Annotated in this window: 50 protein-coding genes and 1 other annotated feature (2 of these 51 only partly in view); of the genes, 10 read left to right on the top strand and 40 right to left on the bottom strand. The window is 43.8% G+C overall.

What is annotated here, in order from left to right; all coding sequences use genetic code 11:
- From ACN6MV_RS05365 to ACN6MV_RS05350, 4 genes are all read right to left on the bottom strand, one after another.
- Positions 1-577, bottom strand: partial view of a hydantoinase/oxoprolinase N-terminal domain-containing protein gene (locus tag ACN6MV_RS05365; protein WP_042124573.1) — the 5' portion only. The gene continues 974 nt to the left of window position 1, outside the view; the window shows 577 of its 1,551 coding nt (coding positions 1-577); the start codon lies at positions 575-577; the stop codon falls past the left edge of the window.
- Complete coding sequence (locus ACN6MV_RS05360; RefSeq protein WP_042124571.1) at positions 570-1,673, bottom strand: DUF917 domain-containing protein; 1,104 nt, start codon at positions 1,671-1,673, stop codon at positions 570-572. Before ACN6MV_RS05360 ends, ACN6MV_RS05365 begins: the two co-directional genes overlap by 8 nt.
- Positions 1,670-2,938, bottom strand: a complete 1,269-nt coding sequence (locus ACN6MV_RS05355) for a cytosine permease (RefSeq protein WP_042124569.1) — start codon at positions 2,936-2,938, stop codon at positions 1,670-1,672. The genes ACN6MV_RS05360 and ACN6MV_RS05355 overlap by 4 nt, the downstream gene beginning before the upstream one ends.
- Before the next feature lie 123 nt (positions 2,939-3,061).
- Entirely contained in the window at positions 3,062-4,648 is a 1,587-nt protein-coding gene (locus ACN6MV_RS05350) for a PucR family transcriptional regulator (protein ID WP_042124567.1), read from the bottom strand.
- A gap of 222 nt (positions 4,649-4,870) precedes the next feature.
- On the opposite strand from ACN6MV_RS05350, the gene ACN6MV_RS05345 reads away from it, so the two are divergent.
- A complete protein-coding gene (locus ACN6MV_RS05345; protein WP_042124565.1) occupies positions 4,871-5,848 on the top strand; it encodes a tRNA dihydrouridine synthase in 978 nt (325 codons plus the stop codon).
- Between the two features lie 151 nt (positions 5,849-5,999).
- On the opposite strand, the gene ACN6MV_RS05340 is transcribed toward ACN6MV_RS05345, so the two are convergent.
- The 5 genes from ACN6MV_RS05340 to ACN6MV_RS05320 all read right to left on the bottom strand — a co-directional run bounded on the left by ACN6MV_RS05340 (position 6,000) and on the right by ACN6MV_RS05320 (position 11,287).
- Positions 6,000-6,863, bottom strand: a complete 864-nt coding sequence (locus ACN6MV_RS05340) for a DMT family transporter (protein ID WP_419885863.1) — start codon at positions 6,861-6,863, stop codon at positions 6,000-6,002.
- Positions 6,864-6,894: 31 nt separating this feature from the next.
- Positions 6,895-7,707 (bottom strand): MBL fold metallo-hydrolase, encoded by an 813-nt coding sequence (locus ACN6MV_RS05335; RefSeq protein ID WP_375104962.1) that lies wholly within the window; start codon positions 7,705-7,707, stop codon positions 6,895-6,897.
- Between the two features lie 74 nt (positions 7,708-7,781).
- A complete protein-coding gene (locus tag ACN6MV_RS05330; protein ID WP_419885862.1) occupies positions 7,782-9,380 on the bottom strand; it encodes an extracellular solute-binding protein in 1,599 nt (532 codons plus the stop codon).
- A gap of 72 nt (positions 9,381-9,452) precedes the next feature.
- Positions 9,453-10,307, bottom strand: a complete 855-nt coding sequence (locus ACN6MV_RS05325) for a carbohydrate ABC transporter permease (RefSeq protein WP_341053336.1) — start codon at positions 10,305-10,307, stop codon at positions 9,453-9,455.
- Between the two features lie 56 nt (positions 10,308-10,363).
- Positions 10,364-11,287 (bottom strand): ABC transporter permease, encoded by a 924-nt coding sequence (locus ACN6MV_RS05320; RefSeq protein WP_341050007.1) that lies wholly within the window; start codon positions 11,285-11,287, stop codon positions 10,364-10,366.
- Positions 11,288-11,535: 248 nt separating this feature from the next.
- Here ACN6MV_RS05320 and ACN6MV_RS05315 point away from each other — a divergent pair, with 248 nt between their 5' ends.
- Complete coding sequence (locus ACN6MV_RS05315; protein ID WP_375104959.1) at positions 11,536-13,788, top strand: AraC family transcriptional regulator; 2,253 nt, start codon at positions 11,536-11,538, stop codon at positions 13,786-13,788.
- A gap of 70 nt (positions 13,789-13,858) precedes the next feature.
- Positions 13,859-14,842, top strand: a complete 984-nt coding sequence (locus tag ACN6MV_RS05310) for a tRNA dihydrouridine synthase (RefSeq protein WP_419885861.1) — start codon at positions 13,859-13,861, stop codon at positions 14,840-14,842.
- Between the two features lie 70 nt (positions 14,843-14,912).
- On the opposite strand, the gene ACN6MV_RS05305 is transcribed toward ACN6MV_RS05310, so the two are convergent.
- The 11 genes from ACN6MV_RS05305 to ACN6MV_RS05255 form a co-directional block, all read right to left on the bottom strand.
- Positions 14,913-16,298, bottom strand: a complete 1,386-nt coding sequence (locus tag ACN6MV_RS05305) for an alpha-galactosidase (protein WP_419885860.1) — start codon at positions 16,296-16,298, stop codon at positions 14,913-14,915.
- 5 nt (positions 16,299-16,303) lie between these two features.
- Positions 16,304-17,215, bottom strand: a complete 912-nt coding sequence (locus ACN6MV_RS05300; RefSeq protein ID WP_419885859.1) for an ROK family protein — start codon at positions 17,213-17,215, stop codon at positions 16,304-16,306.
- Positions 17,216-17,230: 15 nt separating this feature from the next.
- A complete protein-coding gene (locus ACN6MV_RS05295; protein WP_419885858.1) occupies positions 17,231-17,953 on the bottom strand; it encodes a 6-phosphogluconolactonase in 723 nt (240 codons plus the stop codon).
- A 20-nt stretch (positions 17,954-17,973) separates the two neighbouring features.
- Positions 17,974-19,104 carry an ROK family protein gene (locus tag ACN6MV_RS05290; RefSeq protein ID WP_419885857.1) on the bottom strand — a complete coding sequence of 377 codons (1,131 nt, stop codon included), beginning with the start codon at positions 19,102-19,104 and terminating at the stop codon, positions 17,974-17,976.
- A gap of 305 nt (positions 19,105-19,409) precedes the next feature.
- Positions 19,410-21,038, bottom strand: a complete 1,629-nt coding sequence (groL, locus tag ACN6MV_RS05285; RefSeq protein WP_042124534.1) for a chaperonin GroEL — start codon at positions 21,036-21,038, stop codon at positions 19,410-19,412.
- Positions 21,039-21,116: 78 nt separating this feature from the next.
- Positions 21,117-21,398 (bottom strand): co-chaperone GroES, encoded by a 282-nt coding sequence (gene groES / locus ACN6MV_RS05280; protein ID WP_036676506.1) that lies wholly within the window; start codon positions 21,396-21,398, stop codon positions 21,117-21,119.
- A 458-nt stretch (positions 21,399-21,856) separates the two neighbouring features.
- Entirely contained in the window at positions 21,857-22,627 is a 771-nt protein-coding gene (tatC, locus tag ACN6MV_RS05275; RefSeq protein WP_419885856.1) for a twin-arginine translocase subunit TatC, read from the bottom strand.
- A 150-nt stretch (positions 22,628-22,777) separates the two neighbouring features.
- Complete coding sequence (locus ACN6MV_RS05270) at positions 22,778-23,020, bottom strand: twin-arginine translocase TatA/TatE family subunit (RefSeq protein ID WP_042124532.1); 243 nt, start codon at positions 23,018-23,020, stop codon at positions 22,778-22,780.
- Between the two features lie 137 nt (positions 23,021-23,157).
- Positions 23,158-23,643: a MogA/MoaB family molybdenum cofactor biosynthesis protein gene (locus tag ACN6MV_RS05265; protein WP_020429419.1), complete on the bottom strand. Its 486-nt coding sequence runs from the start codon at positions 23,641-23,643 to the stop codon at positions 23,158-23,160.
- Positions 23,644-23,722: 79 nt separating this feature from the next.
- Entirely contained in the window at positions 23,723-24,196 is a 474-nt protein-coding gene (moaC, locus tag ACN6MV_RS05260; protein WP_419885855.1) for a cyclic pyranopterin monophosphate synthase MoaC, read from the bottom strand.
- Between the two features lie 3 nt (positions 24,197-24,199).
- Positions 24,200-24,835 carry a 5-formyltetrahydrofolate cyclo-ligase gene (locus tag ACN6MV_RS05255; RefSeq protein ID WP_375104909.1) on the bottom strand — a complete coding sequence of 212 codons (636 nt, stop codon included), beginning with the start codon at positions 24,833-24,835 and terminating at the stop codon, positions 24,200-24,202.
- A 244-nt stretch (positions 24,836-25,079) separates the two neighbouring features.
- On the opposite strand from ACN6MV_RS05255, the gene ACN6MV_RS05250 reads away from it, so the two are divergent.
- Entirely contained in the window at positions 25,080-27,020 is a 1,941-nt protein-coding gene (locus tag ACN6MV_RS05250) for an ABC-F family ATP-binding cassette domain-containing protein (protein WP_042124525.1), read from the top strand.
- Between the two features lie 406 nt (positions 27,021-27,426).
- On the opposite strand, the gene ACN6MV_RS05245 is transcribed toward ACN6MV_RS05250, so the two are convergent.
- The 7 genes from ACN6MV_RS05245 to ACN6MV_RS05215 all read right to left on the bottom strand — a co-directional run bounded on the left by ACN6MV_RS05245 (position 27,427) and on the right by ACN6MV_RS05215 (position 33,362).
- Positions 27,427-28,962: a 2-isopropylmalate synthase gene (locus tag ACN6MV_RS05245; RefSeq protein WP_042124522.1), complete on the bottom strand. Its 1,536-nt coding sequence runs from the start codon at positions 28,960-28,962 to the stop codon at positions 27,427-27,429.
- Positions 28,963-29,200: 238 nt separating this feature from the next.
- Positions 29,201-29,484 (bottom strand) — a binding site (T-box leader).
- Between the two features lie 389 nt (positions 29,485-29,873).
- Positions 29,874-30,923 (bottom strand): tRNA (adenosine(37)-N6)-threonylcarbamoyltransferase complex transferase subunit TsaD, encoded by a 1,050-nt coding sequence (gene tsaD, locus ACN6MV_RS05240; RefSeq protein WP_042124518.1) that lies wholly within the window; start codon positions 30,921-30,923, stop codon positions 29,874-29,876.
- The gene (gene rimI / locus ACN6MV_RS05235; protein ID WP_076118049.1) at positions 30,920-31,444 is read right to left on the bottom strand and encodes a ribosomal protein S18-alanine N-acetyltransferase; all 525 of its coding nucleotides are present in this window, start codon (positions 31,442-31,444) and stop codon (positions 30,920-30,922) included. Before rimI ends, tsaD begins: the two co-directional genes overlap by 4 nt.
- Positions 31,441-32,274: a tRNA (adenosine(37)-N6)-threonylcarbamoyltransferase complex dimerization subunit type 1 TsaB gene (gene tsaB / locus ACN6MV_RS05230; RefSeq protein ID WP_042124514.1), complete on the bottom strand. Its 834-nt coding sequence runs from the start codon at positions 32,272-32,274 to the stop codon at positions 31,441-31,443. Before tsaB ends, rimI begins: the two co-directional genes overlap by 4 nt.
- A gap of 5 nt (positions 32,275-32,279) precedes the next feature.
- The gene (tsaE, locus tag ACN6MV_RS05225) at positions 32,280-32,762 is read right to left on the bottom strand and encodes a tRNA (adenosine(37)-N6)-threonylcarbamoyltransferase complex ATPase subunit type 1 TsaE (protein ID WP_042124513.1); all 483 of its coding nucleotides are present in this window, start codon (positions 32,760-32,762) and stop codon (positions 32,280-32,282) included.
- Between the two features lie 212 nt (positions 32,763-32,974).
- On the bottom strand, positions 32,975-33,160 hold the full coding sequence (locus ACN6MV_RS05220; RefSeq protein WP_042131867.1) for an H-type small acid-soluble spore protein: 186 nt from the start codon (positions 33,158-33,160) through the stop codon (positions 32,975-32,977).
- Between the two features lie 31 nt (positions 33,161-33,191).
- Positions 33,192-33,362, bottom strand: a complete 171-nt coding sequence (locus ACN6MV_RS05215; RefSeq protein WP_156114724.1) for a hypothetical protein — start codon at positions 33,360-33,362, stop codon at positions 33,192-33,194.
- A 140-nt stretch (positions 33,363-33,502) separates the two neighbouring features.
- Here ACN6MV_RS05215 and ACN6MV_RS05210 point away from each other — a divergent pair, with 140 nt between their 5' ends.
- Both ACN6MV_RS05210 and ACN6MV_RS05205 read left to right on the top strand, forming a co-directional pair.
- Entirely contained in the window at positions 33,503-34,471 is a 969-nt protein-coding gene (locus ACN6MV_RS05210; protein WP_419885854.1) for a Ku protein, read from the top strand.
- A 12-nt stretch (positions 34,472-34,483) separates the two neighbouring features.
- Positions 34,484-35,431, top strand: coding sequence for an ATP-dependent DNA ligase (locus ACN6MV_RS05205; RefSeq protein WP_419885853.1), 948 nt, complete (start codon positions 34,484-34,486; stop codon positions 35,429-35,431).
- Between the two features lie 47 nt (positions 35,432-35,478).
- Here the strand turns inward: ACN6MV_RS05205 and ACN6MV_RS05200 are convergent, their stop codons facing one another.
- From ACN6MV_RS05200 to ACN6MV_RS05185, 4 genes are all read right to left on the bottom strand, one after another.
- Positions 35,479-36,285, bottom strand: coding sequence for a hypothetical protein (locus ACN6MV_RS05200; protein ID WP_419885852.1), 807 nt, complete (start codon positions 36,283-36,285; stop codon positions 35,479-35,481).
- Between the two features lie 29 nt (positions 36,286-36,314).
- Positions 36,315-37,127, bottom strand: a complete 813-nt coding sequence (locus ACN6MV_RS05195) for a hypothetical protein (RefSeq protein WP_419885851.1) — start codon at positions 37,125-37,127, stop codon at positions 36,315-36,317.
- Positions 37,128-37,780: 653 nt separating this feature from the next.
- Positions 37,781-38,965: a hypothetical protein gene (locus tag ACN6MV_RS05190; protein WP_419885850.1), complete on the bottom strand. Its 1,185-nt coding sequence runs from the start codon at positions 38,963-38,965 to the stop codon at positions 37,781-37,783.
- Positions 38,929-39,516: an RNA polymerase sigma factor gene (locus ACN6MV_RS05185; RefSeq protein WP_419885849.1), complete on the bottom strand. Its 588-nt coding sequence runs from the start codon at positions 39,514-39,516 to the stop codon at positions 38,929-38,931. The genes ACN6MV_RS05190 and ACN6MV_RS05185 overlap by 37 nt, the downstream gene beginning before the upstream one ends.
- A 137-nt stretch (positions 39,517-39,653) precedes the next feature.
- Between ACN6MV_RS05185 and ligD the strand changes: the two genes are divergently transcribed.
- Positions 39,654-40,538 (top strand): non-homologous end-joining DNA ligase, encoded by an 885-nt coding sequence (ligD, locus tag ACN6MV_RS05180; RefSeq protein WP_076119893.1) that lies wholly within the window; start codon positions 39,654-39,656, stop codon positions 40,536-40,538.
- A 217-nt stretch (positions 40,539-40,755) separates the two neighbouring features.
- Here ligD and ACN6MV_RS05175 read toward each other — a convergent pair whose 3' ends face one another.
- Both ACN6MV_RS05175 and cls read right to left on the bottom strand, forming a co-directional pair.
- Positions 40,756-41,595 carry a YitT family protein gene (locus ACN6MV_RS05175; protein WP_231574223.1) on the bottom strand — a complete coding sequence of 280 codons (840 nt, stop codon included), beginning with the start codon at positions 41,593-41,595 and terminating at the stop codon, positions 40,756-40,758.
- Between the two features lie 240 nt (positions 41,596-41,835).
- The gene (gene cls, locus ACN6MV_RS05170) at positions 41,836-43,266 is read right to left on the bottom strand and encodes a cardiolipin synthase (protein ID WP_419885848.1); all 1,431 of its coding nucleotides are present in this window, start codon (positions 43,264-43,266) and stop codon (positions 41,836-41,838) included.
- Between the two features lie 207 nt (positions 43,267-43,473).
- On the opposite strand from cls, the gene ACN6MV_RS05165 reads away from it, so the two are divergent.
- Together ACN6MV_RS05165 and ACN6MV_RS05160 are read left to right on the top strand one after the other, a co-directional pair.
- Entirely contained in the window at positions 43,474-44,592 is a 1,119-nt protein-coding gene (locus tag ACN6MV_RS05165; RefSeq protein ID WP_419885847.1) for a M23 family metallopeptidase, read from the top strand.
- Between the two features lie 40 nt (positions 44,593-44,632).
- Positions 44,633-45,082 (top strand): bactofilin family protein, encoded by a 450-nt coding sequence (locus ACN6MV_RS05160; RefSeq protein ID WP_076119891.1) that lies wholly within the window; start codon positions 44,633-44,635, stop codon positions 45,080-45,082.
- Between the two features lie 8 nt (positions 45,083-45,090).
- On the opposite strand, the gene ACN6MV_RS05155 is transcribed toward ACN6MV_RS05160, so the two are convergent.
- The 5 genes from ACN6MV_RS05155 to ACN6MV_RS05135 form a co-directional block, all read right to left on the bottom strand.
- Positions 45,091-45,879 (bottom strand): ABC transporter permease, encoded by a 789-nt coding sequence (locus tag ACN6MV_RS05155; protein ID WP_076119890.1) that lies wholly within the window; start codon positions 45,877-45,879, stop codon positions 45,091-45,093.
- Positions 45,872-46,783, bottom strand: a complete 912-nt coding sequence (locus ACN6MV_RS05150; RefSeq protein WP_139328552.1) for an ABC transporter ATP-binding protein — start codon at positions 46,781-46,783, stop codon at positions 45,872-45,874. The genes ACN6MV_RS05155 and ACN6MV_RS05150 overlap by 8 nt, the downstream gene beginning before the upstream one ends.
- Before the next feature lie 212 nt (positions 46,784-46,995).
- Entirely contained in the window at positions 46,996-51,591 is a 4,596-nt protein-coding gene (gene gltB / locus ACN6MV_RS05145) for a glutamate synthase large subunit (protein WP_419885846.1), read from the bottom strand.
- Between the two features lie 363 nt (positions 51,592-51,954).
- Positions 51,955-54,309 carry a YhgE/Pip family protein gene (locus tag ACN6MV_RS05140; RefSeq protein WP_375104898.1) on the bottom strand — a complete coding sequence of 785 codons (2,355 nt, stop codon included), beginning with the start codon at positions 54,307-54,309 and terminating at the stop codon, positions 51,955-51,957.
- A 204-nt stretch (positions 54,310-54,513) separates the two neighbouring features.
- A complete protein-coding gene (locus ACN6MV_RS05135; RefSeq protein ID WP_094871433.1) occupies positions 54,514-55,089 on the bottom strand; it encodes a TetR/AcrR family transcriptional regulator in 576 nt (191 codons plus the stop codon).
- Between the two features lie 267 nt (positions 55,090-55,356).
- Between ACN6MV_RS05135 and ACN6MV_RS05130 the strand changes: the two genes are divergently transcribed.
- Positions 55,357-56,544: an MGDG synthase family glycosyltransferase gene (locus tag ACN6MV_RS05130; protein ID WP_076119887.1), complete on the top strand. Its 1,188-nt coding sequence runs from the start codon at positions 55,357-55,359 to the stop codon at positions 56,542-56,544.
- Between the two features lie 69 nt (positions 56,545-56,613).
- Here the strand turns inward: ACN6MV_RS05130 and ACN6MV_RS05125 are convergent, their stop codons facing one another.
- Both ACN6MV_RS05125 and ACN6MV_RS05120 read right to left on the bottom strand, forming a co-directional pair.
- The gene (locus ACN6MV_RS05125) at positions 56,614-57,297 is read right to left on the bottom strand and encodes a metal-dependent hydrolase (protein ID WP_375104897.1); all 684 of its coding nucleotides are present in this window, start codon (positions 57,295-57,297) and stop codon (positions 56,614-56,616) included.
- Positions 57,298-57,371: 74 nt separating this feature from the next.
- Positions 57,372-57,671, bottom strand: the 3' portion of a protein-coding gene (locus ACN6MV_RS05120; protein WP_419885845.1) for a cell wall hydrolase. The gene runs 606 nt beyond the window's last position; only the last 300 of its 906 coding nucleotides appear in the window; its start codon lies off the right edge, out of view; the stop codon is at positions 57,372-57,374.

The following is a 57,671-nucleotide window of genomic DNA, read 5'->3' as shown; positions in this document are numbered from 1 at the left end:
GTTCAATCAGGCCAACAGATCCGATCAAGGAGGAGCAAGAAACCGGATAAGTTTCCCCGTATTCTTTCCAGATTAAGTCTCGAACCTTGAGCTCCTGATCATTTTTAATGGATGAGAAAACACCAATGATGGCAATAGATTCTACTTTATCTCTCCATTCGACTAGAAGCTCTTTAATCTCCTGCTCATCGAGCTCACTGAGTAATTTACCATCATATTCATATCCACCATGAACTAATGCAAAGTTTCCTGATAGTTTTTCTACCATGTCCTTAGGCCAAGCCGTATATGGCAGAACAGAAGCGGTAGCAGGGAATCCTAACCGAATCACACCGACCTTGGCTAATTTCTTCCGTTCTACGATAGCATTAGTACACTGCGTTGTCCCGAGCATCGCATGTGTAATTTTCGTTTTATCAATGCTCGCTTCCTTCAATACATTACGCAGTGACGTCTCAATCCCCGTTTTTATATCCAGTGTCGTTGGAGATTTAACACTATGAATTAATCGGCTTTGCTCGTCCAAAATAATAGCATCGGTATTCGTGCCACCTACATCTATTCCAATTCTAAACATGTTTAGCCACCGCCTTACTCACCAATTCTTCAATAGGAGCATAATCGTAATCATACCCAAAGTATCTCGGTCCTACCGTTTCGATTCCTTTTTCCGTTCTCCATTTAGGATGTGCCGGTAAGCCAATGACGCGTACGCGTTTTCCATATTTCAAGCTCTCTGTTGTAACAGGCAATAAAGTTTCATAATCGACTAAGCATATTAAATCCGGGGTCATGGCTACAACCTGGCCATTTTTCTTGGCAAGCAGATTCTCATTTTGAAAATATACCTTCATCTGCTCCTCTTTATTTCCTTCAATGCCCTCTAGGTTCATTTCCCCAAAATTGAAGCCGCCTTTGGTTTCCCGGATGACATCTGTTATTTTCCCTTGAAACAGCTCGTAACCGGATGTCAGGTTTAGAAGCTCTTCAAGCTTGTCTTTTGCATCTCTGTTGTTGGAAGAAATGATCTCTCCGATCTGCTCAGATAGCGTCACGATGTTATGGACACCGCTGTTCTTGATTTGAGCCCCAGTCGTTGGATACAGACTTACCAAAGCACTAGCTCCCATCTCCACTGTAGCTGTACGGGCTAACCGTTCGGTCCATTTATTATCGATCGTCTCAAAAATACCAATGTTTCCTTTTTCATCCGAAATTGCGAGCGGCGCAGCCGAAATGCCATCCAGGTTAAACGTCACCATCTGCAATTCAGGAAATGCCCTACCCATCCCGTCGCAATCAATAAGCGGTAAATTCAGCTGTGCTGCAACGACGATCGGAATCATCGAATTGACTCCGCCTGCTTCCATCGGAAACGTGCCTGTAATTTTATCTCTGCCCAAATATTTGGCCAGCATCTGAAATACCTTAACAAACTCATCGCCTTTCGGAAATTTCTCCACTAATACAGAAGGCGCACCCATCATGGCGGAAGGAATGAAAAAGTCTTCATCCTCGATTTCATCCACAGAATAAAGTCTTACAGGTCCGTACTTTTCAATAGCCGAAAGAGCCATGAGTTTACCGATGTAAGGATCTCCTCCTCCACCTGTGCCTAAAAATGCAGCGCCTACGGCAATATGTTCAATTGATTGTTCATCTAAATATCTCATTTATTTCCCTCCAATATGACAGTTTTTGAGGCAGTAAATCGGTAGCAGACAATATATAAGACAAATGAAATGACGATACCGAGTAATGGCTGATTTGATAATTGAGGTAAGCTTGGGAAAAAGGACAGCACAACGGGCATACAAGCAATAATGGATCCGACCAGCCAAGAAAATACCCCTAGAGGATTAACGCCCTCTGTTTCCTTCCAACGGTTCTTATCGCCTTTATTCATGATCCAATAGGATGCAATCATTACCCCTGCTACCGGCGGAACCATAGCTGACAAGATCGACATCACTGGCGTGAAATAATTCAAGATACCGATCACAGCGAGTACAGTCCCGATGAGTCCAGCAATCCCTACTGCCCATTTCTCTTTTTCTTTGGAAATATGCAATACATTGGTAAGCGCAAATCCACCCGAGATTGCGTTGACCATATTCGTTTTCCAAGCAGCCAGAATCAAAACAGTACCCCCGATAAAAGGCGTTGTAATATTTATAAAGACGGCCGCAATATCGCTAGTCTGGTAAGCAATCGATAAAATAGCACCCACACTAATCATCAGTACGCCAGAAGGAACGATTCCGATTAATGCTGCCTTTAATACGTCAGAACGTTTTCTTGAGAACTGAGAGTAGTCGCCTGCAATGACAGCCCCTAAGGCAAATGAGCCTATTGTTACAGCTAAGCCATCCATGAAATTCATATGCTTCTCAGGCTGGTAGCTCCAAATGTTCTGCACGGAATCCATAGTGAACACTTGAACTAAACCATATATGCAAATCACGATTAATAAAGGTACTGCAATATAACTAAGTACTCTCAGCACTTTCATTCCGTACATTGCTGAGACCACCATAACCAAACCGCTAATTAAAGAAGCAAGGGGAACTGGGACTATCACTCCATACTCCGCCAGCAGGTTCGCCAGTGCCGCCCCGCATACATTAGCCTGAATCCCGAACCAACCGAGGCAAGCAATAGCGAGAATAATGGATAAAATCGTTCGCGAGCCTTTTTTGCCAAAGACTTGGGCTGCGACTTGAACGGTTGTTTTCCCAAGATCCGTACTCTGAATCCCCTGAAGTATCATAAGGACAACGATAATGGCGTACCCTAAAAATGCGATCAATAATGTCATAGGTAAGCTCATACCAGATATCAACGTATTCCCAACCAGGAGGCCAGGTATACTGATCACCGCTCCGGCCCATACCATCCCCAGAGTGAACCAAGACTGAGGTGCTCCGTCCTTTCTCATGTTAGTTCTCCTCCTCGAAAAGTAATTTTTCTTATTATAGAAGGAACCATGGGATTACGTCTTTTTCTAAAATAAAAAAAAATCCGTGATTTTTGTCTTATTCGACAAAAACTACGGATTATACTAGCTATGTGTGAGTCGATAAATCATGCAAGCGATATACACATCGTAAGATTCAGAGTTGACGGTTACATCATAACCTATTAATTCACTGATCTTTCTAATACGATATTTTACTGTATTTTTATGAACAAACAGCATTTTCCCACAGTTATCAAAATTCCCCTTTGCATCTAACAAGAAGGTTATGAGTGTTTTTATCGACTCTGGATCACCTAGAATGGGATCAATCACAGACATCCATTCTTCAAGGATTTCTTCTCCCTGTTCACTTAACTCAATAGCTTGTTTCATAGAACGCATCTCGGCTGCTGTGTACAATTTACGATGCTCATACATCAGATGAACTTTCCGTCCCACACTGTTCACCAGCCGATACATGCGTCGTACGTCTTGTGTATTTCTCATTCGGGGAGCATAGACCATTTCGGATATAAGCGGAGCTGAATTCGTCGTGTCAATATACTCCGCTGCAATTTCATACTCATTGTACTTGTAAGAGCAATTTCCCATGAGGGCTATTATACAATGATCGATAGTTTGAATGACCGCCGTTTTATAATATTTGAACAAATGCTCTTCCAGCTCTTCACGAATTTGTTTCTCTTGCGATAAATCGTGAATATATACTAACCACATCATCTGAATGGAAGAGACATCAATGTGGAGAAAATGAGCCAGTCTTCGCATTTTTTCGCTTTCATCATTAATAATTGCTTTTACCAAGGCATATTCGCTAACCTCGTTATGCTTATCCCCCCACAAATTGATCGCTACTTGTACAACCTCGCTGATTTTATCGATGGTCTTCGCAGGTAATTTTGAGTTCTCTTTAATCAAAAATAAATGCAGCGCTTCTCCGTTTTTTTGATGAATACTCTTGTATTCCACATAGCAATTTGAAACAGGCTCTGCTTGTCCTTTCGTCATATTCATCAAATAGGGGGCGTAGGTCTCAATAATATACCCCACGTTTAACGATGAATTACGGGGCCACATTACTTGATTTACGATATCTAACTGGGTGTTCGTCAGGATGACGTTCGCTTTCAGCCGATCAGACAATATTTTCAGCGTAATTTCGACGCTCCGTGAGTGTTCTGGCAAAAGGGATACTTTCTCTAACGCTTCATTTACAAAATTATCATTGATCGTCTGATTGTTCAGAACAATCGCTTCCATCACTTCATAAATCACTTCGTTGTAACGAAGTGAAAAATCATTTTCCGGCATACAAATGATGATGAAATTTTTGGACTCTGCTAATTGCAGTACCTCGTCAGCTACTTCAGGAATGATAATTCCTACATAGTATAAGATCAACCCTACTTCTCCAAGCTCGTGCAAGTACTCAATCGTTTCACACTGTTTCTCTACACTGTCCTTAATGGAGTAAAAAGAGCTGATCACTATCTCTTCCGCATACCACTCTTCTTGAATGGAATGGACAATTCGAGAAGAATAATCCGCATTTGAAACCTCTAGTACGGATAAAGAAGAAATGGTGCGGTGTAGATTATTATTTCCAGTTAGCACCTTTGCTCCTCGAAAGGAAGGAAGTTGCAGCATATCTTTTACAGTTATCCCCATATCTTCACCACTTCTACTGTATTGTTATCTCATGTTGCCATTAATAAAGCTTTATACATCTTATTTTAGCACTTCAAGCTATAAGCTATGTATATTGATTTCGCTATATGTATTCTCCTTTCTTCTGTGCAATAAACGAAAAAAAATGATACTATGTATGTTGGGTAAAAGGTCTTTGCTATAACTTATATGTTTTTATATATCGCAACAAGAGGAGAGAATATGAGTAACGAACAAAACTTTTGGCTTGATTTACCGAAGCCGTTTTTTATATTAGCACCAATGGAAGATGTCACAGATGTTGTATTTCGTCACGTGATTAGTGAAGCTGCCAAACCCGACGTGTTTTTCACAGAATTCACTAATACAGAAAGCTATTGTCACCCTGTAGGAAAAGACAGTGTACGTGGTCGATTAACGTTCACAGAAGATGAGCAACCAATTGTCGCTCATATTTGGGGTGATAAACCTGTATTTTTTGAACAGATGAGTATTGATATGAAAAAACTTGGTTTTCGCGGTATCGATTTAAACATGGGATGCCCCGCACAAAACGTCGCATCCAATGGAAAAGGTGCTGGATTAATACTACATCCTGAGGTTGCAGCAGAAATTATTCAAGCAGCAAAAGCCGGTGGATTGCCGGTTAGTGTTAAAACAAGATTGGGTTACTCTGAGATTGATGAGTGGCGGGATTGGTTAACACATATATTGAAGCAAGATATTGCGAATCTTTCCATTCACCTTCGTACAAAAGAAGAAATGAGCAAAGTAGATGCACACTGGGAGCTAATCCCTGAGATCAAAAAATTACGCGATGAAATTGCTCCGAATACGTTATTAACTATAAATGGAGATATCCCGGACCGCGCAACAGGATTAAAGCTAGTTGAACAATACGGCGTTGATGGTGTCATGATTGGCCGCGGCATCTTCACCAATCCATTTGCTTTTGAAAAAGAACCTAAAGAACATAGTCCAAAGGATTTTCTCAATTTACTTCTATTACAGTTGGATCTTCACGATAAATATTCAAATGAACTCGAGCCACGTTCATTTAAACCACTTCTTCGCTTTTTCAAAATCTATGTTCGTGGATTTAGAGGCGCAAGCGAATTAAGAAACCAATTAATGGATACAAGATCAACAGATGAAGTACGTCGTTTAGTAAAAACTGTTTTAGAACAAGAATTAGAATGAGGCATATTAAACTGTGAATTGCCCCGTCAATTAGACAGTACAAAACTATCTAATGCTTAACAGAATGAAAGGCCTCTCGTATCCCTACGAGAGGCCTTTCATTTTTACCCTATACGGTCAGAAAGTAGTCCTCAATTCTAGTAAAATCAACTTACCCCCATATGGCAATGGAGATGATCCCACAGGTAATCACAGCCGACATGATAATCCTGCGCACTCCTTGCTTCTCTTTTAGTACAAGTATGCCAAGAATCGTACCTACAACTGTTCCAATTTCTCGTATTGGTGCAATTGAAGCTAATGGAGCAAGCCTCATCGCCATCAGAAACATAAAATAAGAAGCTGGCGAGCAAATGCAACCAATCAAGATCATTTTCCAGTTTATTCGCCATTCCCGTATGATTTGTGCACGGCCCGCTCTTACAACCATGAAAAAAGCGACGATTACATAATTAATATTGGATAATTCAAGCGTTGATAGTGGAGATAATTGCTGGACAATTAGTTTGTCCATTAATGTATAGCCCGCAACACACATCCCTACTACAATTGCATAAAGAATGGATATAGAATGAGTCGTTTTCCCTTGATTTGCATGACGATTAACGATTCCACTAATAATAAAGAGCCCTACTATGATACAACAAAAGCCTATCCAGCCTACTAGAGTTAAGGAATCCCCGAATAACACAACACTTAACAAGGTCACTAGCATGACACCAGTACCTCGCATGATTGGATAGGTCTGCGATAAATCACCATAGGAATACGATTTAGAAAGGAAAATGAAGTACGACCCTTGAAATAAAGCAGATATCGCCATATAGCCAAGTGTCTCCGCATGAAGCTCAACTTGGAGCAGCTCAATAATAAAATAAGGTAATAGAGCAAGTGTACCAACAATATGAATCGACCAGAGAAATACGTATTTATTCAGACTTCTCTTTGTAAATAGGTTCCATACCGCATGTGTAATACCTGAAAATAAAACTAAAAAGACTGCCATTGAAATCATAGAAGTATCCTCATTTCACTTATGCGCTAACTCATATGTCCAGTTGCATCCCATCAAACGCTACTGTAATCCCATTCGGCTCAAAAATATGAACCCAATCTTCATGCAACAGATGAGCATTATGAGAGAAATGAGTGACTACAATTCGCCCTTCTGCTTTCATAACAAGATTCTTGATTAACCATTCCCGTGTTTTTAGAGTATCCTCAACATTCATGTGAACTTCACAATTTGGGGCATTCCCAGTCGTACATTCTAGAATAGCAAGATCCAGTTTTTTTCCTCTCAACCAGTTCCAAGTCTGTTCGGGAAACCAACCGCTGTCGTGACCATAGAAAATGAATTTTCCATCCTTTTCTATGTAATACAATAAACAAGTTTCTTTAGAATCATGATTAGCAAGCAATGGCGTAATCGTAGCTGTTTGTGTTTGTACGGTTTCAAAGGGCTTCAAGTTGTGAAATTGGAAGCGATGTCTTTCCGTGGCAAGCAATTGACAACAGTGCTTAATAGGCAAATCATGACCATACAGATGTAGTTCTTCCTCTTCATTAAACTGGGCATACCCTAACGCACGAATCAGTAAATCTTCAGGATACAAATGATCGGAATGTGAATGTGTAAATAGCAAATCACGAACCTTATCCATATCTACAGAATCACGAATGGAATGATGTAAGGTGTCCGCCGGAAAATCAACTTTAAGTACTTCGTCAATCAAAACCGAAGTGCGTGTACGAATATTTTTCCCACCAAGTACTTTGGCTTTCTTACAAGTCTCGCACTGACAGAATAGCGAGGGAATGCCTTCAAATGCAGCCGTTCCATGAAATTGAACCTTCATAAATATTCCACCCTTATAGTAGAGAACAACAGAATTATCGTCCTGTTGTTCTCTCTGAGTAACTCTAGCCTATGTTACTGAATGTTCGAATCATCCAAATACTTTATCCACTGCTTCTTGTATTCCGCTTGAATTTTATCGAGACCCGCTTTCTTAGCCTTTTCCATAAACAACTTCAAGCCAGCTTCAACATCCTTAACCATACCGTCATTCAAAGGATATAAGTATTGCTTCTCAACTTGTAGAAGAGCCGCCTTCTCTGCTTGATAAGAAGTCCAATCCTCTCCGAAGCCTTGGAAAATATTAGGTTTCGCTATCTTATCCATTTCATCGAACATGTCCAGTACTGCTTGATAGCTCTTATCAAATAACATGAACTCCGGATTTCTCCATGCCCATCCATTCATACCTTCTCTCGTGAAGCCGTTTGATTGGGCATCACCAATCATTTTGTAATATTTCCCATCCTCAATCTCAAAATTTTTGCCTTCAATACCGTATTGCGTCAACACATTGTAGCGTTTATCCGTGACCAATTTTTCATAGAAAGCAAGAGCTCTCTCTGGATTTTTGCTGCTGCGTGGAATTGCAAAGCCATTATGAATCGGATGAACGGGTGAAGAGAATCCTTTCATATTTGGATATGGGGAATAGCCTAGCTCCCAATCTGGGTGCAGTGATTTCACTTTAACAACAGCATCACCAAAGCGGTTTGGATTCTCACCTCCCAATATTGCTGCGGCTTTACCGGCGGCAAATATATCAGTACCACTATCTTTAATGTTCAGCATATTCTTCATAAAGAACCCTTTTTCTTGCCAACTTCTGAACATTTTCAAATCTTCCAAATGCTGCGGAGAGCCCCAATAGCTGGTCACCTCTCTTGGAGTGTCATACATGATGTTAAGTCCATATGGAACCTTATCGTTGGTATTCACAGTTTTAGTTGTCATTTGACGGACGGAATCTGTATGACTGACCTCAGTATCCGCCAGAGGCAGCATATCAGGTTCATTCTTGCGTATGCCCTCCAAATACTGCTCTAAAGTTTCGAGTGATTCCGGCTTTGGCAAATTATACTTTTTACGCAAATCTTCCCGATAGGCAATACCATCATTTACATATTCTTTCCAGATCGCTGGAACGGTATAAATTTTCTTGTTAACCTTGACTGCTTCCCAGAAATCCTGTGGTACATATGCTTGTAGCTTAGGTGCAGCCTTCGGTAGGAGATCATCTAGCGGAAGGAAAGCCCCTTTCATCGCATATGACTGGTAATTTGTCCATTCTGCCGTAAAGATCAGGTCAATCGGCTGCCCTGAGGACAATAGAAGCTTATACTTCTGGTCCCAGTCTGTCCAAGTTGTGAAGTTAAATTTGACGGTTGCATTCAACTCTTCTAATGCCATTTTGTTAACTTCATCTTCAATGATCTTTAAATCCTTTGGAGCATCACCCAGCATATAGAACTGAAGCTCCACTTTCTTGGATGTGTCGATTCCAGTCACTTCTGATGTTTCTGGTGCTGAGGTACTGGTATTTGAATTCGAATTCTTTGTTGGTTCTGACGATGCCTCCTTAGTATTCGTGCTGTTACTACTGCAGCCAGCAAACAAACTTGCAGTTAATAATAAAGAAGTGCCGATTGTTAACAATTTATTTCCTTTTCTCATACTAACCCTCCCCTTAATTAAATGATCTATGTCAGCCGATCGCATCCGAGCTTCTTTCGTTTGCTTTCGGTACTAACCCTTCACCGCACCAATCGTTAATCCCTTCACAAAATATCGCTGCACGAACGGATATAGGAAAATAATTGGTCCTGTAACGACGATTGCCATTGCCATTTTGGTCGACTCTGTTGGAATGTCACGTCCTAGGGATACCCCAGTTCCAGTGGCCATTTGAGAAACGAACATCATCGTATTTATCGTGTTATACAAGTAGTATTGAAGCTGATACATGCTAACGTCATTAATGAACAAGGAAGACATGAACCAGTCATTCCAGTACGTCAGAGCAAGGAACAGACCGACAGTCGCTATGCCAGGCATCGCTAGCTTCAGCACAACACTATAGTAAATCCTGAAGTCGTTCGCTCCATCGATTTTGGCTGATTCGAATAATTCTTCCGGAACTGCAGCTTTGATAAAGTTTTTCATTAATATAATGAGAAAAGGTGTCATAAGACCAGGTAATATCAGTACGGCATAGGTATCTGCCAGCCCAAAGTACGTAGTCAGCATGATATACCAGGGTACAAGTCCCCCTCCAAACAGCGTTGTGAAATAAATGAAGAAGGACAATGGATTGCGGTACTTGAAATCTTTCCTCTGCAGAACATAACCTGCCATCGTAATGAGGAATAATCCCAACAGCGTTCCAACCACGGTTACAAAAATCGTAACACCATAAGCCTTGATTAGCTGAGTTGGGAAGATAAACACCATCTCATAGCCTTCCAGCGAGAACACTTTAGGAATCAAGTGAAAACCATCTCGAATAATGGATTCATTGGCTGTCAATGAGCCAGATATAATCAGAAGAAACGGAAATAGACAGAGCAAAGAAAAAAACGTAATGATCAGGTAAGCCACCATGCGGAAAACCCTAGAACTTAGAATGTTGTCATCCAATTTAATTCCTCCTCCCTATGTTAGAACAATGCATAATCATCATTTATTTTCTTGATGATATAATTCACTGTCATAATCATTACAAATCCGAAGATAGACTGATACAAGCCAGCTGCAGTTGCCATACCAATATCAAAATTAACTTTCAAAGACCGATAAACATAAGTATCGACAATGTCCGTAACGTCGAAGAGCACTCCATTGTTCCCGACAAGCTGATAGAACAAATCGAATTGACCTTTCATAATACTTCCGAGAGCAAATAAGAGCAGAATAATAAATGTTGACTTCAGCATTGGTATGGTAATAAACCAGATTCGCTGAACAATATTTGCGCCATCAATTTTGGCGGCTTCGTAATACTCATCGCTAATTCCCATGATGGATGCAAGATAAATGACCATAGAATAACCCAAATTTTTCCATATATAAAATGCTGTAATCAGAAATGGCCAGAGCCATGGTGTGTTGTATATGTCTACTGGATCGAGTCCTAACGATATTAATAACTGATTAACAAAACCGGAATCAGCATTAAACATGTTGAACGCTAAAACACTGACCAGAACAAACGAAACAAAATAGGGTAGAAACATAATGGATTGTGATAGTTTTTTAAATAACTTACCTCGTACTTCACTTAATAGGATGGCTGCCCCTATAGATATCACGTTACCTAAAATGATAAACACCACGTTGTATCCAAGCGTATTTATTGTCAATTTCAACAGAATTCCAGATTGCGTTAAAAATTTAAAATTATCTAATCCTACAAACGGGCTTCCAAATAAACCACCTGCAAAATCATAACTTGTGAATGCATAATAGATGCCGACCATTGGAGCATAAGAATTAATTAAGAAAAAAAGCAGTGTCGGTGCTATCATCAAAAACATGATCTTATTCTTATTTAATTCATATAAAAATCCTTTCTTCTTAAACATGACTGACCTCCTTCTGAAATGGAATTCCTCGTGAATCTTTCCTCCAAATCATAGAAGAAGCCGATTCGATAAAATACTGAACAATGACACAGATCGCTGTAATCTCAGTACTTGTGGAGTATGAAATTTCTGTACTTTTGTGAATATTCACTACATTTAGCCTAATTTAGGCTGCTGATTTATAAATTTGATTGAAAGCTCCAGACTGATGAATTATACTCAGACCACAATGAAAGGGGTTTCAAGAAATGGTAAACCAGTGGTCTAAAGAGCATAAAAAAGTTTACAGCCGCATACTGCTCGGCTCTATTGGATGTGTTGTTATTACCCTTTTGATAACTACAACTATTCTTTATATGGACTTCACAACCATCGCACTTAAACAAGTGTATCGTTCCGATTCTAATAGTCTGAATCAGATTAAAACAGAATTATCTGTTATGACAGAGACTGTTACCTCACTGTCCTCCCAGATTTACTATGATTCCGCGGTATCTAAATTGTTGTATTATCCGGACTTAAATATTTATGATGTCATTTTTGCACAGCAACAGCTTGATAACTATCGCGCATCTTTACCATTCATTGAATCCATTTATGTATATAATGCGAAATCCAATCAGTTCTATATTAGTTCCAATAATTCACGAAGCGGAATTCAACCGAAGAACGAACTTGATGATGATGGAATTCTAGACCTTTTTAAGAATTTCAAAGAACATCGTCCCTTTCAACCGATTCCTAGAACCTATAACATCGGTTTGACTGAGTCCACTCCAGTATCAAGCTACACTTACTTATGTTATAGCGTCATTGATGATAATAACGATTTAAACACAGCTGTTGTTGTTAATATCTCTGCATCATGGTTAGGCCTGCGAATGGATCAATCGGGGGAAGAGATATCGGAGAATAACACGTTTATCATTAATCAGGATGGAATATTATTTTCCAATAATGACAAGCAAGCGATGCTAACTGATCTATCCGATAAAACCTATATACAGAAAATTATTCAGGACACTTCAGAATCGACTTATTTTCTAGACACTGTAGATGGAGTTAAATCTTTAATAACATTTACTTCACCGGATTCATTAGGTTGGAAATATGTTCGAATTACCCCTTATAGCAATATCACTCAAGAAATAAATGAAATGAGATATCGAATACTCTTTATCTGTATTGGCATTCTTCTCTTAGGATTATTGGTATCGTTAACGCTATCCCATAGTGTGTATCGCCCGATTGACAAAGTCATACGCAAGTTCAAAACCCTGGAAACAGAAAGACGTAATCATCAGCATATTCTCAAGCAGGATTTCCTTAGAAATACAGTTTTAGGCAGAGAAACGAATAATGCTGAGATGTTGCAGCAAAAATTACATTACTTCAATTCAGAGCTTATGGTTAATAATAAATCACTAATTATTTTGGTAAGGATCGATCAGTTCCCCACAGTCCTCGAGAAATACAAAGAAGATATAAAATTGCTCAAATATGCCATAATGAACATTTGTACGGAAATTGCCTCACCGAACTTTCAAGTCGAAGCCATTGATATGGGGGATGATAGTCTTGTACTGCTGCTAAACTTCCATAATCTGCTTTATTCAATGGAACGAGACTCGCTGATTGAAATGGCGGAGCTTATGCAGCTATCAATCACCAAACATTTAAAATTATCCATTACAATTACCTTTAGTCCTGTGAAGGAATCCATCGAGCAATGCATTTTAGTCTACAAGCAAGTACTTGAAGCTTCTTATCATCGATTATTCAAAGGATACGGCAGCATCCTCTTTTCGGTTGACATTATGAATTTAAAATCTAAAGAATATTTGTTTCCCGTTCACAAAGAAAAACAGTTCATTGAATCCTTAATGTCAGGAAATGTGGAGAAAGCACGTAGCATCTATATCGATATCGTAGGAGAAATATCAGAATATTCATTTACTGTTGTTCAACTTGTCATATCGCATTTAGCACTTACAGTTAATAACGTCTTGCGAACATTAAAAAAGAACAACGCAATTTTAACATTACCCGAATTCGATACAACGTTTTTACTACCCAATCATGTTGAAACCATGGAAGAAATCAATGCTCCATATTTCAAGATATTTGAAGAAATAAGTCAAAAGCTCGAGGAGAAACGAAATACAAAGCAAGAGGAACTCGTTAAAAATGTACATCATATTATTGAGCGAGATTATAGTAATTCCAACCTATGCATAAATTCAATTGCAGACGAGCTCTCGATGTCTCCAATTTATTTGAGCCGGCTATATAAACAGTTAACAACAAACGCTTTATCAGATAAGATTAACGAACTGCGGTTGGATAAAGCTAAAGAGCTGCTGAAGACCTCTGAATACACCATTGTTGATATCGCCGAAAAAACTGGATTTACTAGTAGTTCATATTTTTATCGTTTATTTAAGAATAGTACTGGTATAACCCCGAGCGATTATAGAAAAAAGATAAAGGTCCTCCTATAATTCTGTGCATTAAACGAAAAGAAATGATACTATGTATGATGGGCAAAATGTTGCAAAAGAAGGAGAGCTTATGAGTAACGAACAAAATTTTTGGCTTGATTTACCGAAGCCGTTTTTTATATTGGCACCTATGGAAGATGTCACAGATGTTGTATTTCGTCACGTGGTTAGTGCAGCTGCAAAACCGGATGTGTTCTTCACGGAATTCGCAAATACAGAATACTACTGTCACCCTAAATTAAAGGTAAAGGAAAGTGTGCTTACTCGATTAAGGTTCACGGAAGATGAACAACCGATGGTCGCTCATATTTGGGGCAATAACCCGGAGTATTTTGAACGAATGAGCATGGATATGAAAAAACTTGGTTTTCGTGGTATTGATATAAACATGGGATGCCCAGTAAAAAACGTCGCAACCAATGGAAAAGGTGCTGGATTAATTCGACATCCTGAAGTGGCAGCAGAAATTATTAAAGCGACTAAAGCTGGTGGATTGCCGGTTAGTGTTAAAACAAGATTAGGATATAGCGAAATTGATGAGTGGCGCGATTGGTTAGGAAATGTATTGAGACAAGATATTGCGAATCTGTCCATACACCTCCGTACAAAAAAAGAGATGAGCAAAGTAGATGCACATTGGGAGCTCATCCCCGAAATCAAAAAATTACGCGATGAGATCGCCCCAAATACGTTGCTAACCATTAATGGGGATATTCCTGACCGCGCAACAGGCTTAAAATTAGTAGAGCAGTACGGGGTTGATGGAGTCATGATTGGCCGCGGTATTTTCAAAAATCCATATGCTTTCGAACTAGAACCTAAAGAACATAGTGTGGAGGAGCTTCTTAACCTTCTACTTTTTCATCTAGATCTTCACGATAAATATTCAAAAGAGGTTGAACCACGTCTGTTTAATCCACTTCGAAGCTTCTTCAAAATCTATATTCGTGGATTTGACGGAGCCGACGAACTAAGAAATCAATTGATGGAGACGAATGCAACCGATGAGGTACGTCGTTTAGTACAACCTTATCTGGATGCAGATTCGGAATAATATGTAATGCAAAATAAATGGCCTCAGTTCTGAATTTCATCAGACTGAGGCCGTTTTTATTAAAGATGTCTTACTTCCACTCCAGCTTTGGCAGTATTTCTTGTTGCAGCTCACACATTTCATCGATCATCGCACAAGCTTGATAGTAGGTTGGTGCTTGCGGATCAAGCAGGATCGCTTGCAGCAATTTTGTTCTCGACTCTTCAAGAAACGCCTCCAGTAACAGCTTATGGATTGTACCTTGAATATGGATCATTCCGATAATGGCAGTTGGCAGTTCAACCGTCATTGGCTTAAATACGATACCCTTTTTATTAACGATCGCTTGTGTTTCAACAACCATATCCTCTGGAAGTCCTTTAATAGCGCCGTGGTTTGGCATATTAACAGCATTCAACTCGATTTCATCGTCGAAGAAAATCGCTTCAATAATTGGTATTGCATATTCATTACTAATTTGAACCTTATCTTTATCAAATAGATAAGCCTGCTCAGACCACTGCTCTTGATTCAGCGTATTCTCGAATAAGCCTTTATCCAAAGTACTGCCACTTGCACAGTATACAAATTCAGGTGTTCTGGAGTCCTTCTTCCACAGCTGCTCGCTCATTGGATTGTAACGGAACTGCAAAGGTAGTCCAACATAGAAATCCTCTGCCCAAGAAATATACTCTCCACAATGGTTAGTCCCGGGGTAAGGGTAGTAGCCATAAGTATGGTACAAAGTTCTGGATAATCCAATATGATCGAAATGTGCCAAACGGTTAGCTTGCTTTTCTTTGTCATGGAATAGAGGGTATAAATCCTCTCCCGTACTCTTGTTCCAGATCTTCGTAAAGAAGCCAAAGTGGTTCAATCCGCCGCCTTCAACTGCAATATCTTTACTATCCATCTCCAGGAATTCAGCTAGCTGATGAATCCCCATGTCTAAACCATGGCACAAGCCCACCACTTTGATTGAAGTTAATTTGGAGATGGCTTCCACTAGCTTCGCTTCCGGATTCGTATAGTTAATTAGCCAGGCATCTGGACATACCTTCTCCATTGTCTTTGCAATTTCCAGCATCGGACCTAAATTTCTCAAGGTGTGGTACATTGATCCTGGTCCGCCGTTTTCTCCATATAGCTGCTTGCTACCGTAACGGCGCGGAATGTGGAAGTCTTGTGACCAGTAATGATATCTTTCTACCTCAATCGCAACGATGGAGAAGTCAGCCTCTCTTAAGGCATCTTCCAAATTCGTCGTTTGCCAAATCTTCGCAGGATGAGAAAATGCCGTAAACATTTCGGTTGCATACTTGTACGTTCTATTCACATTCTCTTCTACAATATCCATAAGTGCGATTTCGAGTTCTACTTGATTTCTCAAACGTTCTGATAACACGAGATCTTGAAGTGCTCCTAGTCCAAAGGAAACACTTCCTGCTCCGATTAACGCAACCTTCAACTTTTTCATGGTCTTCAAGCTCCTTTTGCCTTTTTATAAACGTTATAGCCGGCACCAATCATTCCGGCATCAGGTCCAAATTCAGTTAACACGATTTTAATGTTCTCTTTTAAGTGTGGAAGAACTTTCTTTTTAGCGCTTTCAATAACGCTATCAATCAGCCACTGGTTGTGATGAATGACCGCTCCTCCGACAACAATAATGTTCGGATCAATGATTTGCATCAAATTAACTATTGCGTTGGAAAAGTACTCCACCCATCTATCAATCACTTCAATCGCTTGCTGGTCCCCCCTATGATAGCGTTCAAACAGCAAACCCGAAGTGGTAGCGCTGCCATATAAAAGCTTACTTTCCGCTTCAAGAGCTGTGCCGCTGCATAGAGATTCCAAAGTACCGTTATACAGCGTTGAATGATTTCTTTTGCTATCGGAAATAATCATGCTTCCGATCTCGCCCGCATATCCATGTGCTCCTTGTATGATTTTTTTATCAAGTATGATACCGCATCCAATGCCTGAACTAACCGTTATATATATGGATTGGTTATAAGGCTTGGCAGCTCCATGATCCGATTCAAGCACGGTGATCACGTTTACATCATTCTCAAAAGACACTTCATAATTCGGAAAGAACGCCCTGATAGTTTCGATACTCACATTCTCTAGGCAAGGAATATTGGTTATATCTCGAATAATCTGTGTTTGATCATTCCAAGGAATCGGCAATACAATGCCTATCTTACTTGCTTGCTGTTCGTGGTCGACTTTAGCGATCATTTCCTTGACGGTTTTGAAAATTTCGTCAGCATCTTGGAAGCCTCTTGTTAATACTGACTCCTTCCGAACAAGTTCAAGTTGCTCGTTCACTAATCCAACCCTAATATTTGTTCCTCCAATATCTACTCCAATAACGAAGCTACCCATATTTACGCTCCTCAACTATGATGACTGATCCATATATTTAGCTGCTGCAGCATCCAAATAGAAATCTATATGCTCATAACCAAGCAATCGCTGGGCAGGCAGTTGTGCGTCAGAATTTGTGAGAATCTCCTTTACGATAGCGGCTTTGCGCTCTCCAGTTATGACGACAACAACTCTTTTACTACTTGCAATCTGTTCCAAACCTAATGTAATGCCTTGCTTTAATTCAGTCTGCTTAAGAAAATATTTTTGGGCGACTATCTTAGTCGTTTCCGACAATTCCACAACACTACTACGATTCAATACTGGGCCGCCAGGTTCATTTAATCCAATATGTCCATTCATACCTACGCCCATCAAGCTGAAGGTAATCGGGTGCTGCTCGATAAAGCGATCAATTCGTAAACATTCCTGCTCTATATCCGGCGATGTTCCGTTAAAAAATTCAATCTGGCTACCATCCAGTGAAATCTGCGAAAATAGATCTTGATTCAACATCTGATAGCAGCTTCCTTCAGAGCTTTTATCTATACCAACCCACTCATCCAAGCTAACGATGTGAAGCCTTTTGATCTTTGAGTGGATGTCCGCATCATTGGAAAACTTCTGATAGCTTTTTTGTGGAGTGCTCCCTGAAGCTAGGCAGAACACGGGATGATGATCGTTAATTAAACGATCTTTCATCTCTCTGGCAATTTCGTTTGCTACTTCTTCTTCGTTATCAAAGATTCTGATCATATTGTTCACTTCCTTGTTGTTTAATCCGAAATGACGTTCATCATCTCTTGCTGGAGAATAAGTATCGCTGCTCCCATTGCTGTTGATTGATGTAAGTCACTCACAGAAATTTGTGGAGTCCACTCCGTATATTGCTCGACATAACTTTTCGTACGATCCAATATACGTTCCGGGAACAGCGCTACCGTTTTACCGCTAATAATGACCTGATCGATATCCAGAATGCTGATTATATTTGTAATCGTTAAAGCCAGATTCTTCGAAACATAATTAATGCAAGCTTCTACGTCATTAGCTGAATTCAAATCATATGCGCTTAGCAAGTACTTAATGGCTAATCTGCTTTCCAGCCAACCGACTGATGATGGAGTCCGCTTGTATTCTGAATCAAAGCACATATACTCCAGCTCTCCTGCTCTTGCATTAACGCCGCGGTGTAGCTCTTTGTTAATGATCAAGCCGCCCCCAACGCCATCACCTGCAGCAACATGAACGAGACTCGTCGGTGCTTGATCTGAGTTTTCAAGATTCCGAAATTCCGCCACAGTGGCTGTGTTCACATCATTCTCCAGAAGAATAGGCAAATTCACTTCACGCTTGAGATTTTCAATAATAGACTCATACTCAAAATCGTTTTCTTTATTGTGATGCGTTCTCATCCGAATCGTTTTCTTTCTTATATTGATCGCGCCATCAACGCCAATACCAATTCCTAAAACAACACTATTTGTTTCCTTCGCTTTACTCTTCAAATGTTCCACAAGCTTTATAAATACCGAAGTGAACTGCTGACTATGGAACGGAATATCTGTTTCAATCGAATACGAATCTATGATCTTGCCGTGTAGATTAATAAGTAACGCCGTAATCGTATTGCCAATAATCTGTATTCCGATTGTCGTATAGCTGTTTTCATTAAATCTGTAAACCGTACGTTTTCTTCCCAAGCCGCCAGAGCCTTCTCGACTTTCACCAGTGGCAGTCAATAAACCAATCTGTTCAAAAAAAGTGACAATCTTGCTTACAGTAACAAAGCTCATTGCTGTTTTTTCTGAAATCTCGACTTTCGCCAGTTCAGGATGTTGAAGCAAAATATCGAAGACTATTTTCCTGTTCTCATCTTTAATATCATTGGGCAGAAATGATTTCATAGGTCCTCCATACTTTTATTTAAGTAAATTAATAAAGTTAGTTAAATAATTAATTAAAAAAATACAGGTCCGAAACGACCTCTTACATTTATTATATATTCACTAGAGTGAAAGCTCAAGTGCATTTATTTAACTTTCTTAAATTAATCTATTCTCTATCTTAAAATTAAATCAAACTGCTTTATGATGCAGCCATTTACAAGTGTTTTTTCTAGGCACACCACAAAAAAAGAAGCTTCCCACAAGTTCAATGAACTCATGAGAAGCCTCTAATCCATCCCTATTTCAAGGCTTAATCAGCCTTATTACATCATGCCGCCCATTCCACCCATGCCGCCCATGTCAGGCATACCTGGTTTTTCTGGTTCTGGCTTGTCAGCAATTACAGCTTCAGTAGTCAAGAACATAGCCGCTACAGATGCAGCGTTTTGAAGAGCAGAACGAGTTACTTTAGCAGGGTCAACGATACCTGCTTCGAACATGTTCACCCATTCACCAGTAGCAGCGTTGTAGCCGATACCTACTGCTTCTTTTTTCAAGCGGTCCACGATTACGGAACCTTCTTGACCAGCGTTAGCTGCGATGGTGCGAATTGGCTCTTCAAGCGCACGAAGCACGATGTTAACGCCTGTTTTCTCGTCGCCAGTTACATCTACAGCAGCAACAGCACTATATACGTTCACAAGAGCTGTACCACCACCAGAAACGATACCTTCTTCAACCGCAGCGCGAGTTGCGTTCAGGGCGTCTTCGATGCGAAGTTTACGCTCTTTCAATTCAGTTTCAGTTGCAGCGCCAACTTTGACAACGGCTACGCCGCCAGCCAATTTAGCCAAACGCTCTTGCAATTTCTCTTTGTCGAACTCGGAAGTTGTTTCTTCCAGTTGAGCACGAATTTGGCTTACGCGAGCATTGATGTCCGCTTTGTCGCCGCTTCCGTCTACGATTGTAGTGTTTTCTTTAGTTACGCGTACTTGACGTGCGTTACCCAGTTGTTCAATGGAAGTGCTCTTCAGATCAAGACCGAGCTTCTCAGTGATCACTTGGCCACCAGTCAGAGCAGCGATATCTTGCAGCATAGCTTCGCGGCGGTCGCCAAAGCCAGGAGCTTTAACAGCAACAGCGTTGAATGTTCCACGCAGTTTGTTCACGATCAACATAGCTTGTGCTTCGCCTTCGATATCTTCAGCGATAATAACAAGCGGTCTAGCTTGTTGAACGATTTTTTCAAGCAATGGAAGAATTTCTTGAGTGCTGCTGATTTTTTTATCAGTGATCAAGATGTATGGGTTCTCCAGAACAGCTTCCATTTTGTCCGTATCAGTGATCATGTACGGGGAAATGTAACCGCGGTCGAACTGCATACCTTCTACGACTTCAAGCTCAGTAGCGAATCCACGGGATTCTTCAACAGTGATAACACCGTCTTTACCTACTTTTTCCATAGCTTCAGCAATCAATTGGCCCACTTCTTCGTCAGCAGCAGAGATAGCAGCTACTTGAGCGATAGCTTGGGAATCTTCGATTGGCTTAGCAATTTTTTGCAATTCTTCAACAGCTGCACGAACTGCTTTGTCGATCCCTTTGCGAATAACCATTGGGTTAGCGCCTGCAGTTACGTTTTTCAGACCTTCACGGATCATAGCTTGTGCCAGAACCGTTGCAGTTGTAGTACCGTCACCGGCTACATCGTTAGTCTTAGTAGCAACTTCTTTAACTAGTTGAGCACCCATGTTCTCGAATGCATCTTCAAGTTCGATTTCTTTAGCGATAGTTACACCATCGTTAGTGATAAGCGGGCTACCAAATTTTTTCTCAAGCACCACGTTACGGCCTTTTGGTCCGAGTGTAACTTTTACCGCATTTGCCAAAGCATCTACACCGCGCAACATAGAGCGGCGAGCTTCTTCACTAAATTTAATTTCTTTAGCCATTGTGTAATTACCTCCTAGAATTTTTTGTATATCACGTTACTTTAAGTAGTTTAGATTTAGCTTATGATCGACTCTCGCTTAGTCAAGAATCGCGTGAATGTCGCTTTCTTTCATAATCAAATATTCTTTACCTTCGTATTTGATTTCTGTTCCTGCATATTTTGAGAAAAGAACACGGTCGCCTTCTTTTACTTCAAGCGCTACACGTACTCCATCTTTCAAAGCTCCGCTGCCTACTGCAATAATTGTTCCTTCTTGTGGCTTTTCTTTCGAGGAGTCCGGAAGCACAATCCCGAATGAAGTGGTTTCCTCCTGCTCGCTCGGTAGCACCAATACGCGTTCACCTAAAGGTTTGATCATGAAAAAATAGCCTCCTTTAAAATTATGTTATTTTGCTTCAAAACATAGTTTAGAACTTGCCGGCCTTACTTCTAACTCTCTGATGTTTATGAAAAATATCAATTGGACGCTACAAATCTCTGGTCCATCTCATATTTTTCATAAGCGTTAGCACTCGACGGTCTGTAGTGCTAACAACAATTTTTATGATACTCAACTTGAGCCCGAATTTCAAGTCCTTTTACACAAATTCGCATTTGTTTTCGTAAAAACAACGTTTCACTGGTTGTCCCAGGCGCACACTCTATAACATTCTATCCACAGGGTGTGAAAATATGCGTTTGATTCCCCGTAGTTTCAACTGTACCACCTACGCTCGAACATTTCAAAAAGACTAAACACATCTTTACTTTGACGGCGTTTTAAAAATAAAAGAGCTGTCTCTTTCGTAGAAATATCTACTTAGCGACAGCCCTTAATCATTCTTCCTCACTCTTGACATACTGTTCTTCCCGCGCTGCATCCGCAGCAAGCTGTTTGCGATAGACAAATGCAGATAAGAATACACTGAACTCATACAAAATGAGCAGTGGAATTGTCACCAGAAAGTCCGAGATGAAATCCGGGGGAGTGATGACTACGGCGATAAAGACAAGCGTGAAATAGGCGTATCGACGCATTTTACGCAAGCGTATCGGATTAAGAATCCTCAGTTTGGTCAGAAACATCACCAGCAGCGGAAGCTCAAACAACAACGCTAAAGGTAGCACCAGACTGAACATGAAGTTAAAATATTGCGCAATTCCGTAGGTCTCTTCCAGCCCCATACTCCGGGTGATTGAGATCGTGAACGAAAGCGCCATTGGAAAAACAACGTAATAAGCAAAAGAAAGACCGATTAAAAAAAGAACAAAAACATATGGAACATAACGCAATGTTGCACTACGCTCTTCCGGTCGAAGGCCTGGACTAATAAACGCCCACAATTGATAAGCAATAAAGGGGATTGAAATGACAAGCGAAACCGCCATCGCGATCTTCATATACATCCCGATACCATCCCAGAATGAGAACGCATGCAGAACAAAGCCCTGTGCTAGATCTGTACTAATTAAATAATCGTAAATGGGCTTGGCGCAGAACAGACCTCCTACCAATCCAAGAATAAATACAATCAGCACATAAATAATCCGTTTACGCAGCTCGGTGAGATGATCCACCACCGACATTTCTTCCGTTTCGAGAGACATCCTGACACCATCCCATGACAAGAGTAGAAACATTACACCAGCTTTGTGTAAAGCTGTGCCCGTTTCTGCAGAAAGCAACAAGCAAATTGAAAAAGGGGCGTCTCCTAAGTCTATTAGACTTGTGAGATAGCCCCATTGTTAAACTTATTATTATTCCGGCAGGCGTTTGTCCTGAGGAATATCTGCAGCGACCGTCTGCGGGGCCGTCGGCACAGGAGCTTCGCTCTTCTTCACCGGATCAGTATCACCGATGATTTCACGTGCGCCTTCCTTAAATTCACGGAAGGTTCGTCCAACTGCGCGGCCTAACTCTGGCAGTTTATTCGGGCCAAAGAGGAGCAGTGCCAGTATAACCAACAAGATAATACCCGGAGTTCCAATTCCACTAAACATTATTATTCCTCCTTGTCCGTCTATCCGATCATGGCATCGTTTACGATAAACTAATAATACCATAACTTATGTCACAGTTACATCCACTATCTTCTATAAATAGTTTATCCTTGTGACGTGACAAGAATATGACAATGTTATTGGCGGTATTGGCCAGTTACCATTAGTAACGCTTCCGGTAATTGATCCATAATGGCTGCCAAATTCTCATGAACACCCTTCGGTGTACCCGGTAAGTTAACAATCAACGTGCGTCCACGAATGCCGCATATCCCGCGGAACAGCATCACCGCACGGTTTTTTTGCATCACCGTACTTCGCATCGCTTCTGAAAGTCCAGGTACTTCCCGCTCGATTACACGCCGAGTAGCCTCCGGAGTCACATCGCGTATTGCTAGATCGGTACCTCCGGTCGTCAATACCAGATCCGCCTGAAAATAATCTGTCAGTTCTATCAAAGCTGCGATAATCTCATCTTGTTCATCGGGCACGATTCGATATTCAACAATCTCGCCCCCAAGCTCCTCTTCCACCAGCTCCCGTATAACCTGGGCGCTCGTGTCTTCCCGTTCGCCCCTGGCCCCTTTATCGCTGGCCGTTAGGATTGCTGTTTTCCACGCCATAGGTTTGTCCTCCCTCTCTATGTATAATTGGCTGTACAGTGCAGCCCGCTTGCTTCAGCGCATCGAACATAAGATCTGATCAAGGTTCAAGCGCGTAATCTCCATTCTTGCCCCCGCTTTTAGACACTAATAGCGTTGGTCCGATAATCATGTCCTTCTGAAGAGCCTTGCACATGTCATATACCGTTAGTGCTGAGGCAGAAACAGCGGTCAACGCCTCCATTTCAACTCCGGTCTTTCCGGTAGTACGGACTGTTGCTTCTATATAAAGTTCATCTTCGCTGTTATCGGAGAAGCTGATGTCAATACCGGTAAGCGGGAGCGGATGGCACATCGGAATCCAGTCAGACGTCTTCTTGGCCGCCATAATCCCAGCGATCTGCGCAACGGCAAGTACGTCTCCTTTACTGATCTTACCTTCCTTGATGGCACTAAGCGTCTCCGTTGCCATCTTGATCTTACTCCGCGCGACAGCTGTCCGCTTCGTAATCTCCTTCTCACTCACATCCACCATACGAGCTCTTCCCTGCTCGTTAAAATGGGTCAATTCCACGGCTCACTCTCCTTTTCGGCAGTGCACTATGCCATTTTCAGTAATCAGCATGTCCATAAAGGCATCATGCTCATCCATGGGCACCTTCGGAACCAGCTGCATACCATAGGCTAGCCCGACCCAGACAGGCGGCTTCGCAGCGGCATACTCTTCCGTCTCCCATGTCGCACGCAATCGATCATAGTATCCTCGGCCGTAACCAAGCCTACCCCCCTGGAGATCAAAAGCCAGCCCCGGAACAAACACAACCTCGGGTAGTGTAACAACTTCAATTTCTTGTGAATCTTTGCCGGATACAATAGGTTCATGGATACCATACGCCCCCGGCTCAAGCTCACTCCACGCGCTCACCCTATGAACACTTATTGCACCACTTGCCGGAATAACACGCGGCAGCAGTACCCTGCGCTGATCCTTCCACGCCTGTGTAAGAAGCGCGCTGGTATCGAGTTCAGAACGGAAAGATACATAAGCCATCAGTGAGGCGATATCCTTCGTCTTCACCCACTCTGATGCATGCTTGCAGACCAGAAAAGACAATTCCCTTCTCTGGTCCGAGGAGAGCTCGTTTCGGGCGATGGTCTTCTCAGTTCTTAGTTGTTGCTTTATTTTGGAGATCACCGACCCCTTACTTGACATCGTCGGTCACCCCCATATATTTATCCCAAGCTTATCCTTGTTTGTAAATCCAGTTTACCACTCTTCTCCCCGGTTCGCCAAGGTGGATAGGACTGTGTTTCCGGGCCAGGTCTTTATTCCTTGCTTCCGATATATCGAGCTCTCGCTTGGGAAACGCTTTTCATGTAAACTATAGAATAAGTTGTTCATACGGCTGAGGTATAAATACCAAGGCGAAATATGCAAGGGTGGAGGTTTCATCGTTATGCTTCTTCAAGCGACAGGAATTACAAAATCATATGGTATACAGAACGTACTAGACGGCATAAGCCTCCAGGTAAATGAAAAGGAACGTGTTGGACTCGTAGGTGTTAATGGTGCCGGCAAATCAACTTTTCTACAAATTCTGGCTGGTGAAATGTCCTACGACAGCGGTCAAATTCATAAATCAAAAGAAACTACAATCGGGTACTTAGCCCAAAATAGCGGACTTCAATCTGACAAAACCATTCATGAAGAGATGATGGCCGTTTTCGCACCGTTAATCGAAGCCGAGGCTGAGCTAAGAGAGATGGAAGTAAGCATTGCTGATCCTAAGCTGGCAGAAGACCCAAAACGGTACGAAGAGCTGCTCGAACGATATGCCCGCCGATCAGATTGGTTCAAGGATCACGGCGGTTATGAAATGAATACACGAATCCGAAGTGTCCTGCACGGCATGGGCTTCGGCGAGTTCCCACCGGATACACCCATCGCCACACTTAGTGGCGGCCAGAAGACTCGGCTCGCATTAGCCCGCATTTTGCTTCAGGCTCCCGATCTTCTAATGCTGGATGAGCCTACGAACCATCTGGATATTGAAACATTAACTTGGCTTGAGGATTATCTTCGCAGTTATGCTGGCGGAATTCTGGTTGTATCTCATGACCGTTATTTCCTGGACCGGCTTGTGACTACTATTGTAGAGATCGAACGTCATCAATCTCGACGTTATACAGGCAATTACAGCCGGTATGTAGATTTGAAGGCTGCTGAATATGAAGCACGAATGAAACAGTATGAGAAACAACAGGATGAGATTTCAAGAATGGAAGATTTCGTACAGAAAAACATAGTGCGAGCATCTACAACGAAACGTGCGCAGAGCAGACGCAAAGCGCTTGAGAAGATGGACCGCATAGATCGACCGATGGGCGATCTGAAGAAAGCCAGCTTCTCCTTCGAGCCCGACTTCATGTCTGGTAAAGAAGTGCTGCAAGTTCGTAATGTAGCCGTTTCCTTTAATGATGGTCCACCTTTGTTTAAGGATGCTTCTTTTGAACTGCGGCGTGGAGAAACCGCGGCACTCATCGGTCCTAATGGTATCGGTAAATCTACACTGCTGCAGTGTATGACCGGTACCCGGGAGCCGTCGGCTGGAACCGTGAATTGGGGCACGAAAGTCAAGGTTGCTTATTATGATCAGGAGCAGACACGCCTTAATCCAAAAAATACGGTAATGGAAGAGCTATGGAGTGAATACCCAATGATTGAGGAAGCCAGAATCCGTACAATTCTTGGCAACTTCCTCTTCAGCGGTGAAGATGTTCTTAAGAAGATCTCCGCGCTGAGCGGCGGCGAAAAGGCACGCGTGGCATTATCGAAGCTCATGTTGCGCGGCGCAAATATGCTCATTCTCGATGAGCCAACCAACCATTTAGATTTGGTCAGTCGTGAGGTGCTGGAATCAGCTTTAATTGATTTCGAAGGTACATTACTCTTCATTTCTCATGACCGTTATTTCCTCAACAAAATGGCTGAACGCGTGCTGGAGCTTCATCCCGAGGGGATCGACCAATACCTTGGTAACTACGATGACTATATCGAGAAAAAACGAGAATTAGAAGAGATTGCGAAAGATGCCGCCGAGTTAGCCTCCAAGAACGTCAACAAGGATGCTGCAGTTCCTGAAAAAAGCACTGTTTCCTCCTTCGAAGCGGATAAGCAAGCCAAGCGTGAAGAGCGCAACCGGAAGCGGCGTATCGCTGAGCTCGAGGAAGGCATTGCCTCACTAGAGGAGTCGATCGCTTTTATAGAGAATGAAATGACTAAACCTGAAGTTTATCAGGATTATTTAGCACTTCAAGGTTATGAAGAGGACCTAAAAAACAAAAAAACTCAGCTTACAGATTTATTTAACGAATGGGAAATCCTTGCTGACGAATAATGTAAAATCCACTCCATAAATATTTTTTCATATTTCTCGATTTGTTCATAATTAGTTATCCACAGCTCTATACACAGGTTTCGTGTATAACTACCTACTAAAAAAGCCCCTTAGGGGCTCTTTTTATGCGTTAAATCGGTATTTTCGAAGTACAGGAATTATTATCCACCGAATTATCCACATTATCCACAATTCCCACAAGGTTTCATTGCTAACAAAAATGGTTATAAGGGCTTTTTAAAAAGAGCTGACATTGCTGATTTTACGCACTTTTTACACAACTGAGACAGAATATGTGGATAACGTTGTCCACAACTTGACAAAAGACGTAACCGCTCCAAAAACCCCTCATTTTATGATAAAAAAGAACCCGCTATCTCTAAATCAGACAGCGGGTCTATATATATTAAACAATTTGTGTAGAGAGCAGCGCAGCGTTACAGGCTGCAATGTAAGCAATTCCTGCTGCCATGATAATATCTTGATGCGTAGCTGTGCCTCTAAATTTAAGCCCTTCCCACTCTACCATCACAGCCGCTTCCGCTTGGGCATTCTCTCCACTTCCAAGTGAATGCAGTTCAAGTCCCGCAAAATCTATGTCCTCTGTTATCCCTTGGCCTATAGCAGCGATAATGGCCTCAAGCGGACCATCCCCAGTACTAGTATGTGAAGTTTCCTGTCCAGACTTCAAATGGCGAACCGTAACAGCGGCCACCCGGCGCTGGGCGCTACCTGCCAATACCTGAACCTCGCCCAATTCATAAACCTGAGCTTGTTGTCCAGTAGTAGTGCTTACCATTTGCAGCAGTTGGTCATCACTGACAACCTTTTGACGGTCAGCGGTCTCTTTAAACGATTCATACAATGCATCCAGCTCCGCAGGCTCAAGCGTAATGCCATACTTCGCCGCCCGGTCCTTCAGCGCATGTCTGCCAGAATGCTTGCCCAGAATGATCATGCTACGTGGGATGCCCAGCCGTTCCGGATCCATGATCTCATAGGTGCTGCGATCCTTCAGCAAACCGTCCTGATGAATCCCTGACTCATGCTGGAAAGCATTTCTTCCGACGACTGGCTTGTTATAGGCAATTGGAAAATGCATTGCTCCACTGATCATCCGCGAAGTATCGTACAACTTATCTAGCACAATACCTGTCTCTGCCCCAATCGCATCCCCGCGGGTTTCGAGCGCCATCACAAGCTCTTCTAGTGCACAGTTCCCGGTACGCTCACCTACTCCGTTCACAGTGACTTCGATCTGTGTCGCGCCTCCATCAATCGCCGCCAGACTGTTGGCTACAGCCAGCCCCAAATCATTGTGACAGTGGGCACTATAGCTTACTTTGTCCCCGCCTCTTGCTCCCAGCCGCACTCGTCGGAACATTTCCCCGTATTCATGTGGCAAGGCGTAACCGACCGTATCGGGCAGATTGATAATAGAAGCGCCTTCCTCAATGACAGCTTCAACCATTTCAATCAGATCATCGATTCCTGTTCGCGCAGCATCCATCGCCGTGAATTCAACGACATCAGAGAATTGACGCGCGTAAGCCGTCATCTCGCGGGCTTTGGCTACGACTTCAGCTCTGCTCATACGCAATTGATGCTGCAAATGAATATCAGAAGAGGAGATGAACAGGTGAATCCGCCGCCGTTCAGCATCTTGGGTTGCCCGGACTGCCGCGTCAATATCCCCTTTAACCGCCCGTGCAAAACCGCAAATTTCCACATTTCGCACCTTACGTGAAATCGTCTGTACTGCTGCAAAATCACCAGGGCTCGATATCGGGAATCCAGGTTCCATCACATCAACACCCAGATCTGCGAGCTTATAGGCCAGCAGTATTTTTTGCTCTGGGGTCAGACTTGCGCCCGGAGCCTGTTCACCGTCTCGCAGAGTCGTATCGAAAATTTGTATACGTTTCTTTACTGGAATAATCATCTGAATTCCTCCTGTTTTCCTCTTATTAGATTCCTTACCCTAGCCTATGCTTCAGCGCAGATCCACACGTCGACTTGTAGTCCTGCTAAATTCCCCACCCACTGCTGCCGGCAGCTGATACGAATGAATCCACTGCACAATTTGGAATGTGCTGAGGGTTCACTCTTGGCGTCTTATGTAGCGTTGAGTCCGTAACCGGAACCGCTTCTATAAGAACGCAAAAACCCGCCGTCTCTAATAAAGAGACGGCGGGTTACCCCTCCGCGGTACCACTCTTTTTGACGCATAGGCTATTAAAATAATTCAAGCCGTTAAGCTGCGTCCAGCTCTTCTTCCCGGTCCATCCTGAGGATATCAGGATGGACCGGAAAGGTCCGATAACGGGGACAGCCGTAGGCAGCGTACTCTTCTTTCCGCCGCTCCGCTCCCGGGCGAGATTCAAGACATCCGGTGACTGCGTCGCACCACCCCGCAGCTCTCTGTTCACCATCTTTCTCTACTACTCCCGTTCCTAGCGTGTTGTATATAAGTTACTCACTACTCTAAATCCATACAAAAAAGCCTGCCATCTCATTCAAGAGACGACAGGCTGTTAACCTTCGCGGTACCACTCTTGTTGATGCTCTGTACCGGTTAAATTACTGCCGATCCCAATTGAACATCCACTCTACGGTCCAGTATGTTAGATACTCGACCACCCTTTCACGGAGGTTACCCGTAAACAGTGTACGAACGTTCCGGCGACAATTGCCGGCAATGTTTCCACCGCTCCGCTCCTAGACGAGTTCAGGTCTCCTTCGACTGCGTTGCACCTACCCGCAGCTCTCTTATCCCAGAGTATCCTTACTACTTCTGCTCATCGCGTTTCCTTGTATAATTGAACTGATTATACTCGCTAGCTCCAAATGATGTCAATAGGCGGATACAGACCATTGTTCCAGTGAGAACCCTGGGTCTGCAACCATATCCAGCGGCGTACCGCCATCATGCTGCCACTTAACGTAAGCAGCCGCTCCAATCATCGCTGCATTATCCGTGCAGTATACCGGAGGTGGAATAATTAGCTCAATGCCTTCCGCTTCACAGCGCGAGATCAATGCCGAGCGGAGTCCAGCATTAGCAGCAACGCCTCCACACAGCAATAACTGCTTGGAGCCAGTAGCTTTAACAGCACGTACTGCTTTTTCCACCAGAACCTCAACCACAGATTCTTGGAACCCGCGGGCAATACCCGCCACATCTGGTGTGAGACCTTTCATCTTACTCTGATTCACAACGTTCAGCACAGCCGACTTTAGGCCACTGAAGCTGAAATCATAAGAATCCGGCTCAAGCCATACTCTTGGCAACGTTACAACCTCCGCCGCTTCTCGTGCAAGACGGTCTACATGAGGTCCGCCAGGATAAGGGAATCCCAGTGCCCGTGCCACTTTATCATAGGCTTCGCCTACCGCATCATCACGGGTGCGTCCGATAATTCGAAACTGACCTTCCCGCTCCATATGAACCAATTCAGTATGTCCGCCGGATACCACTAGTGTCATGCAGGGATACTGCAACTCTGCCACTAAACGGTTAGCATAAATATGTCCTGCAATATGATGAGTGCCAATCAGCGGCTTGCCCCATGCGAGAGCAAGACTCTTGGCTGCTACTACCCCGACAAGTAAAGCCCCCACCAAACCCGGGCCTTGCGTAACTGCCACCGCCGACAATTGATCTGGTGTAACCCCTGCTGTAGCGAGTGCTTCCTCTATCACCAGCGTAATCACTTCCACATGCTTACGGGAAGCTACTTCTGGTACCACGCCCCCGAAGGCGCGATGCGTCTCAATCTGACTCGAGATAATGTTGGATAACACTTCAGAGCCATCTTTAACCACAGCGACCGACGTTTCATCACAACTCGTCTCAATAGCAAGTATAAGTACAGGCTGAGCTGCGCCCGTTTCTGTCTTCATTTTAATTCCACGCTTCCTTCCATATTGCCATGCTCCTCATACTCTGGCAGATCCGCCCACATAATGAGCGCATCCTCGCGATTATCGGAGTAATATCCTTTGCGTGTGCCGGCAGAACGAAAGCCTTTTTTACGATATAAATTCTGTGCTACCTCGTTCGATACCCGTACTTCAAGCGTAATCGATTTCATCCCCACATAAGACGCCGTCTTCATAAGCTCTTCGAGCAGGCGTTCGCCCCATTTACGTCCACGATAGGCTTCGAGCAAGGCTATATTCGTCACATGCGCCTCATCCACGATGGCCCACATACCGGCATAACCGATAATATGACCTGCCAGCTCCATAACCATATATTTTGCAAAATGATTATGTGTCAACTCGTTTCGAAAAGCTTCCTCCGTCCAAGGCATCGTGAAGGCTTCCCGTTCAATGATAAGAATGTCAGGAATATCCTCCAACTTCATCAAACGAAAAACAAGTTCAGCCTCCTGAGCTCCCATTGATTCCGCTTCCGTCATTGTTTCTTTAAGCCTCCTTCTCTGCTTAACCGCAGATTGGCCTCCGCTTCTGAAATCTGAGTATAGTTAGGGATCAAACTATGGATATCATCATTCTCTACCAGAATCCGCGCTTCTCCAAGAAATCCTGTCCAGCGGCCTTCCATTTCATAAGGAACTGCAATAGAAGCACCAAGATCCTTCAATGGACGAAGCGATTCCTCGCTGCCATGCACAGCAGTCTCCCCAACAAACCAAAGAACAGCGGGCTTATTACCCTCAACTGACGCCTGTTCTAAACGTTCAGCTAAATAATCTACCCAGTCTGCCATCAGACGGATGGCATCAGGTTCAAGACGGCTAGGAGCGTTATTTCTCTCAGCTGCGAAAAGTCCGGTGTATACCTGTCCTCGACGTGCATCCATCAGTGGAATGATCCAATCAGGCCCGAAGCCACTGTTCTCATTAGCTTGTCCTAACTCTTCTTGCGCCTTATTCTTGAGGGCTGTTTGATATCCGCCCCATGCCACTGCATGTAGACTCGAAATACCAACTACCGGGACATTCCATGCCCATGCCAGCGTTTTGGCTGCAGTAACTGCGATACGTGTTCCCGTATACGATCCAGGACCCACACCTACAGAAATCCCTCCCAGCATTGCAGCAGTAGTTCCCGTAGCTTGCAGCGCCTGCTCTATAATCGGCAGTAAATGTACTGAATGATTCCGTTCTCCGGAAGCATTAATTTCATGCAGTAGTTCCCCATTCTCTGTAATTGCCACGCCTAATACTGCAGTTGATGTATCCAGCGCTAAAAGCCGCTTGCGCGGCTCTGTATTCTGATTCGTCATCTTCCTTAACCCCACTTCTGGATCAGCTTCCGGCAAAGCTCACCATACGGCTCCCCAATTCCGGTCACCGTAATCATTCTTTCATCCGGCCCGACTGTTTCCATGTATATGTGCATATGCCGCGGCGGCATTAAATCCGTAATAATACTGCTCCATTCCACCAAGCAGACGCCTTGCCCGTAGAAATACTCATCTAGTCCAAGCTCGTCCGCTTCCTGAAGCGAAATCCGATATACATCCATATGATATAGCGGTAGACGGCCCTCATACTCTTTAATAATTGTAAAAGTAGGACTGTTTACGATCCCCTTTACGCCGAGATGCCGAGCGTACCCTTGCGAGAATGCCGTTTTTCCTGCGCCCAGATCGCCATCCAAACCTATAACCATCCCAGGCGACGAAGCAGTAGCTAGAGCAGCTGCAAGCAACTCTGTATCCTGGAGGCTGTATGAACGGTAAGTGAACACCGTTTCGTCTGTATTGTCCAACTACAACTACCACCTTTTAATATATACCTGCCAAAAACCATTACATTTAATTATATCGGTATGCTCCATCCACCGCAACAACTGTCCCTGTTCAATCTTACATGTCAGTATGCTTACAATAGAAAAAGAGACCTCTACGCAAAAATAAGCATAAAGAGTCTCTTTTATACAGGTTTGATTTCGCTTATTCACACACTCTGAGTAGTCATTCGTTAATGTTCTTGCTCCTCTAACCGTTCCACGCCTACTGTATGCGTATTGGTTGGTCTTGAGCCTACTTGCACCGTAGCCATTCCGTTCTGTGCATCCACATGCTCAATCCATACAGGTTCTCCATCCAAATGTACACTTACCGTCTCTTTTGAAGCATAAATATCCTGTGCTCGTTTGACGTCCACCACTGTTCTCCTCCTTTATTGTTCTCAAAGTTTACGATTCTAAGGGTGATGTATCTTCGATCGTTCGCTCTGCATCCAGCTTCTCCGAATCGGATACCTGACTAGCCTCCGGGGGAGCAATTATGCTGTCCCAATCCACTACTGTTGCCGGTATATCCTGCTCGCTCAGCGCATCGCTCCAATCATTACCTCTTGGTTCCATCCCTTTGTATTCTCCTCCTCAGCTTTAAAGGCCTGATTTTATATTTTCCCATGCTTCTCAAAAAATGCACCCGGCTAGAAAAGCCTTTCCTGCCTCATACTAACCCAAAGCAGAATAACTTAGATCAGGAGGCGTTACTCATGCATACCGTTTGGAAAGGAGCCATCAGCTTCGGGCTAGTGCATGTTCCAGTTAAGATGTTCTCCGCTACAGAAGACAAGGACATTTCTCTGCGTTATATCCATAAGGAATGCGGCAGCCCACTGTCGTATGTACGTAAATGTCCGGTGTGTGACAAAGAGGTGGCTTGGGAAGAAATCGGCAAGGGTTATGAGTATGAAAAAGGGAAATTCGTTCTCTTCGACAAGGAGGAACTGGATCAATTAACTGACGAAAGCAGTAAAAGCATTACCATTCTCGACTTTGTTGACCTGACGGAGATCGATCCCATTTATTTTCAAAAAACCTATTACTTATCTCCGGATCAGGCTGGGACAAATGCCTATCGCCTTCTTATGGAGGCCATGCGTCAAACTGGTAAAATTGGCATCGCCAAAATATCGATTCGTTCAAAAAGCAGTCTGGCTGCTATTCGTGTGCTGGAGGATTGCCTCGCCATCGAGACTATTTTTTATCCTGATGAAGTGCGTCCGGTCTCGCAAGTGCCTGGCCTGCCCGAAGCAGGGACGGTGAATGATAAAGAGCTGGATATGGCTAAGCTGCTCATTTCACAGCTATCCACGCCTTTTGATCCGGCAAAATATACCGATGATTATCGTCAGCGCATGCTTGATCTAATCTCACATAAGATTGCAGGCGAAGAATTTCATATCGCTCCCGCTAAACAGGAGAGCAATGTGATTGATCTAATGGCAGCACTGCAGGCCAGTATTCAGGCTGTACAGCATATCCCTACAGATCCTGGACCTTCCTTAGCAGGTACCAAGAAGACCAAGACTAAAGCGGCTCCGGCTGCCAAAAGAAAAACTTCCAAGACTAAGACAGCAGCTGAGCCTGCCGATCAGCAAAACGAAGCTTCTGGAACTATTCCTGTCATTGCACCAAAACCGAAACGCCGCAGCCCAAAAAGTAAAACAACCGTATCTTAGGAGGCTCTGCTGATGAAGCTTCAGCCTATTATTCCTTTTGAACCTATACTGGCTGGGCAGCTTCCAGCAGGCAACCAGTGGATTGCACAGATTAAATGGGATGGCGTTCGCATGTTGTCCTATTACAACGGAAGCACTACTCAGCTTATTAACAGACGTGGAAATTACCGTACAGCGCAATATCCTGAGCTTACTGATGTATCTGCTTACTGCAAGGCTGATTCCGTTATTCTTGATGGTGAAATCATTGCACTCAAGGACGGCAAGCCCTCATTTCACGAGGTAATGCGGAGGGACAGCTTAAAGAATGGCTCCACCATTTCCGTCGTTAGGCATCAGGTTCCTGTCATTTATATGATTTTTGATATTCTGTTTTATAATGGCCAATCGACGATGGATCAGCCTTTATTCTCACGGCAGCAGCTGCTAAACGATATTCTGCTGCCGCATCCCCATGTTCAGGCCGTACCCAGTTATACCGATCCCACAGAATTATTCGCCGCTGCTCAGAGTCAGAACTTAGAGGGAATCGTCTGTAAGGATATCAACAGTACTTATGCTCCCGGTGGAAAAGATAAACGCTGGCAGAAACGCAAAATCATTTCTGATCTTACGGCAGTAGCCGGGGGTGTAACGTTCCGAGACGGCATCGTCAATGCGCTCCTTCTTGGGCTGTATGATGATAAAGGGAATTTGCATTATATCGGTCATGCCGGGCCAGGCAAATTGACTGTACAGGATAAACGCGACTTAACTGCAGAGGTACAGCATTTAAAAATAGATCAAATGCCCTTTACAGCTGATCCCCAGCGAGGGAAGGGTGCTTTTTGGATAAAACCGAAGCTTGTCTTCAAAGTTCATTTTCTGGAATGGAATACCTCAGGCACTCTTCGTCAGCCGGTTACTCAAGCGAGGGTAGATCTTCCTCCCGAATCATGTACTATGGAACAAAAAGGATAAACTCTTTCCAAAAAAACGTCCTCCCGAATTTATCGAGAGGACGTTTCTTATTGCGCTGTAAGAGTCGTCACAATAGCCTCCAGCTCTGCTTTAGTCTGCGCAGTATTTTTCGTATTCGTCAGCGTATAATCGATACTTCCATCCGTACTGGACCATACAAGCTGAACTTTTAGATCTCCATGGTGAGGACCAAACACCGTGTAGACTGCTTCAACCCCGTTGATGGTCAAATTTTCATCCTGGTCACCAGGCAGCTGCGCTAAAGTAACCCCTTCCGGAAGCATATATGCTGGAGCTGATTTTAAATTTAATCTCTCCCCATTTCGAAGATAAGTGATAGAGGTTTCTGTATCACTCCACTTAAAGCTTTGTGAAATCACTTTTTTACCAGCAGCTTGTGCTTTAGCTTTTACCTGATCTCTGAGGGCTTTATACTCTGCACTGAAAAACTTCGGAAGCACTGGATTTAAAACGACATCCTGCAGCTTATAATCCTCCGGGAGTGAGGCTGGTATCAAGAGTGACTTTCCGCTTAATGAGGATAACTTCTGCGCAGCTTCATTTGTAGAACTGAATCTGTAAGGCATATATCTTATACTCAAGGTTTCATCTGGATTAGATTTCTTGTCGTTTACATAAAGGACTTTAACTTCGCCCGCTTTTAAGGGAACTATATTTTCTTTGGCAATCAAAGCTTCAATCGTTGGCGATACCGGTGGTGATTTCTGCTCAACCGGAACCGTACCTTTACTTTTATTATTGCTCCCCGCAGGCACTGCGCCTGCTGTTCCACTTACCGCACTCATTAACACTATCAGGCTCAAACCCGTGATGGCCGCACTTTTTTTAATCATCTTTATAATATCCTCCTATAACCGCTCGGTTATTTGATCATGCTTTTAGCTACAGCCAACATTTCATTTGTCGTCAGCTTACTGACCCGATTGTCTGAAAGGGTATATTGTATCGCGCCTGATTTATCCAGCCATACTAGCTTAGTGTTGAAGCTTGCATCTTTAGCCGAATCGGTTGTAAGAATTACTTTCCTACCGTTGACCGTCATTTCTTTCTTAGTTTCCGAAGTTCGTACAAAAGGCACAGCTCCTTCGGGGAGTTTGGCGGGCGGCACTCCAGTTATAATGCTAAAACTGGCTTTTCCTTTGGCATACAGCTGCATAGACAAGTTCGTTTGGCTCCAACTGATGATCTTGCTAAACAACTGTTTGTTGGGATCACCTGCCGCCGCTGCCTTTAGTTCCTGCTCTAATTGTAAATACAGCTCTGAATCGTTTGCTACAGACGGTGGATAAATAATGGCTGTCGCCAGAGCGAAGCCCTTAGGAAGATTTCCGGGCTGTGGAGTAGCCGGGCCCTTCAACGATTTGAATTTAGCAGCAAAGGATTTGTAGTCTTTAAAGACAAATCCTTTGCCAGAGAAGCTGATCGTATCCTGAGGGTTAGAGACTTTGTCACGTACGTAGTAGGCCAAGTACGTACCTTCCTTCAATCCCCCAACCAGGGTCTGCAGTTCCTTCTGGAGCTTCTGATCGGTTGGTACTGCAGTCTGCTGTCCAGAGGCAGCTGCGACCGAAAGGGACAAGCCAGACGCACCCCCACTCACAACTACTCCTGTTCCTAACAAGGTTGCTGCCGAGAGCACGATCAGTGTTTTTTTGAGTTCATCATTTAGCTTCAATTTCTAAATCACCTCCTTCTAATTACACTTCTATAACACTCCAGCAAGAGAAAAAGGGACATTTTCTCACAAAAAAAAGGCCGCCCCAAGCAACCATCATGGCTTTTGGGACAGCCTCTTTTTTGTTCTTAACATTACAAGTGACGCGCCAAGGGATGCAATATGTGAAGCACCTATAGAGTAATTGGGGAATATCTCCCTAAAATTCAGAGATTTCTGTTCATCGGACTTATAATTAGGGAAAACTTCCCTGAAATTTGGCCTATTCGGCAACGAATAAAGAAATTCCTATGATTATTAGGGAGGAATTCCCTGATTTCGTTCATTTAGAGCGAATATCGGTTATTTTTAGGGAGTTTTTCCCTAATTAATTTAAAGGACTCTATACATTGCATAGACACAGAACGTATCGCCCATAGTCCACCGTCACATATATCAGTAATCCACAAATCATCTATTGCAAGCCGCAAGTAAATCATACATAGCACATCGCCCACCGCCCCAACCAGTAGCATAGAACACTACGCGTGGCATATTGTCACATGGTACAGTAAAATCCATTACTTTTCCTATTCCATAAAAAAGCTGCCTCCCAAGTAGATTTCACTACTTTTGAGACAGCTTCGCATATTGTACGGATAGAACAACAGTAACTAGCGAATAAAACTGTTAGCAATCACTTGCCATTGTTCACGGGTTAAACTCTCATTCAGTCCATCATTTAGACTACGAATCGTCTGGCTGGCTTCATCATACCAATACAAAAGATTCCGGGAAGACCAAGTCTGCTCCCCCTTCTCTGTACTTGCTGCGATAAAAACTGCTTCTTTACCAGTACCTGTCATAGACCATTTTTCGGCAGTCTGACCTTCCAAGATAGACACTTGCGATATACCACCCATATAGGCGCTCTGATTTAAGGATAGTTCAATTGTTTGATCCCCCTTATGGTAGGTAACCTCAGCACTCTCTATGGCATTCACAGCGATCTTCTCCATAAACAGCTTTTGGCCTGTTTTATCGACCTTTGCTTTTTTTAGAAATTGTTCAAGCATTTCTTTATATTCCTTGTCTATCGGCCAGTAAGGAGGAGCAGCTTTAAAAGTGGCGTACTCAAATTCATAACCATTAGCGAGTATGGAAGGCAGCTCGGGCCAGAAATCCCCAGTCCCTTTTAATTTTTTCACGAAATCTTGATGATTAGAATACACCGGAGAACTGAAAGCGAACTGCAATTGATTTCCATAGCCTAAACCTTTGGCCAACTTAGTAAACTCAGTATCATTCACATAATAAGCAGCCATTTCTCCAGCATTCAAGTGAGCAAGCACCTGCTCTTTATAAGTCGCCAATAAACTCAGATACTTCTCTATCGCAGGAGAGGTCGAAGGAATAGGAGTATTATAGTGCACCGTCTGTACAATAGCCTTCCCTCCGCTGTTCACTAGCGTAATAGCTCCATCCGGAGGTTGCGTGATATCAATTGTAGACTGGCTACCATGTTCCGTTAAATCTCCAAGTCCAGACAGCTGAAGGGCACCAAATCCGATCATCCCCAGCAATACAGCTGCGGAGACCCCTGAGAGAAGTCTTTTTCTAAATTTAGATGGATGCGGGAGTATCTTCGCTTGCTTCTGCATAACGGGATCTCCCGTCTCTGAGAATGACTCCCGTTCGTCTCTGAGATTTGTCATTTCTCCGCCCATCGTTTTCTGTTGATCATGAATTGCCATTACCCGATTCATAACTGCTGCTTTTACATCTAGTTCGTCGCAGTTCCCCAATGCGTCCATTTTCTTTATCATTTTCTCTTCAACACAGCTTCGTTGCCCCACCATTCCGTCCCCCCTTTCTGAGCATTCATCGTTTTGCCAAGCTTCGCAATCGTTCGCCTGTATTTCTTCTTCACAGCATCCGTATTCTTATCGAGGATCTCCGCAATTTCCGGGAAGCTCTGTTCCTCAAAGATTCGCAGCACTAACAAGTTTCGCTCCTCTGTCTTCAGCTTCGCGAGAGCAAAAGTCAGATGTTCGTTAAATATGTAACGGTCCATCAACTGTTCCGGGCTTTCTGCAGGCGGATCTGGTTGAAAAAGCGCCATAAGTCTCAAATGTCTTTGACGTTTGCGGATCAGGCTGAGGCAATGATGATAGGCAATTTTATATAACCAGGAAGAAAAGCTCGCGATGGGACGATACGTGCCTATATGCTGATATGCCTTCACCAGAATATCCTGCACCGCATCCTCCGCTTCCGTGCGGCTCCCAAGCAGCCGGCTGCAATAGCGGTAAATCGGTTTTTGAAAAGCTTCGACGATAAGGGCATAGGACTCTACCTCGCCTGCCTGTACCCGAACGACGGTGTGTTCTATCCCGTCCAAAATCAGCACACTCCCCTTTCACATAACCGTATAACCTTATAACTCTTATGATCATCCAAAAGGGACACTTTGGAAATATTTTTTTCATGAAAAGAAACAGACTGGCACATAATACCCTCATTCCTATAACAGAAAGGAGTTTCCGGATGCCAGCAGCCATCAAAGGTACAATTACCGTAGACGGCCAAGAGATAACCATCACTAACCCAGAGAAGCTGCTATGGCCGGATTGCGGAATTACAAAACGGATCTATCTGGAAAAGCTCGCCGCCCTCTCTCCCTACCTGCTGCGCTATTGCCGCGATCGGCTGCTTACCGTTATTCGTTATCCGCACGGTGTCTCGGGAATGTCCTTTTATCAGAAAAATGCCCCTGATCCTCTGCCGGCCTTTGTCCAGACCGCTGTTCACGAGAATATTAATTATATCAAGCTGCAAGGTTTAGCTGAGCTGATCTGGCTGGGTAATCTGGCTGCTCTGGAGTTTCACCCTTCTTTGCATTATGTAGGCAGCGATCTGCCTTGTGAGTGGATGATTGATCTAGACCCGTCACGTGAAGTCGAGCCCCGGATCATGGAAGCAACTGCAATCGTTGGGACGGTCTTAACCTCTCTTGGTTTATCTTCTGTGCCCAAAACCTCCGGCGCTACGGGGGTGCAGATCATAGTCCCTATCGAGACCGGCGTTACTTTTGACGGATTGCGAAAAATCGGACACTTTGTCGGTCGTTATGTCACCGAGAAGCATCCCAATTTATTCACCTTGGAGCGACTGAAGAAAAATCGCGGAGATAAAATCTATTTTGACTACCTCCAGCATTACAGTGGCAAAACATTAGCTGCACCTTATACACCACGCGCTAGGCCGCTCGCTACTGTATCCACACCATTGCTCTGGGAGGAGGTTCGGCAGAACGTATCCCCTACTGATTTTCATTTGCTCAATATTGAGGAACGCTTGCAACGTATGGGGGATCTTCTGGAAAAAGTGCCGCCGCAGCCTGTCCAACAGCTCATCGCTAAGCTTCCATAGGGGAAAACCCCACAAATAATAAACCCCAAAAACAGCAATAAGCCCGCAGCATCAATTCACGCTACGGGCTTATCAGGCGTCCCACTCAAGGACAGAAGGTATATTGTATAAGAATACGGCATATCGAGTCTTGTTCACCGTATTTATTGCTCCATTATTCGTAAAAATACCTTCTTTCAGATAATAATACTAAAGTGCCAAGCTAACATAATTTAAACTAATGAATTGCTTTCTTCTTGAAGCGGCCGCCTTTAACATCATGAATGTTACCTATTGCGATGAATGCACCTGAATCCCAATCCTCAACAATGGATTTAAGCTTAGCTTCTTCCAAACGGGTGATAACCACGAAGATCACTTTTTTGTTCTCCCCGGAAAATCCGCCTTCTCCATCTAAATAAGTAACACCACGTCCAAGACGCTCCGTCAAAGCTTCACCGATATCCCGGAATTTATCACTGATAATCCATACCGATTTCGACTGATCGAGACCCTCAAGTGTAATGTCAATTACCTTGAATGCAATGTAATAAGCAATTAGTGAGAACATCGCATTATTCCAACCGAACACAAATCCAGCTCCGGATAAGATGAACAGGTTGAAGAACATAACAACTTCACCTACAGAGAAGGGAAGCTTCTTCGCTACTAGAATAGCAACAATTTCTGTACCGTCTAAAGATCCGCCAAAACGTACAACTAACCCTACACCAACACCAAGAATAATACCGCCAAACACGGCAGCAAGCATGGGCTCAACCGTAAAGGCACTCACATGATGCAACAATGAAGTCCCAATAGACATAAGTATGATCGCATATAAAGTAGATAAAGCAAAGGTCTTACCGATTTGCTTATAACCAATTAACAAGAACGGAAGGTTTAACAGCGTCAATAAAATCCCCAGAGGAATATCGAAAAGATATGATAAAATAATGGAGATACCTGTAATTCCACCATCAATCATTTCATTCGGTACGAGGAATATTTCTAGTGCAACGGCCATCATTGCTGCCCCGATGGATAACATGATCATTCGCTGGGCGAACTTAGCCATTTTATGTGTTCCGGTCTTCTGGAGTTTGCTCTGTTCCTCGTTGGCAATCATTTGTGGACTCACATTCATAGAACTCCCCCTACAATTTAACAGTATAGTTTTGAAACATTCGGAAGTATAATTATTATCTATACTTTCTTACATTTCTTCTTATACAATTATTATATCACAAAATAAGCCCTAATAATGAATGGAACACGATATATCCTTCGAAAAATTCAGATTAAGTCCCCTTTCCAGTCATAATAGCGGAGATAACAACTGACACAGCCCTTCACCGAGTTTGACAATTCTCCCTCTCTCCTTAAACTTTACAGGATCAATAAATTCACTGTGCTTTTGATCCTTCTCAAATCCTCTGACAAGTGGAGATATAGCATCCGGATGCAGAAGCACAGCAGTCAATTCAAAGTTAGAATAAAAGCTGCGCATATCCAGATTTGCACTCCCCACCGTAGCGATCAGCTCATCGATAATCATGATCTTGGCATGCATAAATCCTTTCGTATAGCGGTAGAATTTCACCCCTGCATCTTGTAAATTTTCTAAATAAGACAAAGAAGCATGATAGACAAGCATATTATCAGGCTTCGCCGGAATAATAATTCTTACATCCACTCCACGAAGTACTGCGCTTTTCAAAGCCCGGCAGATGGAAGGATCAGGAATAAAATACGGAGATGTGATCCAAATCCGATGTTTCGCTGCGCATAAAGCGGCAAAATACATCTCTTGAGAAGCGTCAATTGCAGCATCCGGGCCACTCCCAACAATCTGCACTGCTTCTTGCGCCTCACAAGCATGTTTTGGGAACAGACGCGGATGGCTCATACTTTCGCCAGAGGCCAATCTCCAATCCTTTAAGAAGACATGCTGAATATAATATACCGAGTCACCTTCTAGACGCAGATGGGTATCACGCCAATATCCCATTTTGAGATCCTTCCCCAAATAATCATCCCCTATATTCATTCCACCAGTGAAACCAATGAGCCCATCAACCACTAGAATCTTCCGATGATTGCGGAAATTAAAACGACGCTCCAATAGAGAACTAATCGGAGGTAAAAAAAAGTGAAACTCTACTCCCGCATTTCTCAACACACGAATGAATCTTCGACTTAAATGATGGCTGCCCAGACCATCACAAAGTAAACGCACCTTAACGCCCTGACGCGCCTTCCGAATCATAACATCTTGAAACTGCTCCCCAATTTCATCATCCCGATAAATATAGAATTCCATGTGTATATGTTCTTTCGCCTCTTCCATTGCATCAAGCATAGCATCATATGCTTCTCTAGCAGTTGATAATACCCTGCTCTTATTGTGACCAGTAATCGGTCCTTCTGCGATTTTTGAGAGCAAATCCAATAGACCTTTATTATTCTCAAACTGAGTGTTTCCACTCTCAGTAACATCCTTTACTACCTTAATATTGCCAGAGACATGCGAACGAATTTCACGGAAGAGTGAAATACATCTTTTATTTAATTTTCGATTCTGTCTATAATCACGGCCCAGAAAATAATAGAATGCAAGGCCAAGCGGTGGACAACAGAATGAAATGAACAGCCATGCCATAGCCCTTTGCGGGCGACGGAACTCCATAAATACAATTACTGCGATCTGTATAATAAAAAGACTTAGAATTATCGCAAAGGTCTTCAATTCGCTACCTCCTCCATTAATAAAACAGTTGCAATAGACTCGCTGCGACGACTCTAGTACAGGTTTTGCCGTAACTCTCTTTCTTTATTCAAACAAACCGTTGTCATGTTCCCGAAAGATATGGAATACATAGAGTAGTAAGACAATTCGGGATGAGCCTAATGGAAGTAAGGTCGTTAGCTTCGTGTATCGTAAGGCGGCTGCCATATGCCGCAGAAAGGAGAAGCCATGAAGAGTCAGCCAGATCATAACCGGATTACGCTGCTCGTCGTAAGGGATGCCGGGCGCCCCGTCAAACAACTCCAGATCTCCAAGCCACTTGCGTTCGCCCTGCCGGCAGCAGCAGCCCTGTCCCTCTCCAGTCTGGTCACCTCTATGCATTTCCATGCCTCGCAGTCGATCTCACAACTGGAAGCTGAGGCAGCCGCACTATCACTAACCAATCTCCGCATGGAAATGAAGGTCGCTGATAAGGATAAAGATCTTATGCAGCTACGTGATCAAGTCAGCGAACTATCAGAAGAGGCAGACAGTATTAAAGACAAGCTGAAGAGTGTAAACGCGCTGGAACAGGAGCTGCAGTCATTGATTAACAAAAGCAAAGGCTCCGCCACAGAAACCAATGAATCAAAAACTGATTCAACCGCTTCAAATTCAACCTTAGGCTTATCAAGCCGTAATGCTATACCCATACCTAATGAAACATCCTTTAAAAGTGCAATAACACCACAGGTAGGCGGAGAATATATCGCGGCCTATCAGAACGAATCGCTAAATCTGGTGGAAGAAACAAAAGACGACTTTGAAGAGATCCACAGTATGCTCGATGAAATGGTGGAAAGTATTACGCAGACCATCACTCAAGCGGAGCATGAAAATAACGTACAAGCAAATCAACAAGCAAAAAAGGCTAAGGCAGAACAAGCCAGACTAAATGCAGCAGTGCTCTGGCCTACTGATTCCAGGGTCATCTCCTCAAGCTTCGGCTATCGAACAGATCCCTTTAAGGGCTTATCAGCGTTCCATTCGGGTGTCGATATTGCCGGGAACTTAGGCGATCCTGTATATGCCGCCTTAGATGGAGAGGTCGTTACCGCCGAGCAGATGGGCGCAAGAGGCAAATATATCGTGATTAAGCATTCCAACGGTCTTGAAACCTGGTATATGCATCTGAAGGGAATGATTGTATCTCCAGGGGACAAGGTTAGCAAAGGCCAGAAGATCGGGCTACTTGGAAACACGGGCCGCAGCACAGGACCTCATCTTCATTTTCAAGTAGTGAAGCAGAATAAAACTGTGGATCCATTGAATTATGTTAAACCTTAAGCATTAATGTCTTAACTATATGATTAGGAGGAATATATACATGTGGAACAAGCGGCAGCAACGAGTCCCTTTCAAGTCTACTGACTCTCTAATCGGGCACGGGGGTACGCTCGAGGGTAAAGTGCATTGCGATACGAACCTGCGGATTGAAGGTACCTTTAGCGGTGAAATTATATGCAGTGGTGTAGTCACTGTAGGTGAGGAAGGCACGGTGCGCTCCAGTATTAGAGCAGAAGAAATCGTTATCGCTGGTAAAGTATATGGAGATGTTACCGCGGATCGTAGGCTCATTATGACTGGTACCGGCGAGCTACACGGTAATATTTCTGCAGGAGCACTCAGCATTATGGAGGGCAGCCTGCTTAATGGGTCCATCGCCATGCAAGAACAGCCCACCTCTGAACAAGCAGGTGAGCTCAAAAGTAATACGAAAAAGGACAAGACAGCCAAACGTTCCTCCAAAGCAGAAGAAACGCTTGAAGCCGGTTAAGTTTATTTTTATCCAGCAACGTCCCGTTTACGGAAGACAAACCAGGAAACAGCCAAGAATAAAACATAATACACTGCTAGTATACCAATAGAGAAGCCAAGTGTAGCACCACCTGGGCCAATATCAGATCCAATGTAAACCCTTAGATCCATATGAGTGAAAATTAAATATCTGGCCCATTCGAACACATCAGGATTAAGCAAAGCCGCGAAAATGCTCTGGGCGAACATGATAAACATGGATAAACCAATCGCCAATCCACTTGCACGGAATACGGATGAAATCATAAAAGCAAGCGTAACCGTCAAGAAAAGAGTGACGTAGCGGCATAGGAGATCTAAAAAGGAATACTCAGCAGGGCTCCAAGTTACAATTGAAGACAGTGCATCTCCAGCTGGGTTGGCGAAAATAAACGATGAAACTAAACCAAAAACAATCAATACCACAGTACAAAGCAAGCTAAAGAGCACAACACTAATGTATTTTGAGAGCAAGATCTGGGAACGACTCCACGGGCGAATCAGCAGCATTTTGATGGTTCCCCAAGTAAATTCGCCCGCTACGGAGTCAGCGGCTATAACAACAACGAAGATCGTATTCAGGAAGAATACAACACTCACTATCATTTGGAAGCTGTCCCAAACGCCTAAGCGTGATGCTGGGTTATCCGTTGTGAAATACATAAGAGCCGGAAGAAACGCACTAAACACTGCTAGAATAATCAGCATCACCCATGTGCGGGCACGACTATATATCTTGATGTTCTCATTATGTATCAACGCTGTAAAATTACTCAATTCCTTCACCTCCTGTAACCTCTAAGAATTGATCCTCTAGCGTACGGGCAAGTGATTTGATACTGTACACTTTAATCCCACCAGCCACTAGTCTGGCATTAAACTCAGCAATATCTTCACGTGCCGCCTCAACTACAAGCCCACCGCTCTTTAATGTTCCTTGTCCAATGAGCGCAAGTGCAGCTTCGGCATCGTCAACCTCAAACAAGGTTTCTCCGATAGGCATTGTAACATTGCCAACCTCTTTTAGTTGTTTTACCTCCAGCAGTTGCCCATTCTGAATAATGGCTACACTGTCACACATGAGCTCCATTTCGGAAAGTAAATGGCTGGAGACAAATACAGTTGTTCCTTCTTCACGACAGAGTAGGCGAAGATAGTCACGAAGCTCACGTATGCCTTGTGGATCAAGCCCATTGGTTGGCTCATCTAGAACCAGTAGCTTCGGCCGGTTTAGTAGCGCCTGAGCCACTCCAAGTCTCTGGCGCATCCCTAGGGAATAAGTCTTTACTTTGTCATGAATCCTTTGACCAAGCCCGACCAGCTCCACAACTTCATCAATCCGTTGCTTACTGACCCCCGGTACCATCCGTGCAAATTGTCTAAGATTCTGATACCCGGACAGAAACTTGTACATTTCAGGATTTTCTACAATAGCCCCAACACTTGCGATAGCCTCTTTATAATTATTTTTAATACTATGACCACTGATCAGGACGTCCCCACTGCTAATGGAAATTAATCCTACCATCATCCGTATTGTTGTCGTCTTCCCTGCTCCGTTTGGTCCCAAAAAACCGAATATTTGACCCGGTGGGATATCAAGTGTTAAATCGCTCACAAGCGTCTTAGAGCCTATTTTTTTGGTAACTCCCTGCAAACGTGCAACAGGCTCAGACATCATTTCTGTATTTGACACAGTATCACTCCCTTTCATTTACAAACAAGTTTACCATACCGTTTTTTTCAGAAAATTACAAAAAAGAAACAGTCTAACGTTGTTTAGACCGAGGCATTGATTCGATTTGAACAAAAAGGACCTGGCCTCCGCAAACGGAAAAGACCAAGTCCCTAATCTCACTTCATTCAATATTTCGTTATTTCAGCGGCAACTAATTAGCCACCTACACGTGCAAGCTCACGCATATTCGCTTCAAATGCAGCCATCAAAGCAGCTTCTCCGGTCAATCCGGTTTGCTCCACTTTGCGAATCTGCTCCATCATCCGTTTGTAATCCTTCGGAATAACACGAACAAACTTCGGCAAGCTATCTGCCCACTGATCCAGCACCCGCGCTCCTGCCTCACTGCCTGTAAGCTCTACATGACGGCTAATCAGCCCGCGCAGCTCTTCGATCTCTTCAAGCTCTTCTACTCTTTCGAGCAGTACCATTTCGAGATTGCAGCGGCCGACGAAGGATCTATCTGGGTCGTAGACATAAGCGATACCGCCAGACATCCCAGCCGCAAAGTTACGACCTGTTTCGCCAAGGACAACCACACGGCCTCCAGTCATGTATTCACAGCCGTGGTCGCCCACGCCTTCTACAACAACCTTCGCTCCAGAGTTACGAACGGCAAAGCGCTCACCAGCGATACCGCTGATATAAGCTTCTCCGCCTGTCGCTCCATAGAATGCAGTATTTCCGATAATGATATTGTCTTCAGCAGCAAAGGTAGCTTTCGGAGAAGGCTTGATAATAATCTTACCACCCGACAGTCCTTTACCAACGTAGTCATTGGAATCGCCTTCCACCGTAAGCGTGATCCCCTTAGGCACGAATGCCCCCAAGCTTTGACCAGCTGAACCTGTGAAATGAAGACGAATCGTATCGTCAGGCAAGCCGGCTGCCCCGTATTTACGAGTCAACTCGCTGCCAAGGATGGTTCCAACAGCACGATTAACGTTCGTAATCGGCAGCGATGCTTCTACAGCCGTACCAGACTCTAGTGCAGGTGCAGCCAGATCCAGCAGTTTGGAGACATCAAGTGTCTCTTCCAGACCATGATTCTGACGTTTACTGCAGAAGCGTGTGCTTCCCTCTGGCATTTCAGGCGTATGCAGCAGACTGCTCAAATCTACGCCCTTCTTCTTCCAATGCTGCGAAGCTTGAGCAGCGTCTAAGCAATCTGTACGGCCTACCATCTCTTCAATCGTGCGGAAGCCAAGACTCGCCATAATTTCGCGTAAATCCTGCGCCACGAAGGTCATAAAGTTAACCACATGCTGCGGATCACCCGTAAAGTTCTTACGAAGATCTGGATTTTGTGTCGCAACACCAACCGGACAAGTATCCATTTGGCAGACACGCATCATGATACAACCTACAGCTACTAGTGGAGCAGTAGCGAAGCCATACTCTTCAGCACCAAGTAATACAGCTACTGCCAGATCGCGTCCGCTAAGCATTTTTCCGTCTGTTTCCAGAACAACACGGTCACGCAGATTGTTCAGCATCAACGTCTGATGCGTTTCAGCCAAGCCAAGCTCCCATGGAAGACCTGCATGACGGATGGAGTTCATCGGTGAGGCACCTGTACCTCCGTCATAACCGCTAACCAGGATAATATCAGCGCGCCCTTTGGCTACGCCAGCAGCAATCGTACCTACTCCGACTTCAGATACGAGCTTAACATTAATGTTTGCACGTGGATTTGCATTCTTCAGATCATAGATCAGCTCTGCCAAATCCTCAATCGAATAAATATCATGATGCGGTGGAGGAGAAATCAAGCCCACACCAGCTGTTGAGCCACGCACTTCAGCCACCCAAGGATAAACTTTACGACCTGGAAGCTGTCCGCCTTCCCCTGGTTTAGCACCCTGAGCCATCTTAATCTGGATCTCATCAGCGTTAACAAGGTAGTTCGAGGTAACCCCAAAACGTCCGGAGGCTACTTGTTTAATCGCACTGCGACGGGAATCGCCATTGCTATCCGGGATATAACGGGCTGGGTCTTCTCCGCCCTCACCAGTATTACTCTTACCACCGATCCGGTTCATTGCAATAGCAAGTGTCTCATGCGCTTCCTTACTAATGGAACCAAAGGACATCGCGCCTGTCTTAAACCGTTTCATAATAGATTCAACTGGTTCTACTTCTTCTATTGGAATCGGTTCATAAGCGGACTTGAACTGCAATAAGGAACGAATCGTCAGATGCTTCTCACTTTCACCTTGAACAAGTGCAGCATATTTCTTGTACATCTTATAATCTCCACTACGCACAGAGTGCTGAAGCAGATGAATGGTCTGTGGGTTGAACAAATGCTCTTCCCCATCATTTCGCCATTGATAATCACCACCGGAATCAAGCACTTTATCATTTCCGTCTTTATCCGTGAAAGCACGGTTATGATGAATAAGTGCCTCAGTTGCCACTTCCTCTAGGCCAATACCGCCAATGCGGGAAGGTGTCCAAGTAAAGTAACGATCCACGAATTCCGAGTTCAGACCCACAGCTTCAAAGATCTGTGCCCCCCGGTAGGATTGAATAGTCGAAATTCCCATTTTGGAAAGAATCTTAACTACGCTCTTAGTCGCAGCTTTAATATAGTTCTTCACAGCCTTCTCATGCGAGATTCCACGCAGTAAGCCCTGGCCGATCATATCATCCAGGCTTTCAAATGCCAGATATGGATTCACTGCACTCACACCATAACCGAGCAGAAGTGCATAATGATGGACTTCACGAGGTTCACCGGATTCGAGCAAAATACTAACTTTTGTCCGGGTTCCTTGACGGATTAGATGGTGATGCAGACTCGATACCGCAAGTAGAGCTGGAATCGCAGCATTCTCACTGTCTACACCGCGGTCCGTCAGAATCAGAATGTTATGCCCTTTAGCCATAACGCGATCAGCAGCCTCGTTCATACGTTCAAGCGCGATACGCATTCCTTCTGCACCGAGCTCCGCTGGGAAAAGAATTGGAATAGACATCGACTTGAAGCCCGCACGGCGAACATGACGAATTTTAGCAAAATCTTCATTCGAAAGAATCGGTGTGTGCAGCGAAATTTGGCGACAACTTTCTGGTTCTGGTTTTAGCAAGTTACGCTCAGGACCAATCGTAGTTGTTGTGGAGGTGACCAGCTCTTCACGAATAGCATCGATTGGAGGATTCGTTACTTGGGCAAACATTTGCTTGAAATAGTTATATAAGCGCTGCGGACGGTCCGAAAGCACAGCGAGCGGTGCATCATAACCCATGGAACCGACAGCTTCAGCACCGGTAGATGCCATTGGCTCAAGCACCTTGCGCAAGTCTTCAAAAGTATAGCCGAATGCTTGCTGTAGCTGCTGCACATTGTCATGCTTAGGATTTGGCAGCTCAGGCGCATCTGGAAGCTCCTCGAGACTGATCAAATGCTCATCCAGCCACTGGCGGTAAGGCTTCTCGGAGGCGATAGCCGATTTGACTTCCTCATCGGAGATAATACGGCCTTCTTTGGTATCCACGAGCAGCATGCGTCCAGGTTTCAGACGGTCTTTATATAAGATGTCCTCTGCTGGAATGTCCAGAACACCCGCTTCGGAGGAGAGAATAATCATATCGTCCTTCGTTACATAATAACGAGCAGGACGTAAGCCGTTACGGTCTAGAATAGCGCCAATTTGTACGCCATCCGTAAAGCCCATTGCAGCAGGCCCGTCCCACGGCTCCATCAAAGTGCTGTGGTATTCATAAAAAGCTTTTTTGTCAGCGTCCATACTGTCATGATTGCTCCATGGTTCAGGAACCATCATCATAGCTACCTGCGGCAAGGAGCGTCCGCTCAAGTACAGAAATTCAAAGGTATTATCGAACATTGCAGTGTCCGATCCATCCGGGTTAATAACAGGTTTGATCTTGTTCAAATCTTCGCCGAACACTTCACTCTTGAACAGCGACTGGCGAGCATGCATCCAGTTCACATTACCCCGCAAGGTATTAATCTCACCGTTATGGATCATAAAGCGGTAGGGATGCGCACGTTCCCAGCTTGGGAAGGTATTTGTACTGAAACGGGAGTGAACTAACGCGATCGCTGATTCCAGCTCTTCGTTCTGCAAATCCAGGTAGAATTGTCCGACTTGTTCTGTAGTCAACATGCCTTTATATACGATCTTACGGCATGATAAGCTTGGAATATAGAAGGATTCAGCCTCTTCTACACCACCGTAGCGAATCGCAAGCTCTGCACGCTTGCGGATGACATAAAGCTTACGCTCAAAAGACAATTCGTTCGTAACTGAGGACGAGCGACCGATAAACACTTGGCGCACAAAAGGCTTAGCAGCTTTCGCTGTCTTGCCAAGCATTTCATCATAGGTAGGTACATCACGATAGCCGAGTACTTCCTGACCTTCTTCAGCAATAATTGTGCTTAAGAGAGTTTCATGTTGAGCCCGAACCTTTTCATCATGAGATAAAAAAATCATACCCACGCCATAATGGCCTTGTTCAGGCAATGCAAAGCCTAGCTTCTCAGCTTCAATTGCAAAGAAACGGTGCGGAATTTGCAGCATAATACCTGCTCCGTCACCAGAGTTGGGTTCGCTACCTTGTCCTCCCCGATGCTCCATGTTAAAGAGCATTGTCAAAGCGTTACTAACGATATCATGGGACGGTTTGCCTTTAATATGGGCTACAAATCCCATGCCGCAAGCATCTTTTTCGAACTGGGGATCATACAGGCCCTGTTTTCCGGGCAGTTCAGTGTGTCTCATCGAACGCAACCTTTCTATTATAAAGTATGGCGTAATCTTAGGAAAATTTTTCAGATTAAAATTTTAATAATTATTCAAGCCAGATTAGTGCTATTATTTTATCACCGAGGTGACAACAGCGCAATTTAAACTTTTTTATGATGCTGATTAACATTTCTTTTTGCGACACAGCTTTAGTGGACAAAAGTTTAAAAAAACCTCACTCTGCATAATTATGCACAAAGAACGCATAAGAACTTATGCAATGAAAGCGTTTCAAGGATTTTCATCACCTATGAATGTTTGCAAGAAAAAGGGTTTTAATGATTTGAACTCAAAAAAAGCGCCTCCCGAAGGAGACGCTTTTTTTATACTTTTTTCAAATTATACAGTCATAGCTTGTTCACTTTTCATTCCAGCTTCATTGTCCCGACTGCGGGTCATGAAGTAAGCGAAAGTAAGAGCAAGGAATCCAAGACCGAAGATTGCAAGTACACCTACGTCACTCCACATTGCACTGAAGTCCCCTGTAGAAATTACTGATTTAAGACCACTAACTGTGTAAGTCATTGGAAGCAGTGGGTTAAAGAATTTCATCCAGTTCGGGATCAATTCAAGCGGGAATGTTCCGGCACTAGTTGTTAATTGGAAAATAAGAATAACGATAACAACAAAACGTCCCGGTTGATCCAGCCAAGTAACAATGGATTGAACTACCCATGTGTACACTAAACTAGTCAAGAATGTAAATAGGAAGAACAATGGAACACTTTGTACTTCTAGTCCAAGTCCGTACAATACAACCACAGCAGCCAGCATAGACTGGATAAAGCTCATGATTGAGAAAGTAAGCGTACGGCTGATAAAACGATTCAGGCGGCTAGCGCCAATAACTGCTGATTCACGCATTGGAATAACAATCGTAGAAATCAGAGCACCTACGAACAACCCAAGGGATAAGAAGTAAGGAGCAAACCCTGTGCCGTAGTTCGGTACATGATTTACAACTTGATCCTCAACTACAACTGGTTGTGCGAACATTTCCATCATCTTATCTGACTTATTCACGCTGCCTGTTTGTTCAGCAGCTTCACCAAGCTTAGTTGCTAGTTCTGTTGATCCAGATTTCAGATCATCCATCCCATTCTTCAACTCGCCTGCACCGTCAGCCAATTGTTTGGAACCGTCAGCTACAGCACCAATACCGCTGCCTAGTTCACCAACACCACTGAGTAATTTCGTTGTACCATCTCCGAGAGCTTTACCACCCTCAGCAAGTTTGCTACCCCCAGCTGCAGCTTCACTAAGCTTCGCGCCGAATTGTTGCATACCTGCTTGCAGCTTATCGCCACCCGTTACAAGTGCAGATGCACCTTGTGCTAATTTTTGTTGTCCTGCCAAGAGCTGAGTGCTACCAGCATTTAATTGCTTTGCTCCGTCATGCAATTGAGTTACACCAGCATCAACCTGCTGCGAACCAGCATGCAGCTGAGTGGCACCTTGTACAAGCTGCTCTTGCCCACTGTGAAGTGCGCTTGCTCCTTGTACCAACTGTTGTTGACTTTGTTGCAGTTGTTCACTACCTTGTGCAACAGCTGCACTGGCTGCTAGGAGCTTCTGTACGGCTGGATTTTGTGCCAACTCAGGACTAGCCTGTGCCAATTGCTGCAAACCTTGAGCGACCGCTTTAGCGCCCTCAGTAACCTTAGTGCTGCCTTCTGCGGAAGCCTGTAATCCTGCTTCTAGCTTCGCGCTGCCATCAACGGAAGAGGTTAGACCTTCTTTCAGCTTCGCGCTGCCGTCAACTAAAGATTGTGTTCCTGCTTGTAGTTTAGTAGTACCATCTACAGCAGACTTCGTTCCTGCTTGAAGCTGTGTAGCACCTGTTACAGCTTGCTGCAAGCCATCACTAAGCTGTTTACTACCGGCAGCACTTTGTGCAACACCATCTTGAAGCTGTGTATGAGCGTCTGATAATTGTTGCAAACCGCCTGCCAATGTACTAGATCCAGTTTGCAGAGCCGTAGCACCTGCATTCAAGTCAGATACACCTTTAGTAAGTGGTTCTAAACCATTTTGAAGCTTGCCGGTTCCTTCAGTCAGTACAAGAAGATTCTCTTTCAGCTTCAAAGCGCCGTCATCCAGCTTGCCTGCACCGTCGGCGATCTTATTAGCTCCATCTCCCGCTTCACCGAGTCCTTTAGATACATCAGTGATCTGATTGAATACAGACTCTACATAAGCCTCTGTTACCTTAGCGGATACTTTAGATTTAATTTCTGCTACAGCCGTTCCACCGATTTGACCGGCCAAGAAGTTGTAGCCTTCATTTGGCTCATAAATAATTTTTGCCGGCTGTGGTTCATCATCCAAAAGCGTAGTTGCTTTAGCAGAGAAGTCTTCTGGAACAATAATCGCCATATAATAGGTATTGTCCTTCATTCCTGCTTGCGCTTCTTCTAGTGAAACAAAGTTCCATTGAAAGCCATCGGTTACCTTAAGCTCTTCAACCAGATCATCTCCGGCCTGAAGTTGTTTTCCTTCATAATTAGCACCGACGTCTTGGTTGACCACAGCAACCGGTAATTCATTCATCTTGCCATACGGATCCCAGAATGCCTTTAGGAAGAATCCGCTATACATCACCGGAATAAATAGGATGGCAATCATCGGAATCAGCACCTTTGGATTTCTCAGGGCTGCGCCAAGATCCTTGGTAAATACGGATAATGATTTCATTCTGGTTCTCTCCTTATGAGCTTATGCTCTCTTTAAAATGCTTTGTTTACGAAATATTGCGTAACACTAAGTGACTGTTTTCCCCATTTGGTCAATTTAGGGGATAAAAAAACGCCTTTCGGCCCTTCTTCAATGCCTAAAACAGCTTGAAAATTGTTAAGGGAAAGCGAATCTGATAACGCCATCCCTATCCTGAATCAACGCTTACTGTGCCAATCCTTCGGCGAGAAACAAATGAAAATACATCTTAATCTGTTCCTTGTCCAAGGGAGTATGTGTTTTATTCAGTTCAGCAGTCAATACAATATATAACCTGAACATGACTACAGATACGATTTTAGGATCGCAAGGTTTAATTTCTCCCTTTTGGAGCGCTTGTTGCACCTCCCGTTCTAAATATTCTAAAACTAAGTTCTCGATCTTCTCGAGCCCTTCTCCTGCCTGCGGCGTTCCGAATTCGCGACTCTCCTGGGAAAGCTTGATGAATAACTCCTGCTCACTTCGAAATTCCAGCAGGGCATCCAGCACACGATGCAGGTTATCAAAGAAAGGTCTGTCTCGCCTGATCTCGCGATCAGCAATCATCTTCATTTCTACCATCATATCGCGCAGGATCTCATCAAACAATTGCTCCTTGTTTGTAAAAAAGGTGTAAATGGTTCCTTTTCCAACATTTGCGATCTTTGCAACCTGATCCATGGTAGTCGCCTTATAGCCGAATAATGAAAAGGATTTTGCTGCGGCCTGAAGTACCTGCTGTCTTCGATCCACCACTGCCACCCGTGCCCACTTCCTTTCTCCAGAAAATATCATTACCGCCGACTTTCTGACCACTTTACTAATCCGGTCAATTGGTCATTCATTACTTTAACATGTAGCTCAGCAGTTTGCAATACTTTAGAAAATCTTTTATTTTTTTATTTATTGCAGGGTTTTAACTTTCTATTTACGTCTTATTTGTATAATGTGAGTAGAGAACAGTTTTCCCTAATCTATGTTAGAAGAAATTCCGCATTTCTATTGAAAAGGAAAGTAGCAGGTGAACTTATGCGAAAGAAAAGAGTACTGCTGTTTTCGGAAGGCTTCGGTACGGGCCACACAGGAGCAGCCTATGCTCTGGCCGAAGGGATAAAGCTACTGAATCCGGATGTCCAGTGCCGAGTCATCGAGCTAGGTAAATTTCTTAACCCGATGGTCGCCCCATGGATTCTTTCCGCTTACCGAAAAACAGTTAGCAGCCAGCCCAAGCTGGTCGGCATGATGTATAAGACACAATATCATAAATCATTGAACCCGTTGACTAAGATGGCACTTCACCGGATTTTTTATACACATGCCTCACAAGTAATCGAGCAGCTAAAGCCTGATTTGATTATTTGCACCCACCCCATTCCAGCCGCTGTCATTTCCAGACTAAAGCGTCGCGGATTGGAGGTACCGCTGTATACGTTAATTACAGATTATGATGCACACGGTAGCTGGGTAAATTCCGAGGTCAACCGATATCTCGTCTCTACCCCGCGCGTCAAATCTATTCTGACAGGCCGTGGGATCGCTCCAGAGCTTGTAACAGTCACCGGCATTCCAGTGCATCCGAAGTTCTGGGAACGTTCCAACAAGACGCAGCTCCGTAAGGAACTAGGTCTAGCAGATATCCCTACTGTACTCATAATGGGTGGAGGCTGGGGACTGATGTTCGGCAAAGAGATTATGAATTCACTCACAGCTAGAATGGATAACATCCAGCTTATCTTTTGTATGGGTAGCAACGAGAAGCTTATAGCCAAAATGAAGTCCAATCCAAGACTCAATCATCCTAACGTCAGGATTCTTGGATACACCAGTGAAATCAATAAACTGATGGATGCTTCCGACCTACTGATCACAAAGCCTGGAGGCATGACCTGTACGGAAGGTCAGGCGAAGGGAATTCCAATGCTCTTCTATAAAGCTATTCCAGGCCAGGAAGAGAAAAACTGCCAATATTTCGTAGAGCTAGGACTAGCAGAGGTGCTCGACTCTGAAGTAGTGGACAAATGGTTCTCTATGATGCTCCATGAGTATTCTGTTCTCGAAGAGCAGCGTAAACGCCGTCTTGCTCCAGATAAGCATCAGCCGCAAACCTGCGCGACTACTGTTCTGCAGATGTTAGGCAATCCGGTAGACAAAACAGCTGACATCAGAGGGGCAAGAGCTCAAGCCCGAGGCGAAGAAGCTGTGTGTATTACACCATAAAGAAAAGCAGGTAACCGGGGAACTCCCTAGATACCTGCTTTTTTTGTGTTAACATGTAATCTGGATTTACTATATTTCTATACCTTCGCCAGCTTTAAGCGGGAATCCTTCTACCCCTTCTTGACGCAGCCGATCACAAAAACCCACAGCATCCTGAGCAATATCCGGAAATGTATTGTAATGAAGCGGTATGACCTTATCTGCTCGCAGCCAGCGTGCAGCAAGGAGCGCATCATCCGGTCCCATGGTCAGCATATCGCCTATTGGCAGAGCTGCCAAGTCAATCGCAGTTCTCTCACCAATCAGACGCAGATCGCTGAACAGTGCAGTATCACCTGCATGGAATACCGTCTTCTCCTCTATCGTCAATAAAATCCCAGCGGGCTGTCCAGCATAAATCCAAAGGTCGCCTTCCTGAATCGATGAGGAATGAAACGCCTGAGTATATTTAACGGTAATGGCACCATAAATATGACTGCCACCTATATTCATATGTTTAACCTTGGCACCCTTCATTCGACAGTATTCTGCAAGCTCAAAAACAGCAAAGATCGGACAATCATTCTGTTTGGCAATTTGCACAGCATCTCCAAAATGATCAGAGTGACCGTGTGTCAGCAGAACAGCATCTACAGTAATGTCATCAGGTGAAATACCGGAGTTCGGATTTCCTGACAAAAAAGGGTCAATAATAACTTTCGCTTGCTCTGTCTCTACCAGCAGTGCTGAGTGTCCGTAATAAGTGATCTTCATGACAATTGTTCCACCTCCAGGGTTATATAGTCTAGTTTACCCTATAAATAGCTGAGGTTCACAGAATCGGTCATTTATTTATAAAAAGTATGATTGCCAATGGTCTTAACATACTCCTGTGAATGATGCACGGTAAGATCCTCCGCAAGCTTAAGTGATAGGAAAAAATAAGTATCATCGGGAACTTCTTTCACGCCAGAAAGCGCAGCGTTCACCGCTTTAATACTATCATCATTAGGCTTCACACGTTTAAGACGCCCGTTAGCTACAGGACTGAACTGGTGCTTTTGATAAATGACCTTATATATCGTGTCGGGGAAATTGGCTGACCGTAGCCTATTCAGAACAACGTTGGCAACTGCCACCTTGCCCTG

This window comes from Paenibacillus sp. B-A-8, assembly GCF_048572915.1.
Lineage (GTDB): Bacteria > Bacillota > Bacilli > Paenibacillales > Paenibacillaceae > Paenibacillus_AQ.
The sequence above is the reverse complement of the archived record's forward strand: the minus strand, read 5'-3'. Positions and strand labels throughout refer to the sequence as shown.

Excerpts from the sequence above, each read along its gene's own strand:
- ACN6MV_RS05360 (WP_042124571.1), bottom strand. The coding sequence starts at position 1,673 with ATGAGATATTTAGATGAACAATCAATTGAACATATTGCCGTAGGCGCT.
- ACN6MV_RS05355 (WP_042124569.1), bottom strand. The coding sequence starts at position 2,938 with ATGAGAAAGGACGGAGCACCTCAGTCTTGGTTCACTCTGGGGATGGTA.
- ACN6MV_RS05350 (WP_042124567.1), bottom strand. The coding sequence starts at position 4,648 with ATGGGGATAACTGTAAAAGATATGCTGCAACTTCCTTCCTTTCGAGGA.
- ACN6MV_RS05345 (WP_042124565.1), top strand. The coding sequence starts at position 4,871 with ATGAGTAACGAACAAAACTTTTGGCTTGATTTACCGAAGCCGTTTTTT.
- ACN6MV_RS05340 (WP_419885863.1), bottom strand. The coding sequence starts at position 6,863 with ATGATTTCAATGGCAGTCTTTTTAGTTTTATTTTCAGGTATTACACAT.
- ACN6MV_RS05335 (WP_375104962.1), bottom strand. The coding sequence starts at position 7,707 with ATGAAGGTTCAATTTCATGGAACGGCTGCATTTGAAGGCATTCCCTCG.
- ACN6MV_RS05330 (WP_419885862.1), bottom strand. The coding sequence starts at position 9,380 with ATGAGAAAAGGAAATAAATTGTTAACAATCGGCACTTCTTTATTATTA.
- ACN6MV_RS05325 (WP_341053336.1), bottom strand. The coding sequence starts at position 10,307 with ATGGTGGCTTACCTGATCATTACGTTTTTTTCTTTGCTCTGTCTATTT.
- ACN6MV_RS05320 (WP_341050007.1), bottom strand. The coding sequence starts at position 11,287 with ATGTTTAAGAAGAAAGGATTTTTATATGAATTAAATAAGAATAAGATC.
- ACN6MV_RS05315 (WP_375104959.1), top strand. The coding sequence starts at position 11,536 with ATGGTAAACCAGTGGTCTAAAGAGCATAAAAAAGTTTACAGCCGCATA.
- ACN6MV_RS05310 (WP_419885861.1), top strand. The coding sequence starts at position 13,859 with ATGAGTAACGAACAAAATTTTTGGCTTGATTTACCGAAGCCGTTTTTT.
- ACN6MV_RS05305 (WP_419885860.1), bottom strand. The coding sequence starts at position 16,298 with ATGAAAAAGTTGAAGGTTGCGTTAATCGGAGCAGGAAGTGTTTCCTTT.
- ACN6MV_RS05300 (WP_419885859.1), bottom strand. The coding sequence starts at position 17,215 with ATGGGTAGCTTCGTTATTGGAGTAGATATTGGAGGAACAAATATTAGG.
- ACN6MV_RS05295 (WP_419885858.1), bottom strand. The coding sequence starts at position 17,953 with ATGATCAGAATCTTTGATAACGAAGAAGAAGTAGCAAACGAAATTGCC.
- ACN6MV_RS05290 (WP_419885857.1), bottom strand. The coding sequence starts at position 19,104 with ATGAAATCATTTCTGCCCAATGATATTAAAGATGAGAACAGGAAAATA.
- groL (WP_042124534.1), bottom strand. The coding sequence starts at position 21,038 with ATGGCTAAAGAAATTAAATTTAGTGAAGAAGCTCGCCGCTCTATGTTG.
- groES (WP_036676506.1), bottom strand. The coding sequence starts at position 21,398 with ATGATCAAACCTTTAGGTGAACGCGTATTGGTGCTACCGAGCGAGCAG.
- tatC (WP_419885856.1), bottom strand. The coding sequence starts at position 22,627 with ATGTCTCTCGAAACGGAAGAAATGTCGGTGGTGGATCATCTCACCGAG.
- ACN6MV_RS05270 (WP_042124532.1), bottom strand. The coding sequence starts at position 23,020 with ATGTTTAGTGGAATTGGAACTCCGGGTATTATCTTGTTGGTTATACTG.
- ACN6MV_RS05265 (WP_020429419.1), bottom strand. The coding sequence starts at position 23,643 with ATGGCGTGGAAAACAGCAATCCTAACGGCCAGCGATAAAGGGGCCAGG.
- ACN6MV_RS05255 (WP_375104909.1), bottom strand. The coding sequence starts at position 24,835 with ATGTCAAGTAAGGGGTCGGTGATCTCCAAAATAAAGCAACAACTAAGA.
- ACN6MV_RS05250 (WP_042124525.1), top strand. The coding sequence starts at position 25,080 with ATGCTTCTTCAAGCGACAGGAATTACAAAATCATATGGTATACAGAAC.
- ACN6MV_RS05245 (WP_042124522.1), bottom strand. The coding sequence starts at position 28,962 with ATGATTATTCCAGTAAAGAAACGTATACAAATTTTCGATACGACTCTG.
- tsaD (WP_042124518.1), bottom strand. The coding sequence starts at position 30,923 with ATGAAGACAGAAACGGGCGCAGCTCAGCCTGTACTTATACTTGCTATT.
- rimI (WP_076118049.1), bottom strand. The coding sequence starts at position 31,444 with ATGACGGAAGCGGAATCAATGGGAGCTCAGGAGGCTGAACTTGTTTTT.
- tsaB (WP_042124514.1), bottom strand. The coding sequence starts at position 32,274 with ATGACGAATCAGAATACAGAGCCGCGCAAGCGGCTTTTAGCGCTGGAT.
- ACN6MV_RS05215 (WP_156114724.1), bottom strand. The coding sequence starts at position 33,362 with ATGGAACCAAGAGGTAATGATTGGAGCGATGCGCTGAGCGAGCAGGAT.
- ACN6MV_RS05210 (WP_419885854.1), top strand. The coding sequence starts at position 33,503 with ATGCATACCGTTTGGAAAGGAGCCATCAGCTTCGGGCTAGTGCATGTT.
- ACN6MV_RS05205 (WP_419885853.1), top strand. The coding sequence starts at position 34,484 with ATGAAGCTTCAGCCTATTATTCCTTTTGAACCTATACTGGCTGGGCAG.
- ACN6MV_RS05200 (WP_419885852.1), bottom strand. The coding sequence starts at position 36,285 with ATGATTAAAAAAAGTGCGGCCATCACGGGTTTGAGCCTGATAGTGTTA.
- ACN6MV_RS05190 (WP_419885850.1), bottom strand. The coding sequence starts at position 38,965 with ATGGTGGGGCAACGAAGCTGTGTTGAAGAGAAAATGATAAAGAAAATG.
- ligD (WP_076119893.1), top strand. The coding sequence starts at position 39,654 with ATGCCAGCAGCCATCAAAGGTACAATTACCGTAGACGGCCAAGAGATA.
- ACN6MV_RS05175 (WP_231574223.1), bottom strand. The coding sequence starts at position 41,595 with ATGGCTAAGTTCGCCCAGCGAATGATCATGTTATCCATCGGGGCAGCA.
- ACN6MV_RS05165 (WP_419885847.1), top strand. The coding sequence starts at position 43,474 with ATGCCGCAGAAAGGAGAAGCCATGAAGAGTCAGCCAGATCATAACCGG.
- ACN6MV_RS05160 (WP_076119891.1), top strand. The coding sequence starts at position 44,633 with ATGTGGAACAAGCGGCAGCAACGAGTCCCTTTCAAGTCTACTGACTCT.
- ACN6MV_RS05150 (WP_139328552.1), bottom strand. The coding sequence starts at position 46,783 with ATGATGTCTGAGCCTGTTGCACGTTTGCAGGGAGTTACCAAAAAAATA.
- gltB (WP_419885846.1), bottom strand. The coding sequence starts at position 51,591 with ATGAGACACACTGAACTGCCCGGAAAACAGGGCCTGTATGATCCCCAG.
- ACN6MV_RS05140 (WP_375104898.1), bottom strand. The coding sequence starts at position 54,309 with ATGAAATCATTATCCGTATTTACCAAGGATCTTGGCGCAGCCCTGAGA.
- ACN6MV_RS05130 (WP_076119887.1), top strand. The coding sequence starts at position 55,357 with ATGCGAAAGAAAAGAGTACTGCTGTTTTCGGAAGGCTTCGGTACGGGC.
- ACN6MV_RS05125 (WP_375104897.1), bottom strand. The coding sequence starts at position 57,297 with ATGAAGATCACTTATTACGGACACTCAGCACTGCTGGTAGAGACAGAG.